Origin of the sequence: Pseudomonas sp. PAMC 26793 (assembly GCF_000313235.1) — a bacterium.
Classification (GTDB): domain Bacteria; phylum Pseudomonadota; class Gammaproteobacteria; order Pseudomonadales; family Pseudomonadaceae; genus Aquipseudomonas; species Aquipseudomonas yamanorum.
In genome coordinates, this window is record NZ_AMXG01000036.1 from 170,249 (window position 1) to 227,919 (window position 57,671).

Annotated in this window: 48 protein-coding genes, 5 tRNA genes and 1 pseudogene (2 of these 54 running past the window's edge); 27 read left to right on the forward strand and 27 right to left on the reverse strand. The window is 60.5% G+C overall.

Annotated elements, in window-relative coordinates; genetic code table 11:
* The 10 genes from D109_RS01000000131960 to D109_RS0115925 all read left to right on the forward strand — a co-directional run.
* Positions 1 to 231, forward strand: the 3' end of a protein-coding gene (locus D109_RS01000000131960) for a dermonecrotic toxin domain-containing protein (protein ID WP_017477760.1). Its footprint begins 2,901 nt before the window's first position; 231 of the gene's 3,132 nt are visible here — the last part of the coding sequence; its start codon lies beyond the left edge, outside the window; its stop codon occupies positions 229 to 231.
* A gap of 137 nt (positions 232 to 368) precedes the next feature.
* Positions 369 to 1,970 (forward strand): ABC transporter substrate-binding protein, encoded by a 1,602-nt coding sequence (locus D109_RS0115885; protein WP_017477761.1) that lies wholly within the window; start codon positions 369 to 371, stop codon positions 1,968 to 1,970.
* 258 nt (positions 1,971 to 2,228) lie between these two features.
* The gene (locus D109_RS0115890) at positions 2,229 to 3,857 is read left to right on the forward strand and encodes an ABC transporter substrate-binding protein (protein WP_017477762.1); all 1,629 of its coding nucleotides are present in this window, start codon (positions 2,229 to 2,231) and stop codon (positions 3,855 to 3,857) included.
* 363 nt (positions 3,858 to 4,220) lie between these two features.
* Positions 4,221 to 5,765 (forward strand): ABC transporter substrate-binding protein, encoded by a 1,545-nt coding sequence (locus D109_RS0115895; protein ID WP_371103574.1) that lies wholly within the window; start codon positions 4,221 to 4,223, stop codon positions 5,763 to 5,765.
* Positions 5,766 to 5,936: 171 nt separating this feature from the next.
* Positions 5,937 to 7,334: an OprD family outer membrane porin gene (locus D109_RS0115900; RefSeq protein WP_017477764.1), complete on the forward strand. Its 1,398-nt coding sequence runs from the start codon at positions 5,937 to 5,939 to the stop codon at positions 7,332 to 7,334.
* 81 nt (positions 7,335 to 7,415) lie between these two features.
* Entirely contained in the window at positions 7,416 to 9,014 is a 1,599-nt protein-coding gene (locus tag D109_RS0115905; RefSeq protein WP_017477765.1) for an ABC transporter substrate-binding protein, read from the forward strand.
* A gap of 74 nt (positions 9,015 to 9,088) precedes the next feature.
* On the forward strand, positions 9,089 to 10,099 hold the full coding sequence (locus D109_RS0115910) for an ABC transporter permease subunit (RefSeq protein ID WP_003215992.1): 1,011 nt from the start codon (positions 9,089 to 9,091) through the stop codon (positions 10,097 to 10,099).
* Positions 10,100 to 10,109: 10 nt separating this feature from the next.
* Positions 10,110 to 11,021, forward strand: a complete 912-nt coding sequence (locus D109_RS0115915) for an ABC transporter permease subunit (protein WP_003215991.1) — start codon at positions 10,110 to 10,112, stop codon at positions 11,019 to 11,021.
* 10 nt (positions 11,022 to 11,031) lie between these two features.
* Positions 11,032 to 12,000, forward strand: a complete 969-nt coding sequence (locus D109_RS0115920) for an ABC transporter ATP-binding protein (protein ID WP_003215989.1) — start codon at positions 11,032 to 11,034, stop codon at positions 11,998 to 12,000.
* Positions 12,000 to 12,971 carry a peptide ABC transporter ATP-binding protein gene (locus tag D109_RS0115925; RefSeq protein ID WP_003215987.1) on the forward strand — a complete coding sequence of 324 codons (972 nt, stop codon included), beginning with the start codon at positions 12,000 to 12,002 and terminating at the stop codon, positions 12,969 to 12,971. The genes D109_RS0115920 and D109_RS0115925 overlap by 1 nt, the downstream gene beginning before the upstream one ends.
* 113 nt (positions 12,972 to 13,084) lie before the next feature.
* On the opposite strand, the gene D109_RS0115930 is transcribed toward D109_RS0115925, so the two are convergent.
* Positions 13,085 to 13,360, reverse strand: a complete 276-nt coding sequence (locus D109_RS0115930) for a hypothetical protein (RefSeq protein ID WP_010175063.1) — start codon at positions 13,358 to 13,360, stop codon at positions 13,085 to 13,087.
* Positions 13,361 to 13,528: 168 nt separating this feature from the next.
* Entirely contained in the window at positions 13,529 to 15,112 is a 1,584-nt protein-coding gene (locus tag D109_RS0115935; RefSeq protein WP_017477767.1) for a peptide chain release factor 3, read from the reverse strand.
* A gap of 295 nt (positions 15,113 to 15,407) precedes the next feature.
* On the opposite strand from D109_RS0115935, the gene D109_RS0115940 reads away from it, so the two are divergent.
* The 5 genes from D109_RS0115940 (at position 15,408) to D109_RS0115960 (ending at position 20,533) form a co-directional block, all read left to right on the forward strand.
* Positions 15,408 to 16,160 carry an ABC transporter permease gene (locus D109_RS0115940; RefSeq protein ID WP_233092015.1) on the forward strand — a complete coding sequence of 251 codons (753 nt, stop codon included), beginning with the start codon at positions 15,408 to 15,410 and terminating at the stop codon, positions 16,158 to 16,160.
* Between the two features lie 38 nt (positions 16,161 to 16,198).
* Complete coding sequence (locus D109_RS0115945) at positions 16,199 to 17,092, forward strand: glycine betaine ABC transporter substrate-binding protein (RefSeq protein WP_003215975.1); 894 nt, start codon at positions 16,199 to 16,201, stop codon at positions 17,090 to 17,092.
* An 11-nt stretch (positions 17,093 to 17,103) separates the two neighbouring features.
* Positions 17,104 to 17,757, forward strand: coding sequence for an ABC transporter permease (locus tag D109_RS0115950; RefSeq protein WP_003215973.1), 654 nt, complete (start codon positions 17,104 to 17,106; stop codon positions 17,755 to 17,757).
* The gene (locus D109_RS0115955; protein ID WP_008437274.1) at positions 17,754 to 18,911 is read left to right on the forward strand and encodes a betaine/proline/choline family ABC transporter ATP-binding protein; all 1,158 of its coding nucleotides are present in this window, start codon (positions 17,754 to 17,756) and stop codon (positions 18,909 to 18,911) included. Before D109_RS0115950 ends, D109_RS0115955 begins: the two co-directional genes overlap by 4 nt.
* Positions 18,912 to 19,369: 458 nt before the next feature.
* A complete protein-coding gene (locus tag D109_RS0115960) occupies positions 19,370 to 20,533 on the forward strand; it encodes a type III PLP-dependent enzyme (protein ID WP_003215969.1) in 1,164 nt (387 codons plus the stop codon).
* 66 nt (positions 20,534 to 20,599) lie between these two features.
* Here D109_RS0115960 and D109_RS0115965 read toward each other — a convergent pair whose 3' ends face one another.
* Both D109_RS0115965 and D109_RS0115970 read right to left on the reverse strand, forming a co-directional pair.
* Positions 20,600 to 21,400, reverse strand: a complete 801-nt coding sequence (locus D109_RS0115965) for a tetratricopeptide repeat protein (protein ID WP_017477768.1) — start codon at positions 21,398 to 21,400, stop codon at positions 20,600 to 20,602.
* 2 nt (positions 21,401 to 21,402) lie between these two features.
* A complete protein-coding gene (locus D109_RS0115970; RefSeq protein ID WP_017477769.1) occupies positions 21,403 to 22,083 on the reverse strand; it encodes a Fe2+-dependent dioxygenase in 681 nt (226 codons plus the stop codon).
* Positions 22,084 to 22,302: 219 nt separating this feature from the next.
* Here D109_RS0115970 and D109_RS0115975 point away from each other — a divergent pair, with 219 nt between their 5' ends.
* Both D109_RS0115975 and D109_RS0115980 read left to right on the forward strand, forming a co-directional pair.
* Positions 22,303 to 24,594: a TonB-dependent siderophore receptor gene (locus D109_RS0115975; RefSeq protein ID WP_017477770.1), complete on the forward strand. Its 2,292-nt coding sequence runs from the start codon at positions 22,303 to 22,305 to the stop codon at positions 24,592 to 24,594.
* Between the two features lie 134 nt (positions 24,595 to 24,728).
* A complete protein-coding gene (locus D109_RS0115980) occupies positions 24,729 to 27,254 on the forward strand; it encodes a sulfite reductase flavoprotein subunit alpha (protein WP_026078006.1) in 2,526 nt (841 codons plus the stop codon).
* A 150-nt stretch (positions 27,255 to 27,404) separates the two neighbouring features.
* Here D109_RS0115980 and D109_RS0115985 read toward each other — a convergent pair whose 3' ends face one another.
* Genes D109_RS0115985 through ptsP form a run of 4 tightly spaced genes read right to left on the reverse strand, consistent with a single transcriptional unit; the run spans position 27,405 to position 34,502 of the window.
* On the reverse strand, positions 27,405 to 28,946 hold the full coding sequence (locus D109_RS0115985) for an alkaline phosphatase (RefSeq protein ID WP_017477772.1): 1,542 nt from the start codon (positions 28,944 to 28,946) through the stop codon (positions 27,405 to 27,407).
* A 55-nt stretch (positions 28,947 to 29,001) separates the two neighbouring features.
* The gene (locus tag D109_RS0115990) at positions 29,002 to 30,711 is read right to left on the reverse strand and encodes a PTS fructose-like transporter subunit IIB (protein ID WP_026078007.1); all 1,710 of its coding nucleotides are present in this window, start codon (positions 30,709 to 30,711) and stop codon (positions 29,002 to 29,004) included.
* Positions 30,712 to 30,722: 11 nt separating this feature from the next.
* A complete protein-coding gene (gene pfkB, locus D109_RS0115995; RefSeq protein ID WP_017477774.1) occupies positions 30,723 to 31,643 on the reverse strand; it encodes a 1-phosphofructokinase in 921 nt (306 codons plus the stop codon).
* Entirely contained in the window at positions 31,644 to 34,502 is a 2,859-nt protein-coding gene (ptsP, locus tag D109_RS0116000; RefSeq protein ID WP_017477775.1) for a phosphoenolpyruvate--protein phosphotransferase, read from the reverse strand. It abuts the gene before it with no gap.
* A gap of 293 nt (positions 34,503 to 34,795) precedes the next feature.
* On the opposite strand from ptsP, the gene cra reads away from it, so the two are divergent.
* Both cra and D109_RS0116010 read left to right on the forward strand, forming a co-directional pair.
* Complete coding sequence (gene cra, locus D109_RS0116005; protein ID WP_017477776.1) at positions 34,796 to 35,791, forward strand: catabolite repressor/activator; 996 nt, start codon at positions 34,796 to 34,798, stop codon at positions 35,789 to 35,791.
* A gap of 5 nt (positions 35,792 to 35,796) precedes the next feature.
* On the forward strand, positions 35,797 to 36,573 hold the full coding sequence (locus tag D109_RS0116010; protein ID WP_017477777.1) for a TatD family hydrolase: 777 nt from the start codon (positions 35,797 to 35,799) through the stop codon (positions 36,571 to 36,573).
* On the opposite strand, the gene D109_RS0116015 is transcribed toward D109_RS0116010, so the two are convergent.
* The 6 genes and pseudogenes from D109_RS0116015 to D109_RS0116035 form a co-directional block, all read right to left on the reverse strand.
* On the reverse strand, positions 36,520 to 36,951 hold the full coding sequence (locus tag D109_RS0116015; protein WP_032868673.1) for a hypothetical protein: 432 nt from the start codon (positions 36,949 to 36,951) through the stop codon (positions 36,520 to 36,522). The genes D109_RS0116010 and D109_RS0116015 overlap by 54 nt on opposite strands.
* Positions 36,952 to 37,070: 119 nt before the next feature.
* Complete coding sequence (locus tag D109_RS1000000135270) at positions 37,071 to 38,000, reverse strand: methyl-accepting chemotaxis protein (protein ID WP_371103575.1); 930 nt, start codon at positions 37,998 to 38,000, stop codon at positions 37,071 to 37,073.
* Positions 37,977 to 39,068 (reverse strand): annotated as a pseudogene (locus tag D109_RS1000000135275) (methyl-accepting chemotaxis protein); the annotation flags it as partial. The pseudogene D109_RS1000000135275 and the gene D109_RS1000000135270, both read right to left, overlap by 24 nt.
* Before the next feature lie 266 nt (positions 39,069 to 39,334).
* Positions 39,335 to 40,171 (reverse strand): regulatory signaling modulator protein AmpE, encoded by an 837-nt coding sequence (ampE, locus tag D109_RS0116025; protein WP_017477780.1) that lies wholly within the window; start codon positions 40,169 to 40,171, stop codon positions 39,335 to 39,337.
* Positions 40,168 to 40,731 (reverse strand): 1,6-anhydro-N-acetylmuramyl-L-alanine amidase AmpD, encoded by a 564-nt coding sequence (ampD, locus tag D109_RS0116030; protein ID WP_017477781.1) that lies wholly within the window; start codon positions 40,729 to 40,731, stop codon positions 40,168 to 40,170. Before ampD ends, ampE begins: the two co-directional genes overlap by 4 nt.
* 61 nt (positions 40,732 to 40,792) lie before the next feature.
* Positions 40,793 to 42,952, reverse strand: a complete 2,160-nt coding sequence (locus D109_RS0116035; protein ID WP_017477782.1) for a DUF1631 domain-containing protein — start codon at positions 42,950 to 42,952, stop codon at positions 40,793 to 40,795.
* A gap of 271 nt (positions 42,953 to 43,223) precedes the next feature.
* Here D109_RS0116035 and nadC point away from each other — a divergent pair, with 271 nt between their 5' ends.
* Positions 43,224 to 44,072 carry a carboxylating nicotinate-nucleotide diphosphorylase gene (gene nadC, locus D109_RS0116040; protein WP_017477783.1) on the forward strand — a complete coding sequence of 283 codons (849 nt, stop codon included), beginning with the start codon at positions 43,224 to 43,226 and terminating at the stop codon, positions 44,070 to 44,072.
* 69 nt (positions 44,073 to 44,141) lie between these two features.
* Here nadC and D109_RS0116045 read toward each other — a convergent pair whose 3' ends face one another.
* The 4 genes from D109_RS0116045 to D109_RS0116060 form a co-directional block, all read right to left on the reverse strand.
* Positions 44,142 to 44,447 (reverse strand): DUF6388 family protein, encoded by a 306-nt coding sequence (locus tag D109_RS0116045; protein WP_008437299.1) that lies wholly within the window; start codon positions 44,445 to 44,447, stop codon positions 44,142 to 44,144.
* Between the two features lie 136 nt (positions 44,448 to 44,583).
* A tRNA-Thr gene (locus tag D109_RS0116050) sits at positions 44,584 to 44,656 on the reverse strand.
* A gap of 39 nt (positions 44,657 to 44,695) precedes the next feature.
* The gene (locus tag D109_RS0116055) at positions 44,696 to 46,105 is read right to left on the reverse strand and encodes an O-antigen ligase (RefSeq protein WP_026078009.1); all 1,410 of its coding nucleotides are present in this window, start codon (positions 46,103 to 46,105) and stop codon (positions 44,696 to 44,698) included.
* Between the two features lie 86 nt (positions 46,106 to 46,191).
* Entirely contained in the window at positions 46,192 to 46,605 is a 414-nt protein-coding gene (locus D109_RS0116060; protein WP_017477785.1) for a pilin, read from the reverse strand.
* 201 nt (positions 46,606 to 46,806) lie between these two features.
* Here D109_RS0116060 and D109_RS0116065 point away from each other — a divergent pair, with 201 nt between their 5' ends.
* Genes D109_RS0116065 through yacG form a run of 4 tightly spaced genes read left to right on the forward strand, consistent with a single transcriptional unit; the run spans position 46,807 to position 49,695 of the window.
* Positions 46,807 to 48,015 (forward strand): type II secretion system F family protein, encoded by a 1,209-nt coding sequence (locus D109_RS0116065; protein WP_017477786.1) that lies wholly within the window; start codon positions 46,807 to 46,809, stop codon positions 48,013 to 48,015.
* On the forward strand, positions 48,012 to 48,890 hold the full coding sequence (locus D109_RS0116070) for an A24 family peptidase (protein ID WP_371103571.1): 879 nt from the start codon (positions 48,012 to 48,014) through the stop codon (positions 48,888 to 48,890). Before D109_RS0116065 ends, D109_RS0116070 begins: the two co-directional genes overlap by 4 nt.
* Positions 48,887 to 49,510 carry a dephospho-CoA kinase gene (gene coaE, locus D109_RS0116075; RefSeq protein WP_017477788.1) on the forward strand — a complete coding sequence of 208 codons (624 nt, stop codon included), beginning with the start codon at positions 48,887 to 48,889 and terminating at the stop codon, positions 49,508 to 49,510. The genes D109_RS0116070 and coaE overlap by 4 nt, the downstream gene beginning before the upstream one ends.
* Entirely contained in the window at positions 49,507 to 49,695 is a 189-nt protein-coding gene (yacG, locus tag D109_RS0116080; protein WP_017477789.1) for a DNA gyrase inhibitor YacG, read from the forward strand. Before coaE ends, yacG begins: the two co-directional genes overlap by 4 nt.
* A gap of 8 nt (positions 49,696 to 49,703) precedes the next feature.
* On the opposite strand, the gene D109_RS0116085 is transcribed toward yacG, so the two are convergent.
* The 3 genes from D109_RS0116085 to D109_RS0116095 form a co-directional block, all read right to left on the reverse strand.
* Positions 49,704 to 49,919 (reverse strand): hypothetical protein, encoded by a 216-nt coding sequence (locus tag D109_RS0116085; RefSeq protein ID WP_003215917.1) that lies wholly within the window; start codon positions 49,917 to 49,919, stop codon positions 49,704 to 49,706.
* Positions 49,920 to 49,984: 65 nt separating this feature from the next.
* Positions 49,985 to 50,674 (reverse strand): energy-coupling factor ABC transporter permease, encoded by a 690-nt coding sequence (locus tag D109_RS0116090; RefSeq protein ID WP_017477790.1) that lies wholly within the window; start codon positions 50,672 to 50,674, stop codon positions 49,985 to 49,987.
* Entirely contained in the window at positions 50,671 to 51,138 is a 468-nt protein-coding gene (locus D109_RS0116095; RefSeq protein WP_017477791.1) for a hypothetical protein, read from the reverse strand. Before D109_RS0116095 ends, D109_RS0116090 begins: the two co-directional genes overlap by 4 nt.
* 102 nt (positions 51,139 to 51,240) lie before the next feature.
* On the opposite strand from D109_RS0116095, the gene D109_RS0116100 reads away from it, so the two are divergent.
* From D109_RS0116100 to D109_RS0116110, 3 genes are all read left to right on the forward strand, one after another.
* Positions 51,241 to 51,870, forward strand: coding sequence for a DUF1780 domain-containing protein (locus D109_RS0116100; RefSeq protein WP_008437312.1), 630 nt, complete (start codon positions 51,241 to 51,243; stop codon positions 51,868 to 51,870).
* A gap of 89 nt (positions 51,871 to 51,959) precedes the next feature.
* Positions 51,960 to 52,133 (forward strand): DUF3094 family protein, encoded by a 174-nt coding sequence (locus tag D109_RS01000000131965; RefSeq protein WP_010174986.1) that lies wholly within the window; start codon positions 51,960 to 51,962, stop codon positions 52,131 to 52,133.
* A gap of 60 nt (positions 52,134 to 52,193) precedes the next feature.
* Entirely contained in the window at positions 52,194 to 53,492 is a 1,299-nt protein-coding gene (locus tag D109_RS0116110) for an NAD(P)/FAD-dependent oxidoreductase (protein ID WP_017477792.1), read from the forward strand.
* 192 nt (positions 53,493 to 53,684) lie between these two features.
* Here D109_RS0116110 and D109_RS0116115 read toward each other — a convergent pair.
* The 6 genes from D109_RS0116115 to pgeF form a co-directional block, all read right to left on the reverse strand.
* A tRNA-Pro gene (locus D109_RS0116115) sits at positions 53,685 to 53,761 on the reverse strand.
* A gap of 94 nt (positions 53,762 to 53,855) precedes the next feature.
* A tRNA-Lys gene (locus D109_RS0116120) sits at positions 53,856 to 53,931 on the reverse strand.
* Between the two features lie 5 nt (positions 53,932 to 53,936).
* Positions 53,937 to 54,013: transfer RNA gene (locus tag D109_RS0116125), tRNA-Pro, on the reverse strand.
* Positions 54,014 to 54,023: 10 nt separating this feature from the next.
* Positions 54,024 to 54,099 (reverse strand) — tRNA-Asn (locus D109_RS0116130).
* A gap of 300 nt (positions 54,100 to 54,399) precedes the next feature.
* Positions 54,400 to 56,964, reverse strand: coding sequence for an ATP-dependent chaperone ClpB (gene clpB, locus D109_RS0116135; RefSeq protein ID WP_017477793.1), 2,565 nt, complete (start codon positions 56,962 to 56,964; stop codon positions 54,400 to 54,402).
* A gap of 135 nt (positions 56,965 to 57,099) precedes the next feature.
* Positions 57,100 to 57,671, reverse strand: partial view of a peptidoglycan editing factor PgeF gene (gene pgeF, locus D109_RS0116140; protein WP_017477794.1) — the 3' portion only. Its footprint extends 154 nt past the window's final position; 572 of the gene's 726 nt are visible here — the last part of the coding sequence; its start codon lies beyond the right edge, outside the window — the gene reads right to left on this strand; the stop codon is at positions 57,100 to 57,102.

Here is a 57,671-nt window from a genome sequence, read left to right on the forward strand (position 1 = left end):
TTCACAATCGAATATGACCCTGTTGATAACAGCGCACAGGTCAGCGTTATTTCTAAAAACCCCATCTCGAACCCCGACCAGGATCTCATGAGGGTTCCCGGCGTCGAGATCACGACCAAGCGCACCTTTACCATAAGGGAGAGCAATGAAATCGAGAGGGAAAGCAATCCCTACGTCATCGACAAACATGCCCCGAGCACTCTTCAAATTTCAGTGTTAACTGAAGTTTAAAAACGTTGAACTCGGTAGAGGGACAACAGGAACAGCGTCTGGCTGCATGCCCTCTACCTGAGAATCCTGAACGGCGGTAACCTCGGTGACCGCCGTTATCGTTTGGGCAGCGTTTACCTGCCACTTCAGGGGTCTCCATGGAAAGAATTACCTTAAAGCCGCTGCTCCTCGCCGCAAGCCTGCTCGCCTTTATGCCTCTGGCCCAAGCGGCCAGCACCCTGGTCTACTGCTCCGAAGCCAGCCCCGCCGGCTTCGACCCCAGCCAGTACACCAGCGGCACCGATTTCGATGCCTCCGCCGAAACCGTGTTCAACCGCCTGACCCAGTTCAAGCGCGGCGGCACTGAAGTCGAACCCGGCCTGGCGACAAGCTGGGATGTGTCCAAAGACGGTCTGACCTACACCTTCCACCTGCGCGATGGCGTCAAGTTCCACACCACCGACTACTTCACCCCGACCCGGGACTTCAACGCCGACGATGTGCTGTTCACCTTCCAGCGCCTGCTGGATCCCGAAAGCCCGTTCCGTAAAGCCTATCCATCGGAATCGCCCTACTTCACCGACATGGGCTTGAACACCACCATCAAGAACGTCGAAAAACTCGACGAGCACACCGTGCGCTTCAACCTGAACAACGTTGATGCCTCCTTCGTGCAGAACCTGGCCATGAGCTTCGCCTCGGTGCAGTCCGCCGAATATGCCGCGCAGTTGCTCAAGGAAGGCAAGGCCGCCGACATCAACCAGAAGCCGGTGGGCACCGGGCCATTTGTGTTCAAGCGTTACCAGAAGGATTCGCAGATTCGCTACAGCGCCAATAAACAGTATTGGAAGCCCGACGATGTGAAGCTCGACAACCTGGTGTTCTCCATCACTCCGGACGCAGCCGTGCGCCTGCAAAAGCTCAAGGCCGGCGAGTGCCAGGTCAGCGGTTACCCGCGCCCTTCCGATATCGAAGTGATGAAGCAGGACCCCAACCTGCGGGTCCTTCAGCAAGCCGGCTTCAACCTGGGCTTTCTCGCCTACAACGTGACCCATCCGCCACTGGACCAGCTCAAGGTGCGCCAGGCGCTGGACATGGCCATCGACAAGCCGGCAATCATCAAGGCGGTGTACCAGAGCGCCGGACAATTGGCGCAGAACGCCCTGCCTCCGGCGCAGTGGTCTTATGACCCGACAATCAAGGACGCGCCCTACGATCCGGCCAAGGCCCGGGCGCTACTAAAAGAAGCAGGGGTTGCACCAGGTACCACCCTCAACCTGTGGGCGATGACGGTTCAACGCGCGTCGAATCCCAACGCCCGGATGTCGGCGCAGATGATCCAGCAGGATTGGGAAAAGATCGGCATCAAGGCCAATATCGTCAGCTATGAGTGGGGCGAATACATCAAACGCGCCAAAGCCGGCGAGCACGACGTGATGATCTACGGCTGGACCGGCGACAACGGTGACCCAGATAACTGGCTCGGCGTGCTCTACAGTTGTGCCGCGGTGAAGGGCAGCAACTATGCGAAGTGGTGTAACCCGGCCTACGACAAACTCGTGCAGCAGGCCAAGGTCAGCAGCGACCGTGAACAGCGCATCAAGTGGTATCAGCAGGCACAAAAAATCCTTAAGGAACAAGTACCTATAACACCTATTGCAAACTCGACGGTTTTCCAGCCCCTTCGAAAGGAAGTACAGGACTTCAAGATCAGTCCATTTGGACTCACACCGTTCTACGGCGTCAGTCTGAATAAGTAACAGCGACGCCCCAACCGAGTGCGCCAGACGCCTCGGTTGGGCATTCCTGGTGCAGCCCTCGCACCGAAAAAACCCTTCAAAAGTGCGTAAATGTGTCTGAACTTACACATATGCGACATTCGTGTACGTTCGTACCACTGTTTAGCCGTTGTAGGCTCTCAACATCTTGCATTGGGTATGGGCCCTGCATAAGTATCCGCAGGTCGACTCACGAGGTCGCCCTCACTACCAAAAATGACAACAAATCATGAGGCCAACATGCTTAAACACGCAGTCATTCCGTTATTAGTCAGCGCCGGTTTAATGGCTGCTGCACCTTTCGCCCAAGCGGCGAGCAACCTGGTGTTCTGCTCCGAAGGGAGCCCGGCCGGTTTTGATCCAGGCCAGTACACCACCGGAACAGACTTCGATGCTTCGGCCGAAACCATGTTCAACCGTCTGACCCAGTTCGAGCGCGGCGGCACCGCTGTTGTTCCTGGGCTGGCCACGACCTGGGATGTTTCCCCGGATGGCCTGACGTACACCTTCCACCTGCGCGAAGGCGTCAAGTTCCACACCACCCCGTACTTCAAGCCAACTCGTGAATTCACGGCTGACGACGTACTGTTCACCTTCAACCGGATGATCAATAAAGACGATCCGTTCCGTAAAGCCTACCCAACCGAGTTCCCGTACTTCACGGACATGGGTATGGACACCAACATCAAGAACATCGAGAAAGTCGATGACCACACCGTCAAGTTCACCCTTGGCACCGTGGACGCCGCCTTCATCCAAAACCTGGCCATGAGCTTCGCCTCCATCCAGTCGGCTGAATACGCCGCCCAACTGTTGAAGGAAGGCAAGGCACAGGACATCAACCAGAAGCCAATCGGCACTGGTCCGTTCGTGTTCAAGAGCTACCAGAAAGACTCCAACATCCGTTACACCGGCAACAAGGATTACTGGAAGCCTGAAGACGTGAAGATCGACAACCTGATCTTCGCCATCACCACCGACCCGTCGGTGCGTATCCAGAAACTGAAGAAAAACGAATGCCAGGTGACCCTGTTCCCACGTCCAGCCGACCTCAAGGCGCTGGGTGAAGACAAGGACCTGAAACTGCCGCACCAGGCCGGTTTCAACCTGGGCTACATCGCCTACAACGTAATGCCGGTCCTCAAGGGCCAGACCGCGCCCAACCCGCTGTCGGACATCCGGGTGCGTGAAGCCCTGGACATGTCGGTGAACAAGCAGCAGATCATCGACTCGGTTTACCAGGGCGCAGGCCAACTGGCCGTCAACGCCATGCCGCCTACCCAATGGTCCTACGACACCACCATCAAGGATGCGCCGTTTGATGTGACCAAAGCCAAGGCTTTGCTCAAGGAAGCCGGCGTCAAGGAAGGCACCGAGATCACCCTGTGGGCGATGCCGGTCCAGCGTCCGTACAACCCGAACGCCAAGCTGATGGCTGAGATGCTGCAGAACGACTGGAAACAGATCGGCCTGAAAGTGAACATCGTCAGCTACGAGTGGGGCGAGTACATCAAGCGTTCCAAAGGCGGCGAGAACCAGGCCATGATCATTGGCTGGAGCGGCGACAATGGTGACCCGGACAACTGGCTGAACGTGCTGTTCGGCTGCGACTCCCTGGCCGGCAACAACTTCTCCAAGTGGTGCGACAAGAAATTCGACGGCATCGTGAAAGAAGCCAAGGCGACTTCCGACGTAGCCAAACGCACCGAGCTGTACAAGCAGGCGCAACATATCCTCAAAGATGCAGTCCCGATGACACCTATCGCGCACTCGACGGTGTATCAACCCATGCGCAACAACGTGCAGGACTTCAAGATCAGCCCATTTGGCTTGAACTCCTTCTACGGCGTGAGCGTAAGCGGCAAGTAAGGATCACTGGCGGCGACGTTTCATAACGTCGCCGTTATTGCATCCGCCAAGGCCGTAGGAAACAGACCACATCCGCATACGCTGCCGTCCTACGGCAGCTAACTGCGAATCGCGGCTCCGTTACCTACAAGGTCTGTCAGATTCGTTGCATTTACTGCCCGGCTCCCGACCCATAACGTCGTGGCACGGCAGAAGCATCGTCTCTGTAGGCAACTGCCGTTGTGGGATCAGTGTTGTCGCAAGGCCTTGAATGGCCTTGCGATTGCTCACTGACGAAAACAACAAACAAGGATCGGGATTGTCATGCGCCATACCACCGTTCTATCCGCGATATTCGGCACCAGCCTGTTGGCTGTGGCCTCGATGGGCCAGGCTGCCGAGAAAAAGAGCCTGGTGTTTTGCTCCGAAGGCAGCCCGGCTGGCTTCGACACCGCGCAATACACGACGGCTACCGATAACGACGCCGCCGAGCCTATCTACAACCGCTTGGCCGAGTTCGAAAAAGGCGCGACCAATGTCGTACCGGGCCTGGCAACCCGTTGGGATATTTCCGAAGACGGCCTGACCTACACCTTCCACCTGCGCGAAGGGGTGAAATTCCACAGCAACAAAGACTTCAAGCCGACGCGTGATTTCAACGCCGACGATGTGCTGTTCACCTTCAATCGCATGCTTGACCCCGAACACCCGTTCCGCAAGGCCTACCCCACCGAGTTCCCGTACTTCAACGGGATGAGCCTGAACAAAAACATCGCGAAGGTCGAGAAAACCGGCCCGCACACCGTGGTGATGACCTTGAACACGGTCGACGCCGCGTTCATCCAGAACATCGCCATGAGCTTCGCCTCGATCCTGTCGGCTGAATACGCCGACCATTTGCTCAAGACCGGCAAGCCCAGCGACATCAACCAGAAGCCGATCGGCACCGGGCCGTTCGTGTTCCAGCGCTACCAGAAAGACTCGCAGATTCGCTACACCGGCAACAAACAGTACTGGGACCCGAGCCGCGTGAAGCTCGACCAGCTGATTTTTGCGATCAACACCGACGCCTCGGTGCGGGTGCAAAAGCTCAAGGCCGGTGAATGCCAGATCACTCTGCACCCGCGCCCGGCCGACGTCGAAGCCCTGAAGGCCGACCCGAAGCTGCAACTGCTGACCAAGCCAGGCTTCAACCTTGGCTACATCGCCTATAACGTGCGGCACAAACCCTTCGACCAGCTCGAAGTGCGCCAGGCCCTGGACATGGCGGTGAACAAGCAGAGCATTCTCAACGCCGTGTACCAGGGCGCGGGGCAACTGGCGGTCAACGCCATGCCACCGACCCAGTGGTCTTACGACGACACCATCAAGGACGCCGCCTACAACCCGGAAAAAGCCAAGGAACTGCTCAAGGCTGCCGGCGTGAAGGAAGGCACCGAGATCACCCTGTGGGCGATGCCGGTGCAACGGCCGTACAACCCCAACGCCAAGCTGATGGCCGAAATGCTGCAAAGCGATTGGGCGAAGATTGGCCTCAAGGTCAAGATTGTCAGCTATGAATGGGGCGAGTACATCAAGCGCACCAAGAATGGCGAGCACGATATCAGCCTGATCGGCTGGACCGGCGACAACGGTGACCCCGACAACTGGCTGGGCACCCTCTACAGCTGCGACGCCATCGGCGGGAACAACTACTCCATGTGGTGTGACCCGGCGTACGACAAGCTGATCAAGCAAGCCAAGGTCGTGACCGACCGCGAACAAAGGACTGTTCTGTACAAACAGGCGCAGCAACTGCTCAAGCAGCAGGTGCCAATCACGCCAGTCGCCCACTCGACGGTCAACCAGCCGTTAAGCGCCAAAGTCGAAGGGTTCAAAGTCAGCCCCTTCGGCCGCAACGTGTTCTCGGGCGTCAGCATCAACCCATAAAAAGATAACCGGATTGCGCAGGGCGAGCACTCGCCTTGCTGCAAACGTGCAGCCTTATTTCGGGTTTTACCCTTGGGCAAACGTTTGCAAAGGCTTGAACGAGTTACACACCCAATAGCCGGTTCACCTAAAAAGACCGGCATTAAAAAGAGAACCAAAGGAGCGTCACCCATGAAACTGAGCAGCACCGCGCTACTGGCCCTGGCCATCAGCAGCATCACGGCTACCGCCTACGCTGAACCTGCAAGCCAGGACTTCGTTCCAACCACATTGGCCGGCACCAGCGCCCAAAGCGAGGCCAAAGGCTACATCGATGGATTTAGCCTGGGCGGTACAACCCGTAACTGGTTTTCCAACGAACAGAAGTTCCGTGGCCAGAAATTCGGTTACGAGAAGCACAACCAGGCCCGTACCGATGCGTACCGTACCAACTGGGTACAAGGCACCATCCTCAACGGTACCTCGGGCTTTACCAAAGGCACCGTTGGCGTGAGCACTGAAGTGGCGGTCTACAACGCTCTGGTCCTGGACCGCAGCAAGCGCGACATCAAGGGCGGCTCCAACCGTACCCTGGCCGACTCCAACGGCGACGCCGTAGACCAGTGGAGCAAACTGGGCCTGGCCAACGTCAAGTTCCGTGTCTCGAACACCACCTTGACCGCCGGTCGCCAGAACTTCAGCAGCGGCATCGTCGACACCATCGGCAACCGTGCACTGCCTTCGAGCTTTGAAGGTGTGAGCTTCAACAGCGAAGAGTTCAGCAACCTGTCGTTCCAGGGCGGCATCTTCGATCGCGTTTCGCCACGGACCGAGCAAAGCCTGTCGAAATTCCGTTCCGAGTACGGTAACGGCCAGACCACCGACAAAGTCAAAACCCTGGGTTTCAACTACCAGCCATTCAAAAGCCTGAAAACCAGCGTGTTCGCCGCTAACGTCGAAGACTTCTGGAACCAGTACTACGTCGGCGCCACCCACGAACTGGGTGATGCCCAGACCCTGGCACTGACCACCGGCCTGAACTACTACAAAACGACCGATACCGGCAGCAAGAAGATGGGCAGCATCGACAACGACACTTACTCGTTGTCTTTCGGCCTGACTCACCAGGCCCACAGCCTGACCTTCTCCTACCAGGCCATCAACGGTGACGAGTACTTCGACTACCTGCACGAAACCAACGGTATCTACCTGGCCAACTCCTTGACCTCCGACTTTAACGGACCGAACGAGAAATCCTTCCAGATCGCCTACGGTATCAACATGGCCGAATACGGCGTGCCAGGCCTGAAGTTCAACATCTACTCGGCTCGCGGCTGGGGCATCGACGGTACTCACTACACCGGTACTGCCTACGGCGAATCTGGCGTGGCACGTAGCGACCTGCGCCTGATGGACGGCGAGAAGCACCAGGAATACGGCGTGGGCGCGGCTTACGCGATCCAGAGCGGCTCGCTCAAGGCCACCACCATCCGTGGTACCTACGTCACTCACCGCGCCAGCGAAAATCAGGCTGACGGCAACATCCGTGAGTTCCGCCTGGTCACCACCATCCCGTTCAACATTCTTTAATCAGCGCCAGGTCGGCGGCGAGCTCAGGACGAGCCCGCCGCCTACGCTTGTCTGGTCCAATCGATTGCAGAGGGCTCTTAGATGAAAATGCTCCCGTTACAAGCTGCCATTGCCGCTGCGCTGTTGAGCGTCGCTGTCGGCATCTCGGCCAAACCGTTGGTCGTCTGCACCGAAGCCAGCCCGGAAGGCTTCGATCCGGTCCTGTACACCACGGCTGTCACCGCCGACGCTGCGGCCGAAACCATGTTCAACCGCCTGGTGGACTTCAAGCCCGGCACCACCGAAGTGATCCCGGCGCTGGCCAAGGACCTGCCGGAAATCAGTGCCGATGGCCTGACCTACACCTTTCACCTGCGTGACGACATCAAGTTCCACACCACCGACTACTTCAAACCCACGCGCAACATGAACGCCGACGACGTGCTCTGGAGCTTCCAGCGCCAGCTGGACCCGAATCACCCGTGGCACAACAAGTCCAACGTGGGCTACCCATACTTTGAAAGCATGGGCTTCAAGGAACTGCTCAAGAGCGTAACGAAGACCGATGACCACACCGTAGTCTTCACCCTGACCCGCCCTGAAGCACCGTTCCTGGCCGACCTGGCCATGGCGTTTTCCTCGATTCACTCCGCCGAATACGCCGACCAATTGCTCAAGTCCGGCAAGACCGACGACCTGAACGCCAAGCCAATCGGCACCGGCCCGTTCATCTTCACCCGCTACGCCAAAGACGCCCAAGTGCGCTTCAAGGCCAACCCGGACTACTTCCGTGGCAAGCCGCCGGCTGACCCGCTGATCCTGGCCATCACCACCGACAACAACGTGCGCCTGCAAAAGCTCAAGGCCAACGAATGCCAGATCGCGCTGTATCCGAAACCGGATGACGTGCCGAGCATGAAGGCCGACCCGAACCTGAAGGTGGCGGAACTGGCCGCGATGACCACCGCCTACACCGCGCTGAACACCACCCACAAGTACATGAGCGACGCGCGGGTGCGTCACGCGATCAACATCGCGTTCGACAAGAAAGGCTACAACGAGTCCCTGTACGGCAAAGGCAACGCAGTCGACGCCACCGGGCCTTACCCACCCACCTTGCTGGGCTTCAGCGACAAGCTGAAGAACCCGCCACGTGACTTGGACAAGGCCCGCGCCCTGCTCAAGGAAGCCGGCGTACCGGAAGGCACCGAGATCACCCTGTTCACCCGCAACGGCGGCGGCCCGACCAACCCTAATCCGATGCTCGGCGCCCAGCGCATGCAGGCGGACCTGGCGCAAATCGGCCTGAAAGTGAACATCAAGGTCATGGAATGGGGCGAAATGCTCAAACGCGCCAAGAATGGCGAACATGACATGGTCTCCGCCGGCTGGGCGGGGGATAACGGGGACCCGGATAACTTCCTCACCCCGAACTTGAGTTGCGATGCAGCGAAAAACGGCGAAAACTACGCCCGCTGGTGTAACAAAGAGTTTCAAGACTTGATCGACAAGGCACGCGCTATCGCTGAACCCGCACAGCGCGCTGCACTCTATGAACAAGCCATGGACGTTTTCGACAAGGACCAACCATGGATTCCCATGGCTTACCCGAAAATGTTTACCGCCATGCGTAAAAACGTCGAGGGTTATACCCAAAGCCCTCTGACTACAAATAACTTCGCCACCACCCAGGTGAAGTAGATAAGAGACGCTCGGCACCGTCGACATTGACGGTGCCGAACCTGCCTAACCGGCTGATTGAGGTACACAACAAGATGTTTAGTTTTATTGCCCGCCGATTGGGGTTATTGATCCCCACGTTTTTCGGCATCACCTTGCTGACGTTCGCGTTGATTCGCATGATCCCTGGCGACCCCGTCGAAGTCATGATGGGCGAACGACGAGTCGACCCCGAGATGCACGCTCAGGCAATGGAACGCCTTGGTCTGAACAAACCGCTTTACGCGCAATACCTGGATTATGTCGGCAAGCTCGCCCACGGCGACCTCGGCGAATCCCTGCGTACCCGTACCAGCGTGTGGACTGAATTCACCGCACTTTTCCCCGCGACCCTGGAACTGTCCATGGCCGCCCTGTTGTTCGCCGGCATCCTGGGGCTGTTAGCCGGGGTGATCGCGGCCTTGAAGCGAGGATCCCTGTTCGACCATGGGGTGATGGGCATCTCCCTGGCGGGATATTCGATGCCGATCTTCTGGTGGGGCCTGATCCTGATCATGTTCTTCTCCGTGAGCCTGGGCTGGACGCCAGTGTCGGGACGGATCGACCTGCTCTACGACATCGAGCCGCGCACCGGCTTCATGCTGATCGACACCCTGCTGGCTGACGAGCCGGACGCATTCTGGGATGCGCTGCACCACCTGATCCTGCCGGCCATCGTGCTCGGTACCATCCCGCTGGCCGTTATCGCCCGGATGACCCGTTCGTCGATGCTTGAAGTATTGCGCGAGGACTACATCCGCACCGCCAAGGCCAAAGGCCTGTCGCCGGCGCGCGTGGTGTTCGTCCACGGCCTGCGTAACGCCTTGATCCCGGTACTCACCGTGGTCGGCCTGCAAGTCGGCACATTGCTGGCCGGCGCCGTCCTGACCGAAACCATCTTCTCGTGGCCCGGCATCGGCAAATGGCTGATCGAAGCCATTGGCGCACGGGACTATCCCGTGGTGCAAAACGGCATCCTGTTAATCGCCTGCCTGGTGATTCTGGTGAACTTCGTGGTGGATATCCTCTACGGCTTCGCCAACCCACGCATCCGTCACCAGCGCTGAGATCATGACCATGACCACACCTACTCCCGCGGTAGCAGTCGATCAAAGCCTGCTGTACCCGTCCCCGTACAAAGAATTCTGGCAAGCCTTCTCCAAGAACAAAGGCGCGGTTGCCGGCCTGCTGTTCATGTTGCTGGTGGTGTTTTGCGCGCTGTTCGCCCCTTGGGTGGCCCCGCACAACCCGAGCGAGCAATACCGTGACTTCCTGCTGACCCCTCCGGCCTGGCTGGAAGGTGGGCAGATCCAGTTCCTGCTGGGCACCGACGAACTGGGCCGTGACCTGCTGTCACGCCTGATCCAGGGTTCGCGCCTGTCGTTGCTGATCGGCTTGTCGTCGGTCGTCATGTCGCTGATCCCGGGGATCCTGCTGGGTCTGTTCGCCGGGTTTTTCCCGCGCCTGCTCGGCCCGACCATCATGCGTCTGATGGACATCATGCTGGCCCTGCCGTCGCTGCTGCTGGCTGTAGCCATTGTCGCGATCCTCGGCCCTGGCCTGATCAACACCGTGATCGCCATCGCGATCGTGTCGCTGCCGTCCTATGTCCGCCTGACCCGCGCTGCGGTGATGGGCGAACTGAACCGTGACTACGTGACCGCCGCCCGCCTCGCCGGCGCCGGCCTGCCGCGCCTGATGTTCGTCACCGTGCTGCCGAACTGCATGGCGCCGCTGATCGTTCAGGCCACCCTGAGTTTCTCCTCGGCGATTCTCGATGCTGCCGCCCTGGGCTTCCTGGGCCTTGGCGTACAACCGCCAACCCCTGAGTGGGGCACCATGCTGGCCTCGGCCCGCGACTACATCGAACGCGCCTGGTGGGTCGTGAGCCTGCCTGGCTTGACCATTTTGCTCAGCGTGCTGGCAATCAACCTGATGGGCGACGGGCTGCGCGATGCGCTGGACCCGAAACTCAAGAATGCCGCCTGAGGAGATTCCCATGTCACTGCTAGAAATCAAGAATCTCAATGTCCGCTTCGGCGACAAGACCGCCGTGCCGGTGGTCGATGGCCTCGACATCTCCGTCGACAAAGGCGAAGTACTGGCGATCGTTGGCGAGTCCGGTTCGGGTAAATCCGTGACCATGATGGCGCTGATGGGCCTGATCGAGCACCCCGGCATCGTCACCGCCGACGCCCTGAACTTCGACGGCAAGGACATGCTCAAGCTGAGCAACCGTCAGCGTCGGCAGATCGTCGGCAAAGACCTGGCGATGGTGTTCCAGGACCCGATGACTGCCCTGAACCCCAGCTACACCGTGGGTTTCCAGATCGAGGAAGTGCTGCGCCTGCACTTGAAAATGTCCGGCAAGCAAGCGCGCAAGCGTGCCATCGAACTGCTGGAAAAGGTGGAAATCCCAGGCGCTGCCAGCCGTATGGATGCCTACCCGCACCAGCTGTCCGGTGGTATGAGCCAGCGTGTGGCGATCGCCATGGCCATCGCCGGCGAGCCGAAACTGCTGATCGCCGATGAACCGACCACCGCACTCGACGTGACCATCCAGGCCCAGATCATGGACCTGCTGCTGGCCTTGCAGAAAGAGCAGAACATGGGCCTGGTGCTGATCACCCACGACCTCGCCGTGGTGGCCGAAACCGCCCAGCGCGTGTGTGTGATGTACGCCGGCCAGGCCGTGGAAGTCGGCCAGGTGCCGCAGTTGTTCGACATCCCGGCGCACCCGTACAGCGAAGCACTGCTCAAGGCGATTCCCGAGCACAGCCTGGGCGCCACGCGCCTGGCCACGCTGCCGGGTATCGTGCCCGGCCGTTATGACCGCCCGCAGGGTTGCCTGCTGTCGCCACGCTGCCCATATGTGCAGGAGTCCTGCCGCGCCCAACGCCCGGGCCTTGACCCGAAAAGCCACAGCCTTGCCCGCTGCTTCTACCCGCTGAATCAGGAGGTGGCGTAATGGCCGTCGTACTTACCGCCCGCGACCTGACCCGTCACTACGAAGTGTCCCGTGGCCTGTTCAAGGGCCACGCCCTGGTGCGTGCGCTCAATGGTGTGTCGTTCGAGCTGGAAGCCGGCAAGACCCTCGCGGTCGTGGGCGAATCCGGTTGCGGCAAATCCACCCTGGCCCGCGCCCTGACCTTGATTGAAGAGCCGTCTTCCGGCTCGCTGAAAATCGCCGGCCAGGAAGTGGCCGGCGCCGACAAGGCCCAGCGCAAGCAATTGCGCAAAGACGTGCAGATGGTATTCCAGAGCCCGTACGCCTCGCTGAACCCGCGCCAGAAAGTCGGTGACCAACTGGGCGAGCCGTTGTTGATCAACACCAACCTGTCCGCCGCCGAGCGCCGGGAAAAGGTGCAGGCGATGATGAAGCAAGTGGGCCTGCGCCCTGAGCATTATCAGCGCTACCCGCACATGTTCTCCGGTGGCCAGCGCCAGCGGATCGCACTGGCCCGGGCGATGATGCTGCAACCGAAAGTGCTGGTGGCGGATGAACCGACCTCGGCGCTGGACGTGTCGATCCAGGCCCAGGTGCTGAACCTGTTCATGGACCTGCAGCAGGAATTCAACACCGCCTACGTGTTCATCTCCCACAACCTCGCGGTGGTGCAACACGTCGCCGACGACGTGATGGTGATGTACCTCGGCCGCCCGGTGGAAGTGGGGCCGAAGGAAGACATCTACGCACGCCCGCTGCACCCGTACACCCAGGCGCTGCTGTCGGCGACCCCGACCATTCATCCGGACCCGAACAAGCCGAAGATCAAGATCGTCGGCGAGCTGCCCAACCCGTTGAACCCGCCGTCTGGCTGCGCCTTCCACAAGCGCTGCCCGTACGCGACCCAGCTGTGCAGCACCGATGAACCGGTGCTGCGACCACTGGACAACCGCCAGGTGGCTTGCCACTACGCGGAGCAATTTGTGGTCTGACGTGCAAAAAAAATGCTCTGGAGGGTGAGTCCAGAGCATTCCAGTGTTCTACAGCCCTTCTTGTCGGATAGCGCATCTGTCCGGCAAGAGGGGCTTTCTTTTGCCCGCGTTACTTACGTATCGCTGTCGCCATCGTTGTAGGTGTCGCTGTCTTCGCCGTCATTGTCCGGGTTCTCGGCATCGTCATCGTCCTTGGAGCCGCCCTGGTTTTCGTCACCGGGCTCGGATTCACTCTTGGCCAGCTGCAAGCCACCCGCCTGCACCGTCTTCGCCGCCACAAACCCCGTGCCATGGCTCTGCACCGCCGTCGTGGCCCACGCGGAAGACATGCCCAACGACAACATCACCAGCACTTTGAGCAACAGCACCACACGTTGAAAGATACTCATGGTCGAATTCCGCCCAGTCAGGAGTTGAATTGCGTACGACAGCTGTCCGCCGTCGCCTTGCTTCAAGCTAGTCCCGAACTGAAGTTTTCGCCAATGAAACAACCCGGATAGCAGCCAAAGAAAAAGGCGAAGCCATCACAGCTTCGCCCTCTCTTATATCCCTAACCCTTAGTGATGCTCACGGGTCGCGCGGAATTTCACATCCGGCCAGCGCTCTTCCATCAGCGCCAGGTTGACCCGGGTCGGGGCCAGGTAGGTCAGATGACCACCGCCGTCGATCGCGAGGTTTTCCACGGCCTTGATCTTGAACTCTTCCAGCTTCTTCTTATCGCTGCAATCAATCCAGCGCGCGGAGTACACGGTGATCGGCTCGTAGGAGCATTCCACCTTGTATTCCTCTTTCAGACGGCTGGCCACCACATCGAACTGCAGCACACCGACGGCGCCAAGGATGATGTCGTTGCTGCGCTCCGGGAAGAACACCTGAGTGGCCCCCTCTTCCGCCAACTGCTGCAAACCCTGGCGCAGTTGCTTGGATTTCAGCGGATCGCGCAGGCGTACGCGACGGAACAGTTCCGGGGCGAAGTGCGGGATACCAGTGAAGCCCAGCGCTTCGCCTTCGGTGAAGGTGTCGCCGATCTGGATGGTGCCGTGGTTGTGCAAGCCGATGATGTCGCCGGCAAACGCTTCTTCCAGTTGCTCACGCTCGGAGGAGAAGAAGGTCAGGGCGTCGCCGATGCGCACGTCCTTGCCGGTACGCACGTGGCGCATCTTCATGCCTTTTTCGTATTTGCCGGAGCAGATGCGCATAAAGGCGATACGGTCGCGGTGTTTCGGGTCCATGTTCGCCTGGATCTTGAACACGAAGCCGGCAAACTTCTCTTCCACCGGCTCCACGGTACGCTCGTTGGCAACACGGGCCAGCGGCTTGGGAGCCCAATTGACCACGGCGTCGAGCACGTGATCGACACCGAAGTTGCCCAGGGCGGTACCGAAGAACACCGGCGTCAGCTGGCCGTCGAGGAATTCCTGCTGGTTGAACTCGTGGCAGGCGCCCTGCACCAGTTCCAGCTGGTCGACAAACCGGTCGTACTCGTCACCCAGGTGGGCGCGGGCTTCGTCGGAGTCGAGCTTCTCGATGATTTTCACATCGGTCCGTTCGTGGCCATGGCCGGCGGTGTACACAATGATGTAGTCGTCGGCCAGGTGGTACACGCCCTTGAAGTCGCGGTAGCAACCAATCGGCCAGGTGATCGGCGCGGCCTTGATTTTCAGGACGGCTTCGATTTCGTCCAGCAGTTCGATCGGGTCGCGGATGTCACGGTCGAGTTTGTTGATAAAGCTGACAATCGGCGTGTCCCGCAGGCGGCAGACGTCCATCAGCGCGATGGTCCGTGGCTCAACGCCTTTACCGCCGTCGAGGACCATCAGTGCCGAGTCCACCGCGGTCAGGGTGCGGTAGGTGTCTTCGGAGAAGTCTTCGTGGCCCGGGGTGTCGAGCAGGTTGATCATGTGGTCGCGATACGGGAACTGCATGACCGACGTGGTAATGGAAATACCACGCTGCTTTTCCATTTCCATCCAGTCGGAGGTGGCATGGCGGTCGGATTTACGGGATTTCACCGTGCCGGCCACCGCGATCGCCTTGCCCATCAGCAACAGCTTTTCGGTGATGGTGGTTTTACCGGCATCGGGGTGGGAAATAATGGCGAAAGTGCGGCGTTTCGCGACTTCGGCGGCCTGGTGGGTCATGGGAAATCGCCTGGCAGGTGAGTCAAAAAAGGGCGGCGAGTATAGCGCAAACCCGGGGTTACAGACCACCGTTCGCCCAATTGGGGGTGGCTAATTGCTGCCAAGTATGGAACCTTTTAAAAGGTAGAGACGTCCACTCCCCTGCTATCGCACTCGTAACAGGGGCTGAAAAATCAGCAAGTTAGCCTGACGAGGCTGCGCTCATGGCTCGACCTCATACCGCGTTGCCGGTATTGGCGAGCTGCTATTCGCGATCACATTCGCCGACAGCCAGGAATGGCATTGCCGCTCGGAAATGTGTTCGCCGACAAAAGAAAAAAGGAGTCCGCCTGTGGCTATTCGCTATGGCAAAGGGCTGATAGGAGGAGCGGTTGTCGTCGCTCTCCTGGCCCTGCTGGTCCACTGGATCGGCATCAACACGATCGAACTGTACCGCGACGATTTGTTGTTTTACCTGCAAGCTCACTTGATCCTAGTCCTGGTTTCGATGCTGGCCGCCCTGATCGTAGGGATTCCCGCCGGTATCCTGCTCAGCCGACCCAACATGGTCGGGCGCGCAGAACGCTTCATGCAGATCTTCAACATCGGCAATACCGTCCCTCCCCTGGCCGTACTGGCCATCGCCCTCGGTGTCCTTGGCATCGGCAGCGGCCCCGCGATCTTCGCGCTGTTCCTCGCCTCGTTGCTGCCCATCGTGCGCAACACCTATGAAGGCCTGAAAAACGTTCAAGGTTCCCTGAAAGAAGCTGCCGTCGGCATCGGCATGACGCCGCGCCAGGTGCTGTTTCGCGTGGAACTGCCCAACGCCGTGCCGATCATCATCGGCGGTGTGCGCGTCGCGCTGGCGATCAACGTCGGTACCGCGCCCCTGGCGTTCCTGATTGGCGCCAACAGCCTGGGCAGCCTGATCTTCCCCGGCATCGCCCTGAACAATCAGCCGCAACTGCTGCTCGGCGCCGCGTGCACCGCGCTGCTGGCCTTGCTGCTCGACGGTCTGGTGACCATGGCCAGCCGCCTTTGGCTGGAACGCGGGTTGCGTCCGTCTTAAGGCTTTGGCCCCGTCTTAGGCCTGAAACAGGAATTCACATGAAAAAACTGACATTGATATTGAGCTGCGTCCTGCTGTTCGCAGGGTTTGCGCAAGCTGCTGAAAAACCGGTCATCCGCATCGGCGCCCGGGTGTTCACTGAACAGACCCTGCTCGCCGAAATCACTTCCCAGTACCTGCGCACCAAGGGTTACGACACCCGTGTGACCGGCGGCCTGGGCAGCAACCTGGCACGCAGTGCCCAGGAAAGCGGGCAACTGGACCTGATCTGGGAATACACCGGCGTGTCGCTGGTGGCCTACAACCATGTCGACGAGAAACTCGACAGCGAACAGTCCTACGCCCGAGTGAAAGAACTCGATGCGAAAAAAGGCCTGGTCTGGCTCTCCCCTTCGAAATTCAGCAACACCTACGCCCTGGCCCTGCCAGAGAACGTGGCCAAGGAATTCCCGCAGATCAACAGCATCAGCGACCTGACCGCGGCACTGGCCGAGAAAACCAAGGAAAACCGCCTAGTGGCCCTGGACACCGAGTTCGCCAACCGTTCCGACGGCATGGCCGGCATGGTCAAGCTGTACGACATGAACCTGACCCGCAAAAACACCCGGCAGATGGACGCCGGTCTGGTCTACACCGCGCTGCGTAATGGCCAGGTGTTTGCCGGTTTGGTCTACACCACCGACGGTCGCCTGAACGCCTTCAAATTGAAGCTGCTGGAAGACGACAAGCATTACTTCCCGGACTACACCGCCGCGCCGGTGGTGCGTCAGGTTTACCTCGATGCCCACCCGCAACTGGCCGCTGATCTCAAGCCGCTGGCCGCGCTGTTCGACGACGAAACCATGCGCCAGCTGAATGCGCGGGTCGACGTCGACCATGAAAGCCCGTCCGCCGTGGCCGCAGATTTCCTGCGCCAGCATCCGATCAACTAAGAGGAGAAGACATGGAATTCCTGAACGCCTTTTCCCATCTTGATTGGGCCCAAGTCCTGCACCTGACCTGGCAGCACATCACCCTGGTCGGCATTGCAGTCATCCTGGCAATCGTCGTAGGCGTGCCCCTGGGCGTGCTGATGACCCGCTTCCCGACCCTCGCCGGCCCACTGCAAGCCAGCGCCACGGTGCTGCTGACCGTGCCGTCGATTGCCTTGTTCGGCCTGCTGCTGCCGTTCTACTCCAAGTTCGGCCAGGGCCTGGGGCCGATGCCGGCGATCACCGCCGTGTTTCTCTATTCCCTGCTGCCCATCATGCGTAACACCTACCTCGCCCTCACTGGCGTCGAGCCGGGCATCCGTGAAGCCGCCAAAGGCATCGGCATGACCTTCGGCCAGCGCCTGCGCATGGTCGAGCTGCCGATTGCCGTGCCGGTGATCCTCGCCGGTGTGCGCACCGCCGTGGTGATGAACATTGGTGTGATGACCATCGCCGCCACCATCGGCGCCGGTGGCCTGGGTGTACTTATTCTGGCTTCCATCAGCCGCAGCGACATGTCGATGCTGATCGTTGGCGCCGTACTGGTCAGTCTCCTGGCCATCTTCGCCGACCTGCTTCTGCAATGGCTGCAACGCACGCTGACTCCAAAAGGACTGCTCAAATGATCGAACTTCAAAACCTGACCAAGACCTTCCAAAGCAACGGCAAGACCATCACCGCCGTTGATTCCGTAAGCCTGACCGTCAACGAAGGCGAAATTTGCGTGTTCCTCGGCCCGTCGGGCTGCGGCAAAAGCACCACGCTGAAAATGATCAACCGCCTGATCAAGCCGACCTCCGGCAAGATCCTGATCAACGGCGAAGACACCACCGACCTGGATGAAGTGACCCTGCGTCGCAACATCGGCTACGTGATCCAGCAGATCGGCCTGTTCCCGAACATGACCATCGAAGAAAACATCGTGGTGGTGCCCAAGCTGCTGGGTTGGGACAAGCAGAAATGCCACGACCGCGCCCGCGAATTGATGAGCATGATCAAGCTGGAACCCAAGCAGTACCTGCATCGCTACCCGCGTGAACTGTCCGGTGGCCAGCAACAGCGGATCGGCGTGATCCGTGCCCTGGCGGCGGATGCACCGTTGCTGCTGATGGATGAGCCGTTCGGCGCGGTCGACCCGATCAACCGCGAGATGATCCAGAACGAATTCTTCGAGATGCAGCGTGCGCTGAACAAGACCGTGATCATGGTCAGCCACGACATCGACGAAGCCATCAAGCTGGGTGACAAGATCGCGATCTTCCGCGCCGGCAAGCTGCTGCAGATCGACCACCCGGACACCCTGCTGGCCCACCCTGCCGACGAATTCGTCAGCAACTTTGTAGGCCAGGACAGCACCCTCAAGCGCCTGTTGCTGGTGAAAGCTGAAGATGCGGCGGACAACGCGCCGTCGGTCAGCCCTGAAACGCCAGTGGCGGACGCCCTGGAGCAGATGGACGAACTGGACCGTCGCTACGTGGTGGTGACCGACGCCGAGAACAAAGCCCTGGGTTATGTGCGCCGTCGCGATCTGCATCGTCAGACCGGTACCTGCGGCCAATACCTGCGCGAGTTCAACGCCACGGCGGCGTACGACGAGCATTTGCGCATCCTGTTGTCGCGCATGTACGAGTTCAACCGCTCGTGGTTGCCGGTGATGGATGCGGAGCGGGTGTTCCTGGGGGAAGTGACCCAGGAGTCGATTGCCGAGTACCTGAGCTCCGGTAAGTCCCGTGGGGGCAAGACCAGTATTGTGTCGCCCGCCGAGACAGCACTGGCCTGATATCCCCTTGTGGCGAGGGAGCTTGCTCCCGTTGGGCTGCGCAGCAGCCCCAAAAAAGCCGGGAGCGCTACGCACTCCAGCGGGAGCAAGCTCCCTCGCCACAAAAGCGCTCCCAGTTCCCCTCGAATAACACTCCTGGGGGAACATCAATCCGTCATACCGGTCGGTTACATAAGTAGCTGCACACGGCCTCACGACGAACGCGTGCAAAAACGCGACATTTTTAGTTGATCTATAGCCCCTCACGTCCTAAAGTTCGCGCCGAACGTCCATGCTGGAAACGATCCATCCGGCTCAAGTACTGACGACGAGACAGCAAGGCCAAGGGAAGCGGTTGATCCCATGGCCTTTTTGCTTTCGGCGACATGCCTTGGGAAGTAGGCGAACCAAAGTGGGGATACGGAGGACGTTCATTTGCACCCATTGATCAATTTAGTTTGCCAGTAGGAGTTCCCAGCATGTCGATCCAGGTCGAAGATTATTTCGCGCGCGCCACTTTTGACAAAATGAAGGCGTTCGCCGATACCCAGGAAACCCCGTTCGTGGTGATCGACACCGCGATGATCAGCCAGGCCTACGATGACCTGCGCGCCGGTTTCGAATTCGCCAAGGTGTATTACGCCGTCAAGGCCAACCCGGCCGTCGAGATCATCGACCTCCTCAAAGACAAGGGTTCGAGCTTCGACATCGCGTCGATCTACGAGCTGGACAAGGTCATGGACCGCGGCGTCAGCCCTGACCGTATCAGCTACGGCAACACCATCAAGAAATCCAAGGACATCCGCTACTTCTACGAGAAAGGCGTGCGCCTGTTCTCCACCGACTCCGAAGCCGACCTGCGCAACATCGCCAAGGCCGCCCCGGGTTCGAAAGTGTATGTACGTATTCTCACCGAAGGCTCGACCACGGCTGACTGGCCGCTGTCGCGCAAATTCGGCTGCCAGACCGACATGGCCATGGACCTGCTGATCCTCGCCCGCGACCTGGGCCTGGTGCCTTACGGCATTTCCTTCCACGTCGGCTCGCAACAGCGTGACATCAGCGTGTGGGACGCGGCGATTGCCAAGGTCAAAGTGATCTTCGAGCGCCTGAAGGAAGAAGACGGCATCCACCTCAAGCTGATCAACATGGGCGGCGGCTTCCCGGCCAACTACATCACCCGTACCAACAGCCTGGAAACCTACGCCGAAGAAATCATCCGCTTCCTCAAGGAAGATTTCGGTGACGACCTGCCGGAAATCATCCTGGAGCCGGGCCGTTCGTTGATCGCCAACGCCGGCATCCTGGTCAGCGAAGTGGTACTGGTTGCGCGCAAATCCCGCACTGCCGTCGAGCGTTGGGTATACACCGACGTGGGCAAATTCTCCGGCCTGATCGAAACCATGGACGAAGCCATCAAGTTCCCGATCTGGACCGAGAAGAAAGGCGAGATGGAAGAAGTGGTCATCGCCGGCCCGACCTGCGACAGCGCCGACATCATGTACGAAAACTACAAGTACGGCCTGCCGCTGAACCTGGCGATTGGCGACCGGATGTACTGGTTGTCCACCGGTGCCTACACCACCAGCTACAGCGCGGTTGAGTTCAATGGCTTCCCGCCACTGAAATCGTTCTACCTGTAAACCCACGCCCTGATCGTTCCCACGCTCTGCGTGGGAACGCATCCGGTGACGCTCTGCGTTACGCCCTTAGAGCGGACGCCGAGCGTCCAGGGCGGCATTTCCACGCAGAGCGTGGGAACGAGCAAGTTCAATGGCATGCGCTTGATAAATCTCGGCCATCGCCCGAATCTGCGGATCATTGGCGGCCGACAACGCCTTGTGCGCCACCCGCAAGAACTTCAAATTCCCGCCCGCCAGGGCCTTGCGCAGCCATTCCAGCGCAGCCTCGATCTGACCTTGATCCGCCAACACCGCCGCATAACTGAACTGCCCGCGAAAATCCCCGCCTTGCGCCGACCGGCGATACCACTCCACTGCCGCCTCCAGATCCCTCGGGCAAAACTGCCCTTCTTCCAGATAACGCCCCAGCAGGTTCATCGACTTGGCATGGCCCGATTGCGCCGCCTGTCGATAACACGCCAGCGCCCGGGTTTGGTCCTCGGCAACCCCACGCCCGGTCGCCAGCAGGTTGGCGTAGTTGTACAACCCCCAATCCAGCCCGGCTTCCGCCGCCAGACGATATTCCCGCGCTGCTGCCACGGGATCCGCCCCACAGCCCCAACCATGCTCCAGGCAACGCCCGAGCATATTGCGCGCCATCAGGTGCCCGCCTTGGGCGGCAATGCGGAACCAGCGCAACGCCAACGCTTCATCGCGTTCGATGCCGCGGCCTTCCAGCAGGATTTGCCCGAGCAGCGCCTGGGCATCCACAACACCCTCTTTCGCCGCGATCAAAATCGCCTGGGCGGCGCGCACCGGGGAATCGTCGAGCATGGCCTGCAATTGTTCAACGTTGAGGACTTCTTCACGGCGCAATAAAAAGCCCACGGTCAGACCTCAACCCAGCGGCGCAGCAGGTTGTGATAGGTGCCGGTAAGCTGGATCAGCGCCGGGTGGTCGGGAACGTCCCGACTCAGTTGCTGGATCGCACCGTCCATCTCGAACAGCAGCGTGCGCTGGCTGTCTTCGCGCACCAGGCTTTGGGTCCAGAAAAACGAGGCGTAGCGCGCGCCACGGGTCACCGCGTTGACCTTGTGCAGGCTGGAGCCGGGGTACAGCACCATGTCGCCCGCCGGCAACTTGACCCGCTGCAGGCCGAAGGTGTCCTGGATTTCCAGCTCGCCGCCGTCGTAGTCGTCGGGGTCGCTGAAAAATACCGTGGAGGAAAGGTCGGTGCGCACCCGCTCGTGGCTGCCCTTGGACTGGCGCACGGCATTGTCGATATGAAAGTCGAAACTGCCACCGGCGGTGTAACAGTTGAGCAACGGAGGGAAGACCTTGTGCGGTAACGCCGCTGATATGAACAGCGGATTTTTCCACAGCCGATCAAGGATCGCCGCGCCGATTTCCTGCGCCAGTGGGTGGCCTTCCGGCAGTTGCAGGTTGTGTTTGGCCTTGGCCGATTGGTGCCCGGCAGTGATTTTGCCGTCGGCCCACTCGGTCTGCGTCAAGGCGTCGCGGATGCGCAGCACTTCCTCACGAGAGAACAGGCCGGGAATGTGCAGCAACATGGAGGCATTACCTGAAAACAGTGAGGCGCCAATGGTAGTGATTCTTATTGACTGTGTACAACCCCACTCCCGCCCAAAGGACGAACGAGATCGTAAAAACCGTAAGCAAAAAGTGTAAAGAATGTAAATTCAGTGCGAATAGTAATGTATCTCAATTGATATAAAGTCTTGTTCTCCCTATATTCCGCGGCCTCACCTCCTTGGGGAAAGGACACTTTCATGCCGCGCATTTCGATAAAAACACCTGCCAGTTCACCGCGTCTGCTGGCCTCGGCCATCGGCGTTGCCATCAGCGCCAGCTCTGCCGCCCAACTGGCGCAAGCCGCTGAAGACACCGAGCAGAAAGGCGAGCGCAGCAGCATTTCCCTGGGAGCCACCAGCATCACCGGCCAGGAACAGGACAGCACGTCCTACCAGGTCGAAAAAGCCTCCTCGCAGAAGTACACCGCGCCGCTGGTAGACACCCCGCGCTCGGTCACCGTCGTGCCGCAGCAAGTCCTCAAGGACACCGCCGCCACCTCGTTGCAGGACGCATTGCGCACCGTGCCGGGGATAACCTTCGGCGCCGGTGAAGGCGGCAACCCACAGGGCGACCGTCCGTTCATTCGCGGCTTTGACGCCCAGGGCGACACGTACCTCGACGGAGTGCGCGACGCCGGCGGCCAGAGCCGCGAGATCTTCGACATCGAGTCCATCGAAGTCAGCAAAGGCCCCAACTCGTCCTTCGGCGGTCGCGGCTCGGCCGGCGGCAGCCTCAACCTGGTGAGCAAGACTCCACAGGCGCGGGATTTCACCAATGGCGGTTTCACCTACGGCTCCGATCAGACCCGCCGCTACGTGCTCGACGTCAACCGTCAGTTCCTCGACAGCGCGGCGTTTCGCCTGAACCTGATGAGCCACGAACAGAACGTCGCCGGGCGTGATGCCGTCAACTACGACCGTTGGGGCGTGGCGCCGTCGCTGACCTTCGGCCTCGGCACTCCGACCCGCGTCAACCTCAGCTACTACCACATGGAAAGCAACGACCTGCCGGATTCGGGGATTCCGTATGGCTACAGCTCGCCGACCGCCACCGCCCACGTGCATGACAAACCCACCGACGGCGGCGACAGCACTAACTTCTACGGCCTGAAGAGCCGCGACTTCCGCAAGACCCGCGCCGACATCAGCACGGTCTCCATCGAACACGACCTGAACGACAACATGACGCTGAAAAACACCCTGCGTCATGGCAACACCGGGCAGGATTACATCCTTACGCAACCGGACGACAGCAAGCGCAATGTCAGCCAGTTCGGTACCGTATGGCGCCGCGCCAACGCACGCGTGTCCACCACCGAAACCACCACCAACCAGACGGATCTGTTCGGCAGCTTCCAGGCCCTGGGCTTCAAACACTCTTACTCCACGGGCCTGGAGTTCACCGGTGAAGAAACCCGCGTCAGCGGCTACAACTTCGGCAGCTCAAACAACGCGCAAGTCTGTAATCCCGGCACCACGCCCAGCTGTACGTCGTTGAGCAATCCAAACCCGAATGATCCTTGGAACAGCAGCATCGCGCGCAACTACAACGGCACCAACACCAAAGCCACCAGCCGCGCCGCCTATGTGTTCGACACCATCGAACTGGACCCGAACTGGCTGCTGAACGTCGGCCTGCGCTACGACACCTTCGACACCGTGGCCAACACCAACGCGGTGCCGACCGCTACCGTCCCGGCCCGCAGCAAGATCAAGAACGACAGCCAATTCTTCAACTGGCAGGCCGGCCTGGTCTGGAAGCCGGTAGAAAACGGCAGCATCTACGCGTCCTACGCCACTTCGGCATCGCCAGCCGGCGGCCCGGTGGGTGAAGGCGCCGACGGCAACCCGCTGTCTGCCGGTGCCGCGACCAGCGACCTGAAACCCGAAGAAACCGTCAACTACGAGCTGGGCACCAAGTGGGACATGTTCCACGATCGCCTGTCCCTGACCGCCGCGGTGTTCCGCACCGAGAAGAAAAACACACGCATCCTGGTGGACGCGCTGACCTATGAAAACGGCGGCGAATCCCGCGTCGACGGTCTGGAGTTGTCCGCCAGCGGCAAGCTGACCGATCAATGGCAAGTGTTCGCCGGCTACAGCTACCTGAAAAGCGAGCTGGTGGACCCTGGCTTGAACGGCCGTAACGGCGTCGTCAGCGCCGGCTCCAACAAAGGCAACCAGATGCCCAACACGCCGAAGAACACCTTCAGCCTGTGGACAACCTATGACGTGACACCGAAGCTCACCCTCGGCGGCGGCGCGTTCTATGTCGACGAAGTCTACGGCGACGCGGGCAACACCGTTTACGTGCCGTCCTACACCCGCTACGACGCCATGGCCAGCTACAAGCTGACCAAGAACGTTGACCTGCAGTTGAACGTGCAAAACCTCACCGACAAGACCTACTACGACAAGGCGTTCGCGGCGCACTTCGCCAACCAGGCAGCGGGTCGTACGGCGATGCTGACCACCAGTTTCCATTTCTAAATCGATACAAATCACCGAAAAAACCCCACGCATCGGATGCGTGGGGTTTTTGCGTGTAAAAAAGAATGTTTCTCGACAACTCGCGGCATAATGCGCGCCGTGAAACACCTAACCTGATGACGAGGCCGCACGACGTGTTGAAGAAAACCCTGTTCCAGTTGCATTGGTTCTTCGGCATTACCGCCGGGCTGGTGTTGGCCTTGATGGGGATCACCGGCGCGACGGTGTCATTCCAGGATGAAATCATCGAGGCGCTGAACCCGACGGTGTTGACGGTGGAAAAGCGTCCGGCCGGCGTATTGCCGCCGGCTGAACTGGTGCACCTGCTGGAAGCCCGTGAAGGCAAAGCGGTGTCGATGCTCACGGTGCAACCCGACAGCACCCACGCGGCCAAGGTCTGGTTCACCCCGCCGCCCGGTGAACGTCGCGGGCAGATGTGCTACTTCGACCCGTACACCGGCGACTACCTGGGCGATGCGGTCGGCCAGGACTTCTTCGGCTTCGTGCTGCAATTGCACCGCTTCCTCGCCATCGGCGACACCGGCCGGCAAATCACCGGTGCCTGCACGCTGATCCTGGTGTTCTTCTGCCTCTCGGGCCTGTATCTGCGCTGGCCGCGCCAAGTGGCAAGCTGGCGTGCGTGGCTGACCCTGGACTGGCGCAAAAAAGGCCGCAGTTTCAACTGGGACCTGCACTCGGTGTTCGGCACCTGGTGCCTGTTGTTCTATCTTCTGGCAGCGTTGACCGGGCTGTTCTGGTCCTACGAGTGGTACAGCAATGGCCTGACCAAACTGATGTCCGACGCTCCGCAAAACGAACGCGTGCGCAAGCGCGGTCCGGCGCCGGAAGGTCCTGCGCCGGTGGCCAATTACGACGCAATCTGGAGCAGTATCTACAGCAACGCCGGGCCCGGTTTGAGCAGCTATAACATCCGTATGCCGGCGGTCGCCGGGCAACCCGCCACCGTCTACTACTTGCTGAAGACCTCACCTCACGACCGCGCACTGAACCAGATCAACCTCGACCCGGCCAACGGCGAGGTCAAATCCCATGACACCTACGCCGGCAAAAGCTTCAAGGCACAGATCCTGACCAGCATCTATGCGCTGCACACCGGCAGCTATTTCGGCCTGCCCGGCCGCATCATCCTGACCCTCACCGCGCTGCTCATGCCGCTGTTCTTTATCACCGGCTGGCTGCTGTACCTGGACCGTCGCCGCAAGAAGCGCCAGGTCCGCGATGCGCGTAAAGGCCTGACGGACAACCACAGCAACGCACCTGCCTGGCTGATCGGTTTTGCCAGCCAGAGCGGTTTTGCCGAGCAACTGGCCTGGCAGACCGCCGGCCAATTGCAGGCCGCCGGTTTGCCGGTGAAGGTGCAATCGCTGGGCAGCGTCAGCGAAGAAGATCTGCGCCAGTCGAGCCATGCATTGTTTGTGGTCAGCACCTTCGGCGACGGCGAAGCACCGGACAGCGCCCGGGCGTTCGAACGCAGCGTGCTCGGCCAGGACCTCTCTCTCAAGGGTTTGAACTACTCGGTGCTGGCCTTGGGCGATCGCCAGTACCAACACTTCTGCGGCTTCGCCCGGCGCCTGCATTTCTGGCTGACCAACCAGGGCGGCAACCCGCTGTTTGCCCCGGTGGAAGTCGACAGCGGCGACACCGATGCGTTGCTGCACTGGCAACAACAACTGGGCCAACTGACCGGCCATGCACCCGCGGCAGCATGGACCAGCGCGACCTATGAAAACTGGACCCTGAAGCAACGCACCCTGCTCAATCCGGACAGCAGCGGCTCCGGCGTCTACTTGCTCGGGCTCACCCCGCCCGCCCCTCGGGACTGGCTGGCCGGCGACCTGGTGGAAGTGTTGCCACGCAATTGCCCATGGGCCATCGAACATTTCCTCGAGGGCATGGGGCTGGGGGGCAGCGAAGGCGTGGTGATCGACGGCCTTGCACACACCCTCGACCAGGCGTTGGCCAGTCGTCAGCTACCGGACAATCGCGCCCACCTGGTGGGCCTGCATGCCCAGGCATTGGTCAATGCACTGGTGCCGCTGGGCATGCGCGAATACTCCATCGCCTCGATTGCCAGTGACGGCGTGCTGGAACTGATCGTGCGCCAGGAACGTCACCCCGATGGCAGCCTGGGCTTGGGTTCCGGCTGGTTGACCGAACATGCACCGTTGGATTCGACCATCAGCCTGCGACTGCGGCGTAACAGTGGTTTCCACCTGCCGAACGAGCCGGTGCCGATGATTCTGCTGGGCAACGGCACCGGCCTTGCCGGGTTGCGCAGTTTGCTCAAGGCACGGATTGTCGACGGTCAGCAGCGCAACTGGCTGCTGTTTGGCGAACGCAATATCGCCCACGACTACCACTGCCAGGACGAGCTGCAAGGCTGGCTGGCCAGCGGTGACCTGGCATTGCTGGACCTGGCGTTCTCCCGGGACCAGGCAGAGAAAATCTACGTTCAGGATCGCCTGCGTGAATCAGCGGATGTGTTGCGTAAATGGATCGCCGAGGGCGCCGCGATTTACGTCTGCGGCAGTTTGCAGGGGATGGCGGCGGGTGTGGATCAGGTGCTGCATGAGGTGCTGGGCAGTGAGGCGGTTGAGCGGTTGATCGAGCAGGGCCGCTATCGCAGGGATGTTTACTGACCCCCCTGAAGATACACCGATCAAAATGTGGGAGCGGGCTTGCTCGCGAAGGCAGTGGATCAGTCCATACATCTGTTGACTGACACACCGCCTTCGCGAGCAAGCCCGCTCCCACATTGGCTCTTCTTCAGTAGGTAGATTGCATTGCAATCACACTGGCGCCAGCTTCTGCTCAAACACCGAAACCCCATCCAGGTCCCGCAAAATCACCGTCAGTTCCGCCGTCTGCCCATCAATCTGCACCTCGCCAAAAAACTGGAACCCGGCAAACGGCGAGCTGTTCTGCACCGTCGGCGCCTTCTCGAACACCACTTCCGGGCCAAAGGTTTTATCCAGCGGATTAGGCCCGAAACTCCCGGCATTCAGTGGCCCGGCGACAAACTCCCAGAACGGCTCGAAGTCCTGAAACGCCGCCCGATCCGGATGGTAATGATGGGCCGCGCAGTAATGCACGTCCGCCGTCAGCCACAGGTGATTACGCACCTGCTGCGCCCGCAGGAACGCGAGCAATTCGGCGATTTCCAGTTCCCGTCCCTGGGCCGGGCCCGGGTCGCCGTTGGCGATCGCTTCCCAACGTGGTACGCCAGGGCTGACCTCACCGTCGGGCACGCCGAGGCCAATGGGCATGTCGGCAGCGATGACTTTCCATTGCGCCTGGGAGGCTTTCAATTCGCGCTTGAGCCAGTCCAGTTGCTCACGTCCAAGAAACGGTTTTTCGCCGCCAAGGTTGTCGTCGTTCGGCCCGCGATAGCTGCGCATGTCCAACACAAAGACATCCAGCAGCGGGCCGTAGCTGAGCTTGCGATAAATCCGCCCGCCCTGATCGGCGCTTTGCCGGCGCATGGGTGAATATTCCAGCCAGGCCTGGCGCGCACGGCCCACCAGGGTGTTGATGTCGCGGGTCGTGTAGCGCTCATCCAGTTGCTTGCTCGGCGACCAGTTGTTGATCACTTCGTGATCGTCCCACTGCCAGATCTGCGGCACTTCGGCGTTGAAGCGGCGTACGTTTTCATCCATCAGGTTGTAGCGATAGTTGCCCCGGTATTCATTCAGGGTTTCGGCGACTTTGCTTTTGGCTTCGGTGGTGATGTTGCGCCAGATGCGCCCGTCTTCGGTGGTCAGTTGCGCGGGCACCGGGCCGTCGGCGTAGATGGTGTCGCCACTGTGGATAAAGAAGTCCGGCAGGCGCAAGCGCATGGCTTCGTAGATGCGCATGCCGCCGATGTCCGGGTTGATGCCAAAGCCCTGGCCAACGGTGTCGCCGCTCCACACAAAGCGGATGTCCCGGCGCTGTTGCGGCACGCTGCGCAGGTGGCCGAACCAGGGCTCGCTGGCCACGCCGGTCTGGGCGTCTTCGAAGTGCACACGGTAGAAAATCGCCTGGTCGACGGGCAGTCCGGTGAGTTCGACACGGGCGGTGAAATCCGTGCGGTTGTCGGCCAGGGGCGAAACGAATTTGCGCGGGTTGCTGAATACGCTACGGGTGTCCCACTCCACCACCATCCGCGCCGGGCGGTCGCTGCGGCTCCAGATCATCGCGCGGTCGCCCAACAGGTCGCCGGACTGCACGCCGTCGGTAAGTTGCGGGCGATCCTTGACCGAGGCGATCACCGCAGGCGCGAAGCCCGGCAGCAACAGGCCGGCGCCGACGGCTTGCATCACACGGCGGCGACCGAGGTTGAAGTGGGTCATGCAGGTTCCCTCTCGAGCAGCAAAAGGGAAACTTAAGCATGAAGGGATGAACGAGTTATGACACCGGCGTGACCGTCAGCTCGACCACTTCGGGACGCTTGATCAACGCATACACCACAGCGGTCAACAAACTCCCCGCCACGATCGCCAGCAGATACAGCAGCGCATGGTTGATCGCATTCGGGATCAGCATCACAAACAACCCGCCATGGGGCGCCATCAGTTTGCAGCCGAAATACATCGACAGCGCACCGGTCAGCGCGCCGCCAGCGATGCTCGCCGGAATCACCCGCAGCGGGTCCTTGGCGGCAAACGGAATTGCGCCTTCGGAGATAAAGCACATGCCGAGAATCAACGCAGCCTTGCCGGCTTCGCGCTCGGTTTGGGCGAACTTGCGCCGCGCCAGCAACGTGGCGATGCCCATGCCAATGGGCGGCACCATGCCGGCGGCCATGGTCGCGGCCATGGGGGCACCGCTTTGCGCCGCCAGCAGGCCGACGGAAAACGCATAGGCCGCCTTATTGATCGGGCCACCCAGGTCAACGCACATCATGCCGCCCAGCAAGATGCCCAGCAGCACGGCGTTGGTGGTGCCCATGGTGCTGAGGAAATCCGTGAGGCCGGTGAGCATCTTCGCCACCGGCGGCCCTACCAGGTAAATCATCGCCAGGCCCGTGAACAGGCTCGCCAGCAACGGGATGATCAGGATCGGCTTGAGGGCTTCGAGGCTCTGGGGCAAACGGATCGCACGGCTGATGAATTTGACGCAGTAGCCGGCCAGGAAACCGGCGAAGATCCCGCCGATAAACCCCGCGCCCAAGGTGCTGGCCAGCAGGCCGCCGATCATGCCGGGAGCCAGGCCCGGACGGTCGGCAATCGAGTAGGCGATATAACCCGCCAACAGCGGCACCATCAACATGAAGGCCTGGTCGCCGACGGTTTTCAGTGCGGCAGCCAGGGTGCCTTTTTCTTCAAAGGCATGAATGCCGAACACAAACGACAGGGCGATCAGCAGACCGCCCGCCACCACCATCGGCAGCATGAACGACACGCCGGTGAGCAAGTGTTTGTAGACGCCGGACTTCTCCGGTTTGGCGGCAGCACCGCTGGCAGCGGATTCCTGCTTGCCTTCGGCCAGCGCCTTGTTGAGGGTCGCCTCGGATTGCTTGAGCGCGATCCCGGTGCCACAGCGGTAGATTTTCTTGCCGGCAAAGCGCTCGGTAGCGACTTCGATATCGGCCGCCAGCAGCACCACGTCGGCATCACGAATCGCTTCGGGACTCAGCGGCGTACGGGCGCCCACTGAACCCTGGGTTTCCACCTGCAGGTCATACCCGAGCCGCTTGGCGGTTTGCTGCAACGCTTCGGCAGCCATGAAGGTGTGGGCGACGCCGGTCGGGCACGCGGTGATCGCGACGATGCGCGGCGTGCTTTTCGCCGGTGCCGCATCAGCCTCCTGCACCTGAGCCTCTTCGACCCCGCGACGTAACACCGCGTCCACATCCTGCAACGCCTGGGCCGGCGTGCTGCGGAATACGCGTTTGCCGACAAAACGCTGCATGTCCACCGGCGTGCTGCTGACCAGCAACACCCACTCGGCGGCTTCAAGGGTGGCCGCCGACAATTGACGTTCCGGGTGTTGCACATCGACCACTTCGACGCTGGTGCTCCAGCCCTGGCGCTGGGCGGCGGCGTCCAGCAAGCGGGCGCACAGCACACTGGTGACCATACCGTTCGGGCAGGCAGTAACAATGGCTAACTTCATGACCAACCCTCTTATTGTTCTGTCAGCGGGCGCACGTGGACGCCGCTCTGCAAAGTCTCAAGCTGTGCCTCATCGGTGATGCCAAAGCCGATTTGCGTGACCGCCATCGCAGCAATGGCGGTGGCGCGGCGCAGGGTCTGCTCCGGTGTATCACCACTGAGCAAACCGTGAAGCATCCCGGCCAACAGCGAGTCGCCGGCGCCTACGGTACTGGCCACCGTTACTTTAGGTGGCGTGGCGTGCAGCGCGGTATCCGGGCGGTACCAGCTCACACCGGCGGCACCGTCGGAGACCACCACATGCTCAACACCTTGTCGGTGCAGTTGGCTGACAGCATCCATGGCATGACCGAGGGCATCGGCCAGTTCTTCAGTATTGGGTTTGACCAGCCATGGGCCGGCGTTCAACCCGGCGCGCAGCGCTTCGCCGCTGGTGTCCAGGGCGACTTTCAAACCGAGGTTTTTCAGTTGCTGCAGCAGGCCCTGGAACCACTGGGGGGTGATGCCGCGTGGCAGGCTGCCGGCCACGACGACAGCGTCGTGTCCCGGAGCAATCCGCGCCAACTGCTCAAGCAGTGCCTGTTGCGCCTGCTCGCTGACCAGCGGGCCCGGTGCGTTGACGTCCGTGACCCGCCCGTCCTGCTCGGCGATCTTGATATTGCTGCGGGTTTCGCCCGGCACGCGAATAAAGGCATCGGTAAAACCGCGACGGGCAATCAGCATCTCGAACGCTTGGGGATTGTCCTCGCCAAGAAAGCCGCCCACGGTCACCTGATGGCCAAGGTCCGCCAGCACTTGAGCGACGTTCACGCCCTTGCCGGCAGCATGGGTGATCATCGCCTCACTGCGGTTGACCTCACCCGGTTCCAGGCGCGCCAGGCGCACCGTCAGGTCCAACGCCGGGTTCAGCGTCAGGCTTAAAATCCTTGCCATTTACACGGCCTCCACAAGCGCACGCACTTCGGCGGGGGAACCCACCGCCAGGGCTTTTTGGGCCAGGCCCTGGGCCTCGCTCAGACTGAATTCACGTACCCGTGCCTTGACCTCGGGGATGCTGCGCGCAGACACGCTCAGCTCATCCACACCCAGGCCGACCAGCACCGGAACCGCCAACGGGTCGGCTGCCAACTCGCCGCAAACGCCGACCCATTTACCATGGGCATGGGCGGCGCGCACGGTGATGTCGATCAGTTGCAACACGGCCGGATGCAGGCCGTCAGCCTGGGCCGACAGCGTCGGGTGGCCACGGTCGATGGCCAGGGTGTACTGGGTCAGGTCGTTGGTGCCGACGCTGAAGAAGTCCACTTCCTTGGCCAGCACCGGCGCCAGCAAGGCAGCCGACGGTACTTCGATCATGATCCCCAATTGCAGGTCGGCCACCGGGATTTCCAGGCGCAGGCGCTCGGTCATGTCCCGGGCCTGACGCCACTCGTCCACACTGCCGACCATGGGGAACATGATGCGCAGTGGACGGTTGTCCGCCGAACGCAACAGCGCGCGCAATTGCGCTTCCATGATCTGCGGGCGTTGCAGGGTCAGGCGGATGCCGCGCACGCCGAGGAAGGGGTTTTCTTCCTTGGCGATCGGCCAGTAAGGCAGCGGTTTGTCACCGCCCACATCCAGGGTGCGCACCACCAGTGGCCGACCGCCGAGGCCGTCGAGTACGCGGCGGTATTCGGCTTCCTGGGTGGCTTCGTCGGGCGCCTGTTTGTGGGCCATGAAAATCAGTTCGGTGCGTAACAGACCGATGCCTTCGGCGCCCTGCTCCACCGCGCTGGCAGCCCCGGCGCTTTCGCCGATATTGGCGAACACTTCGACGGCATGGCCGTCGCGGGTCAGCGCCGGTTCATGGCGTTGCGCGGCGGCGGCTTGCAGGCGTTGTTCGCGGGTGTCGCGTTCGACGGTGGCGCGCTGCAAAGTGGCTGCGTCGGCGTCGACATGCAGGCGACCGCGTTGGCCATCCAGCAGCAACGGCGTGCCCGCGGCCAGCAGCAACACCGCCGGGCCTGCACCCACCAGCGCGGGAATGCCCAGGGCACGGGCGACGATGGCGCTGTGGGCAGTGGCGCCGCCACGGGCGGTGAGGATGCCGGCAACGCGCACCGGGTCCAGGCGCGCGACGTCCGAGGGGCCGACTTCGTCCATCACCAGAATGTAGGGTTCGTCCGGCTCCTGGGCGGTTTCGACACCGCACAGTTGCGCCAGCACGCGGCGGCCAATGTCACGCAGGTCAGCAGCGCGCTCGGCGAGCAAGGCGTCCTGCAGCGATTCCTGCTGTTTGGCGGCGGCTTCGATCACGCTCATCCAGGCAGCCTCGGCGCTTTCGCCCTGCTTGAGGCGCGTCTCGACTTCGTCGGTCAGTTCCGGGTCGTCGAGCATCTCCTGGTGGGTGATGAAGATCTCGCGGATGGCCTTGGATTGACTGCGTTCAATCAGGCCCTGGATATCCCGGCGCACGTCGGTCAATGCCGCGAGCAGGCGCTGGCGCTCGATCACCGGCGACTCGCCGCGCAGCGGGTACTCGAAGGGTTGCAGCACCTGGATATGCGCCGGGCCAATCGCGATGCCGGGGGCGGCGGCGATGGCCTGGATCAGGCTGCCGGAGGCTGGCGCGCTGAGCACCGGTTCGATGTCGACCACGGTCTGCTGGGCGCTGACCGCTGGGAGCGGCTCGACTTCTTCGCCAAGGCCTTCTTCCACTGCGGCCAGCAGGGCGGGCAAGGCGTCACCGGCAATGATTGGCTCGGCGACAAATTCCAGCACCTGGCCACGCCGCGCGCCGAGGCTCAGCAACTTGCTCAGGCTTTTTACCGACACCGCGCTGACATCGCCATCGACGATGCGCACACGGATTTCACCCTCAAAACTTTTTGCCAATTGCGCGAGGATCTTCGCGGGGCGCGCATGCAGGCCGTGGGCGTTGGCCAGGGCGATGCGCACGCTTGGCCAATCGGCGGGTAGTTCACCGCCGAGTACTTCCAATACGGCGCGGCTGCTGGTGGCGCGACCGAGTTCCTGGCCGCGGCCTTCAATCAGCAAGGCGCACAGGCGTTCGAGCAAGGTCTGGTGAGCCTCGCCGAGGCTGGCCAGGCAGAACAGGCCGCTCAATGGCTGGCCCAGGTAACGCATCGGTTTGTCCGGGGTGACAAAAGCCAGGCCCGGGCGCTTCACCGTCTGCTCGCTGTGCAGCCACCACAGGCCATCGCCCAGGGGCAGCGCATCGACTTGTTGCAGCACGGCGGCAAAGCCATTGCTTACGCAATCGGCTTGGCGCAGCAGGCGTGCGCCGCGCCACACCAGTTCTTCGAAATCGTCCGCCGACACGCCCAGACCAATCATCTGTGCGTCCAGCGCCAGCTCCTGCGGTGCGCCTTGCAGCAGTTTCAGCAGCGCTTCGGCAGAACTGGCGCGGCGCAGGGCCTGGCCCAGGTCGGTCTCGCCGAGGGCTCGGGTCAGCAGTTGCAGCAGGCGCAGGTGTTCGTCGGATTTGGCGGCAATGCCGATGGCCAGGTAGACGATCTGGCCATCGCCCCAATCCACACCTTCGGGAAATTGCAGCAGGCGCACCCCGGTGGCGAACACCTGGTCGCGGGTTTCGGGAGTGCCGTGGGGGATGGCGATGCCTTGGCCGAGAAAGGTCGAGCCTTGGGCTTCACGCGCTTGCAAGCCACTGAGGTAACCCTCGGCGACCAGGCCATCGGCCACCAGTTTTTCAGCGAGCAGTTGCAAGGCAGCAGACTTATCCACAGCCGTCTGGCCCATGGATATCTGCTCGTGGGTGAGCTCAAGCATGCCGTTCTCCTAGTTAGTGCGGCGCGCGCACTAGGTATTATTTTGAATAAATCAGTGCAAAGGCGTTCGAAAAAATTGACTGAGTGGTCAGTTGGCAGGACCACGCTCGTCGCGATAATCGTAAAAATACGCTTGCTGAAACGTTTAATCTAGAATTTATGGCAGATTACGCGTTAATTTCCCATGATTGAAGCGCCACTCGGCTGTTGAGTTGCGACAATGGTCGTCTGCAGTAATCGGTTACGATTGGACAAAGTGTCGGGGCAAGCTCTAAAAAACAAGGAAATCCCGGTTTGAAACTCAGTGATATCGCGCGCATTGCCGGTGTGTCTGTGACCACCGCCAGCTACGTCATCAATGGCAAGGCCGAACAGCAACGGATCAGCAGCGCAACCGTCGAACGGGTGCGTGCCGTGGTTGAAGAACATGGCTTTACGCCCAACCCCCAGGCCGCCGGGCTGCGCAGCCGGCATACCCGTACCCTGGGTTTTATCCTGCCAGACCTGGAAAACCCCAGTTACGCACGTATCGCCAAGCTCCTGGAGCAAGGCGCCCGGGCGCGTGGCTATCAACTGCTGATCGCCAGTTCCGATGACGACGCCAACAGTGAACGGCAATTGCTGCAACTGTTCCGCGCCCGCCGTTGCGATGCGTTGTTTGTCGCCAGCTGCCTGCCGGCCAGCGATGACAGCTACCGCGAGCTGCAAGCCAAGGGCCTGCCGGTGATCGCCATCGACCGGGTCATGGAGTCTACGCAGTTTTGCTCGGTGGTCAGTGATGATCGCCAGGCCTGCCAGCAATTGACCAGCAGCCTGCTGCAACCGCTGCCCAAGCAGATCGTGTTGATCGGCGCCCGGCCAGAGCTGAGCATCAGTCAGGAGCGTGCCGCTGGCTTCAAGGAAGCGCTGAAAGACTTCAACGGTGAAGTGCTGATCGAACAAGGCGAGTCCTTCAGCCGCGATTGTGGCCGACAGTTGATGGAGCAATTGCTGCAAAGCCTGGGGCATTTGCCTGACGCGCTGGTGACGACGTCCTACGTCCTGCTGCAAGGGGTCTTTGATGCGTTGCATGACTTCCCGCTCAAATCCCGCACACTGCGCCTGGGGACATTTGGCGACACGCAGTTGCTGGATTTCCTGCCGCTGCCGGTGAACGCCATGGCCCAGCAGCATCAACTGATCGCCGACACCGCGCTGCGCCTGGCGCTGGCGGCGGTTGAAGAACAGCACTACGCGCCAGGGGTGCATGCCATCGGCCGCACGTTCAAGCAGCGGATTCACTCGGAGTAAGCGGTGTGGAGCTGATCGACAGCCACACCCATCTGGACTTTCCGGACTTCGACGCTGATCGCGCCGAGGTCCTGAACCGCAGTCGCCAGTTGGGCGTGCGCAGGATGGTGGTGCTGGGGGTCTATCAGCAAAATTGGCAACGCTTGTGGGTCCTGGTGCAAAGCGATGCGGATTTATTCGCCGCCTTCGGCCTGCACCCGGTGTATCTCGACGACCATCGCCCTGCCGACCTGACCGAACTGGGCGACTGGCTGACCCGCCTGAAAGGCCACCGGCAACTGTGCGCCGTGGGCGAAATCGGCCTGGATTATTTCCTCGACCAACTGGACCGCGAACGCCAGCAACGCCTGTTTGAAGCCCAACTGAAGCTGGCAGTGGATTTCCAGCTGCCGGCGCTGCTGCATGTGCGCCGCAGCCACGCCGCCGTGATCGCCACCCTCAAGCGCATTCGCCTGCCACGGGGCGGCATCATCCACGCGTTTGCCGGCAGCCAGGAAGAGGCCCGCGAGTACATCAAGCACGGCTTCAAACTGGGCCTGGGCGGCGCGGCGACGTGGCCGCAAGCCCTGCGCATGCACAAGGTGATCGCGCGACTGCCGCTGGAAAGCGTGGTGCTGGAAACCGACTCACCGGACATGGCGCCCGTCATGTACCCCGGCCAGCGCAACAGCCCTGAACATCTGCCAGACATCTGTGCCGCCTTGGCGGAGCGCATGGGCATCAGCCCCTCAGCGTTGGCCGAGGCGAGCACCCGCAATGCCTGCGAGCTGTTTAACTGGTAGGGGTTTTACCTCACGCAATGTCAGCGTCATCCGTTGGCGGTGGCGGGCGTAACGCAGGGTCAGGCAGTAAATCAGCACCGCCATCAGCGAGACATTGAGCTGCCCGGTCACGCTGATCAGCCCTATCCACTCGGCTACCAACGCCACCAGCAGCGCCACGCTGGTCAGCACGATCATGCTCGGACGCAACAGGCCAAGGTTGTCCAGGGACTTGAACTGCTTCAGCTGCTTGGGGCAACTCGGCTGCACGCCCTTATGGCAATACGAGCAATCAAAAGGCACATCCATGGCAATGGCATTGAGTTGCCAAGGCTTGAGTTCAAAAGACATATCGCAATGAGTGCAATGCCCTCTCACGCCGACGACTGCGTTGGTCATGACCGAACCTCCGCGTAAATAGGTGAATCAATTCTCACCCATTTTGGCAGTGGAAAAAGATCAACGTCAAAAATGAGACTAGCGCCACGTGATTCGCGAAATATTCCTACAACGAAGCCTCACACCCGAAAGGCACCGATCAACTGCTTCAGCTCGATCACTTGCAAGGACAACTGCCGGCTGGCCTCTTCGGTCTGGTGCGCGCCCTGCGCCGCATGCTCTCCCGCACGGTTGATCTCGACGATGTTCTGATCGATATCATGGGCCACGGCAGTCTGCTGCTCGACGGCGGCGGCAATCTGCTGGTTCTGGTCGACGATCATGCCTACTGCGCCGAGGATATTTTCCAGGGCCTGCTGGACTTTTGCCGACTGTCCCACCGTGCCAGTGGCCATCTCGTGGCTGCTGCCCATGGCCTTCACCGCTGCGCCGACGCCACTGTGGAGCTTGGCAATCATCTGCTCGATTTCCTCGGTGGAGTGCTGGGTGCGCCGGGCCAAAGTGCGCACCTCATCGGCCACCACGGCGAAACCGCGTCCTTGCTCACCGGCACGCGCGGCCTCAATGGCGGCATTCAGCGCCAGCAGATTAGTCTGTTCGGCGATGCTCTTGATCACCTCCAGCACACCACTGATGGATTGGCTGTCGATGGCCAACTGGTTGATCACCCGCACCGATTGATCGATCTCCAAGGCCAACGCCGCGATGCTGCCTTGCTGGGACTGCACCAGGCCGCGGCCGCTGACAGTTTCATCGTTGACGCTGTGGGCACTGCTGACGGCCGCTGCGGCACTGCGAGCCACTTCCTGGGCGGTGGATGACATCTGGTTCATGGCGGTCGCCACTTGCTCGATCTGGCTGCGCTGGCCGGATACGGCCTGGTTGCTGCTGGCCGAGACCGATTCCACTTGCCCGGCCTGATGTTCGACCTGGTTGACGGTGTGCCCTACCCGCTCGATCAGGTCATGGATTTTGGCCACGGTGGCGTTGAACACCTGACCCAAATCCCCCAGTTCGTCGCGGCTGTGGGCGATAAAGGTGACGGTCATGTCACCGGCCGCCACCTTGTCCATCGTCGCGCCCAGGCGGCGCAAGGTGGTGCGGGTGGAGGCGTAGAAACCGGCGTACAAATAGAAGATCAGCAAAAACACCGACGCCAGGGCCACTACCAATCCGATCATGTGCGTGCGGTTTTCTGACAGGCGTTGCTCCAGTTGCTGCTCGAGAAAGGTCAGGGTGGCTTCGTCGAGTTGATAGGTCCTGGCCATCAAATTGCTGACTTCGTCGTAGAAGCCTTGCCATGGAGCGTCGAGGGTTTCGGCCACGACGACCTGCTCTTCGAACAACTCACTGCCTTGCTTGAGGCTGGCCTTGCTCGCATCGGCCAGGCTGGCCAACGCTGCGTGGGCGGGCTTGCTGGAGCCGAGGGCATCTTGCAGTTTCAGCCCGTATTCGGCCTGGAGTTTTTCCAGTTGCTGCAGTAATTCGTCAAAGCGGGTACTGGAGGACGAGTTGAGAAAACCCTGGCCCAACGAATAAGCGCCCATTGCCCGGCCTTCGCCCAGGGTCTGGGTGACGTGCGGGGTGACGCTGGTGATCAGTTCGCTGAGTTGGCGCAGGTCGCCCTGAGGGTCGCGGCTCAAGCCCGACTGACTGGCGATGATCTGGCTGAGCATCTGCGCCTGGTTAAGGAGCTTGCCGATCAGCGCGCTTTTGCTGAGCAGCGAGGTTTCCTGTTGCTGGGCCTTGAAGGCGGCGATCATTTCATCGCGCTTGGCTTCGAAGGCGGCGGCTTGCTCGGGGTCGGCAGACAGGGCGTGGAAGCCTTGCAGGCGCTGCAGCAGGTTCTCTTCCAAGGCGACGATCTGGCTTTCAATATCACCGGCTTTGCCTGATTGGCCGAGGGTTGCGTTGATCTGGACCTGGTTGTTCAGGGTTTCCAGGTCGCGGCGCAGGGCCAGGCTGCTGCCCAGCAGGTCGAGGCTTTGCAGCTCGACGCGGGTGCCCTGGAATTCACGCCAAGAGTCGCGCACCAGGTAATAGTTGGTGGCCAGCATCGGCAACAGGAACAGCACGCTGATAAGACTGAACTTCATGCCGAAGGTCAGGCGGTTCATGAACGCGACGGCGGGATAGAGCAAGCTCTTCACAGGTGAACTCCCTTTTCTTTTATTTTTATTGAGGGCGCAGGGCGGCGGCAGATAGCCACTATTGGGCGCTCTGTCTGTATAGCTCAATTCGAAAAGGAGGTTTGTAACTTAAGGTTAACGAAGTAGGAGCGAGCTGGCTCGCGAAGGACGTCAACGATAATGCGCGCTATCTGGATGCACGCGGTGTCCTTGCGTTTTTCGCGAGCAAGCTCGCTCCTACAGAGGGGGGTGGATCAGGGCAGCACAGTCCAGATGGCAAAGCCGGCGTACCACAGCACAGCGGCGCGCAGCAGCAATTCCCAGATACGGTCGAGGCTGTTGATACCCTCAGGCCCCACCACCGGCGGCGGGATTTCAGCGGCCACCAGGCCCACCTTTTCTACCAGTTGCGCCGCGCTGATGTCCCAGCTCAGCAACTCATGCAGCATCACCCGGCCGACCGCCACGAAGTTGCCTACCAGGGCAAAACTCGCCGCCAACAGGCGTACCGGCAACCAGTCGAAGGCATGGCGCAATTGCCCGGCACGCTCGGCCACCAGCGGGTTCTGGCTGTGCTCGGTCGCCAGCGCCAGCAACCGGTAGGCCAAGGCAGCCACCGGCCCGAGGAGGAAGTACCAGAAAATCACCGCGAAGAAGCTTTGGTAGGCCTGCCATAACAGATGGCCCTGGACCCGCTCCAGCAGTTGCTCGCCACTGTCGGCGCTGATGCTCAAGTCGCGCTCGGCCACATGTTCGGCCGCTTGCAGGTCACTCCGGCGCCAGGCATCACGAAACGGGCCCAACCCGGCCAGTAGATCGCCACGGCCCAGGCTGTAGATCACCACCAGCAAATGCACCGGCAGCGCCAACAATCCATAAGCCACCGGTTCCAGCACCAACAGCAACAGCGCGAGCAGTGCCACCGGCAGCAGCACCAGCAGCGCGAGAATCAGCCATGGCCGCTTGCCCAGGCTGGCGCTTGATTCCAGCTTGGCCAACTCCCGCAGCCAACCACCATCACGTTGTATACGCTGGCGCAGGGCCGAGAATTTCTCGATCCATACCGCCAACACCAGCACCAGAAAACTCATTGTGCGTGTCCTCCATCCTGCAAGGCGCTGCGAAAGCGCGCCCAATCAAAAGCGGGTCCGGGATCGGTCTTGCGTCCCGGGGCGATATCGCTATGGCCACAAATGCGCTGGCGGGTAATGCCCGTGTACACCGCCAGCAACTGGCGCGTCAGGGCGATCAGGGATTGATACTGAGCATCGGTGAACGGCAGGTCATCGGTACCTTCCAGTTCAATTCCCAGGGAAAAGTCGTTACACGTCTCACGGCCCTCGAAGCTCGATACGCCGGCGTGCCAGGCACGGTCCAGACACGAAACAAATTGCGTCACCGCGCCATCACGCTCAATCAGAAAATGCGCAGAAACCCGTAGGTCGGCAATACCTTCAAAGTAGGGATGTTCCGTGACATCCAGACGATTCTGGAAAAACTCATGCACCTTACCGGTGGCGAATTGCGCCGGAGGCAGGCTGATGTTGTGCACCACCAACAGGGAAATCTCGCCACCGGGGCGCTCGTTGAAGTTGGGTGAAGGGCAATGACGAATGCCCTGGCACCAACCGCTGGCGGGGTCCAACTGCATACAGGTTCCTTGAACGAGGCTGAGGTGACTCAGTATGCCGCGTTCCGCTGTCTGGTTGCGATCACTTGGCGCGATGAAGTTGGCGCAGGTTGCCAATCACCGAGGCCAGGGCACGGTCGAACAGCAGCGCATCATCCAGGGTTCGCACCGCACCGCGCTTGAACTCCAATGCCAGTTCAACCGGACTTTTTTCCAGGACCTTGAGGCCGGTTCGATTCACAAAAATACAGGTATTGCCCGGCGCAATAATCGCCGTCAGCTTGCAGCGCAGGGTATTTTCAGCGTCTTCCTGGAATTCGACCCAGCAACCGACTCGCAGTTGGCGAACCTTGAGCAGGTCGGGGTCATCTTCCGGCAGGCTCACCGCAAGGGCCGGTGCAGCAGGGCTGAGGACGAATGCCTCGCGCACCTCAACCTGCGACAGTGAAGACTTTCCATCGGCATTGCCCCGGAAAGACAGGACATGCAGTGCCTGCAACTGCGTGAAAAATTCCCGGGTGATGAAAGGATCAAACGCGGCGCCGCTTAGCCCGTCGCGCAGGGCCTTGAGCAATTCAGGCAACTGTTCCAGCAAGTGCCGACCCGCTTCGGTGTCTTCGCTGAGGCCGACACTCCAGATCAACTCATCCATGGTGCGCAACCCGCCCGCCCATTGCGGCGAACGCTCGCCATGCTTCAGGCAGGCCAGCAACAGCACCTGGCTCCAGGCCTGCTGTAGGAACTGCACCACCACCTCGGGCAGCACTTTACCCATCAGCCGCAGATTAAGGGCCTCAGCCACCCGCTGACGGGCGATTTCAGTACGGGCGCGCCCCTCCTCCGCATCACGAGTACGTTGCTCCAACAATTCGCTGCGGCGCCGCTCGTCATGGGTAAACGCAGTGAACTCCGTCAGGAGCTGGGAAAAGATCGCCGGATCATCCACAAAATCGTTCAATAACCGCTGCACTACCTGCTCGATGTGCAGGTACAGGCTGTCGCGCTGATAATCGTCGCGCTGGCTCCAGCCCATGGCCGCCGCCGCGATTTCATTGAGCAGGCGCCGCGCCGGGTGGTTGGCGTGACTGAAAAAGCTCTTGTCGAGCACCGCCACTTTCAACATCGGAATCTGCAGGCGGGCGATCAGGGCCTTGAGGGACTCGGGCACCGTGCTGTCATCGAGAATGAACTCGAAGAGCATGGCGATCAGGTTGATCACGTCCTCGTCGGCGTCCTCAACCACCCGCGACTTGCCGCTCTTGACGCTGACCCGGGTCAGCAATTGTTCGAGCTGGTTGCGCAGGTCGAAGTCATCCTCGACCTCGGGCGCAGGCACGTATTGCTGCAAATGCGAGAGCAGGCGCAGCAGGTCACGGGTGGAGATTGGCTGGGTCTCGGCGCTGGCCTCAAGGGTGGGGGCCACGCTGCCGCGCACCGCAGTCAGCAATTCCTGCAACGCCGCGAAGACTTCCTGCCCGCTATCGTCTGCGGGATGGCCGGTAGTCGGTGGGGTGTCCTCAGGCAAATCGGCGGTGGCGACCGCTCGCCGCGAGGGTACCGCCTTGAGCTCAGGCAATACGCCGGTGGCGATCAGCAACTGGTTGGCTTCGCCGTACAACAGATCAGCGTCACTGAGGACGTATTTTTCAAACAGCTTGAGGATGATCAGCTTGACCCGAATCTCCACGCCAAGGCTGCGTCCCGCTTGCAGAAAGAACGCACACAGCATCGCCGGGCCCAGAGGGTTATCCCGATCATCCATGTGCTTGTCGAGCAACGCGTTCAAACGCGCCGTCAACTGCCCAAGGGCCAGGCCATCGCGGCGCAGCACCTTGCCCAGCATGGCCTCGAGGGCAACGGCTTTTTCCAGCGCGTCGCCGGATACGCCGGGCACCGCCGCGTAGGACACTACCGGAATCAGTTGCAGATCACCGCTCTCCACGTTGCCAAGATTGGCAAACGCCTCGTAGAGCTGCTCCATGAAGCCGCGCTCGAAATTCTTGCGCTTGAGGCGCAAGTCGCGCATGGCCTCAAAGAAAATGCCGTGGTCGACGTTGCTGCGGGACTTGTCGGCCATTTCGAACAGGGTGTCGTCGGCGTTATCAAACAGCTCCTGCAATCCCTGCCTGAGTTGCTGCGCCGCCTTGTCACGGACCTGGAGCAATACCACCGGCAGGCGGGCGAGCGGTGACGGCGTCGCCCGTGCCTTATTGATCGGCACCACCTTCCCGTCATTGTGCATCCTGGCCTCCTGAAACGGCGGTATTCGAGTGTGTGAAGATCGGTGCGGCAACGGGGCAAAGTACCCGGAGCACTGCGAAAAACAGACTATCACGACGACGTCAAAGCTATGACGCCAATTGCAAGGCGCGAGATTATCTTGCAAATGAGGGTTGTTGCGCCAGCAAACTCTGTGATCACTGGGTAAATGAGCAGCGCCAGTGGTACCTGTCGCCTTGGGTTCAGGCCCGCCCTGCCCCTATAATCCAGGCACTTTGTTTGTGGAGCCTGTCATGCCCAATCTTCGTCTAGCCGACCTGACCGCCGAAATCGAAGCCAACGTGCGTCGCGCACTGTTGGAAGACATCGGCAGTGGGGATATCACCGCACAACTGATCCCGGCCGAACGCCTGGCCAAGGCCACGATCATCACTCGCGATGCCGCCGTCATCAGCGGCACGGCCTGGGTGGAAGCGGTATTTCGCCAGCTGGACCCACGCGTCGCCGTGCATTGGCAGGTGCGCGACGGTGAGCGCGTCAGCCCGAACCAGGTGCTGTTTCACCTCGAAGGCCCGGCCCGTTCGCTGCTCAGTGGCGAGCGTTGCGCGCTGAATTTCCTGCAGTTGCTGTCAGGGGTTGCCACCCGTGCCCAGTACCTGGCGGATTTTGTCGCTGCTACCCAAGTCAAGCTGCTGGATACCCGCAAGACCCTGCCCGGCCTGCGCCTGGCGCAAAAGTACGCCGTGACCTGCGGCGGTTGCCACAACCACCGCATCGGCCTGTATGACGCGTTCCTGATCAAGGAAAACCATATCGCGGCCTGCGGTGGCATTGCCCAGGCCATCAGCGCCGCCCACAAGATCGCCCCGGGCAAGCCGGTGGAAATCGAAGTGGAAAGCCTGGAGGAACTGCGCGAAGCACTGGCGGCGGGCGCCGACATCATCATGTTGGATGAGCTGAGCCTGGATGACATGCGTGAAGCCGTGCGCCTGAACGGCGGCAAAGCCAAGTTGGAAGCCAGTGGCGGGATCAACGAAAGCACTCTGCTGCCCATCGCTGAAACTGGCGTGGACTACATCTCCATCGGGGCGATGACCAAGGATGTGAAGGCAGTGGATTTATCGATGCGGCTCAGTCTCTGAGACACCCTTAAATGTAAGCGCTAGCTGTTGTGGCGAGGGAGCTTGCTCCCTCACCACATTAAGCTCGTGTCAGATCGCGAGGTTGTTCATCCCGCAATACTCGTTCCAGTCGACACCCAGCACCTCGGCCGCTTCCTTGTGCAACGCCAGGCGCGCCGCCTCGAACGCTTCGGGGGTGGAGGTGTACTTCAGGGTGAGCTCCCATGGCTGCAAGCCCTGGGCTTCGGCCTCATCCTCAAATGCCCATTGGATCTGGTCCCTTTGATCATCGGCGCTCAGGTCCTTGATCTCATCCAGCAGTTCCGGCGACTCCGCGACGTACTTTTTGAGGGCTGCTTCGTGCCGCGCTTCCTGGGTCATTTCTTGTGTGGTCATGTCGTTCTCTTAGATCGAGGAATGGGGATGCATCTGGGTCATCAAGGTCGCGCAGATACAAAAGAACAGGCATGAATACCGGTTCGTCTGGCCTTCAGAACCATTCTGGGATCATCTGAAAACTGTGTTGCCTTTGTGCCCGAGACAGGAATCGAACCTGCGACCTTCGCGTTACGAGTGCGCTGCTCTACCGGCTGAGCTACACGGGCGGTGGGCTAAAGCTAGCACTGCCTTGGACGTCCGGCAACTCACTGCTTTTCGAGGGCAATCACTCCTTGCACCCAAAAGCGTGGCTGCAGGTGATCGTTGCTCAGGCCCATGTAGTGCTCGCTGCGCTCGGTGAGGTGGGGCACGTCACGGATCGCGACGAATACCAGTACGCCCACGGCCACGACGCTCGCTGCCGTCCACGCTCTGTACAACGCCGGTACCGGAGCGACCGATGGAATGCGCCACACATGCAATGCCATCAGCCACCCAACCACCAGCGCCAGCCAGAGCTGTGACACCGGCATCACGATCACCCCATCCACCTGTGCCTGGGTCAGAGCACCGATCAACGAGGCAAACAGGCACAGGCGCAGCAGGTCCACGGGCGCCAATGACAACGCACGCTCACGCAACACACCTACGGTTGCCCAACCCGCCCACGCAACCAGCGCAATCACGTACAGCGTCGACGGTATGCCCCATTCGCTGGCCCACTGCAGAATCGCCTGGTGAGGGTGAGCGGCAATGTCGTTGGCGATGTCGGCAAAATGCATCGGCCCGAACCCCAGCCAAGGACGCTCAAGAATCATGTGCCAGGCCTGCCACAAGATAGGTCCACGCCCGGACAAACTGGTAGTCAGGCGGTCCACGGCGGCGTTGGAAATTTCAATCCCCAAGTACTTTGCCAGCACGCTGAACACCAGCCAATACAGTAACAACCCACAGGCCAGTGCCGCCAACTGCCAGACCACCCAGCGGCGACCCTGCAGCCCCAAAAACATCAAGACGGAGCCCGCAACGCCCATACCAAGCCACGTGCCGCGGGTACCACCACTGATCGCGATCAGCCACCAGACACAGAGCAGCGCAAACACCGCGCCCCGCACTGGACGAGCAACGTTTGAAACCAGCAAGGGAAGTGCCAGCAGTGGCAGGGTGAAGGTCTGGAACTGGCCGTAGAAGCGCTTGTTGGAAAATCCGGACAACAGCAAATCGGGGTCTAAGACCGATTCGCCGCTGGTAAAGGCGAGGACACCTGCGTGCAGATATTGAATGCTTTTAATCATGCACAACAGCAATACGAACAGGATCAAGACACGGTCCAGGGACTCATCCCCGTTGCGCCTGGCCCGGCTGAAAGCCACGGCAATGGCGCCGCAACTGATGACCAGCGCCAGTTCGGTCAGCGCCCAGAGCGGCTGATGGGCCAACAGCGCCGAAACCAGGCCCGCCGCACCGATCAGCCACACCCCGAGCAGTGTCGGCCTATCAACGCATCGCTCTGTCTGCGGCAAGCAGAGCCCATACACCACCGCACAGAGCGCCACCGATATCTGCACCGCACGTTGCCAGTCATGGCTACTGAACGGTGCGCAGATAGCCAGCGTCAACAGACACATCACCACAAGAAGGAATGTGTTCCCCCGCTGCTGAACAGACAACGTCATCGGCAATTTCTACTTCCTTGTGGTGGGTGTAGAGCGGTTTACGCACATGCTCTCCATTGCTGCGTAAACAGTAGACGACCTTCGGATCAGGCGCCGCCGGAAGTGCAACCCTTGGCAGCGTATTGGTCTTCTGCCGTGGTGGTGCACTTCCAGCCGGTCGTGGCACCACGGGTCAAGGTGATGATTTTGCCCAGGACCGGCGCGGGTGCGTCGAGGATTTCACAGGCAATCGTGCCAGCACCGGTGGCGATGTCGCCGGTCACGTCAATCTTGCAGTTGGCCGTTGGGCTGGTCCCGCCAATCAACGCCAGGGTCGGTGGCGTACCTTGGTTCAGTGTGTCTTCAAAGCCCGCCTTCAACGCGGAGACCTCGGCCAACCCAGCGGTAAACTTGGCCTTGGCCTGGTGCTTGGTGTACATGGGCAGGCCGATGGTGGCCAAAATGCCGATGATTGCCACGACGATCAATAATTCGATCAAGGTAAAACCTTTCTGACGCATCACATTCACTCTCCAGAATAAAACCTATCGCGAGGCGCATCCTGCACCCCGTCTCGGCAACCGCGCCAGTGTACTCACCCCCGCGCAGCCAATGCTGAACAAGACGCACAAACTGACATTTTTTCGCTCAAGGCGGCCCTGCCCGAATCCGTCACCTGACTAAGCTATAAATCTTCCACTGTCTGTGTGCGGAACTGCGAAATGAATGATGTTTCAGCGATCTATGCCTGGGAAGGCGTCAACCGCAAAGGGCGCAAGGTATCTGGAGAAACCAGCGGTCACAATCCTGCATTGATCAAGGCACTGCTGCGCCAGCAGGGCATTAATCCGGGCCGCGTACGCAAAAAATCCGCGGACTGGCCGAGACTCGCTCCATTGGTCAAACCAGCGGACATCGCCCTCTTCACCCGCCAACTGGCAACGCTGTTGAAGGCCGGCATCGCGCTTTTACAAGCACTGGATATCATCGCCGATGGTTTTGAAAACCGGCCTATGCGGGCGCTGGTACAGAGCCTGAAACAGGACATCGCCGCCGGCAGCAGCCTGGCCATCGCCCTGCAGAAACAGCCACGCTACTTCGATGAGCTGTACTGCAACCTGATTGCGGCGGGGGAGCAGGCGGGCGCGCTCGAAGCGCTGCTGGAACGAGTCGCCACCCACCTGGAAAAGAGCGAGCAACTGAAAGCCAGAATCAAGAAGGCGCTGACCTATCCCATGACGGTGCTGGCAGTCGCCACCCTTGTCAGTGCAATTTTGCTGATCCACGTTGTGCCACAGTTCCAGGGCCTGTTTGCCGGTGTGGGTGCACAGCTGCCGGGCTTTACCCTGGGAGTCATCAGCCTGTCGGAGTTCATGCAGCACAACTGGTGGGTACTGATTTTGGCCGCAGGGACCGGGTTCGCCGGACTGCGCAAAGCCTATCGCTCGTCCACTGGCTTTCGCCACTGGCTCGATGCACGTTTGTTGAAAGCCCCTGTGGCAGGCACACTGCTGAAAAAATCGGCGGTAGCACGCTACGCCCGCACGCTCTCGACCACCTTTGCGGCTGGTGTACCACTGGTGCAAGCATTGGACTCCGTGGCCGGCGCTACGGGCAATGGACTGTTCAAACAGGCAATCAATCGTATGCGGCATGACGTATCCACCGGGACACAACTGAATGAATCCATGGCCGTAAGCGGCCTGTTTCCAGGCATGGCGATCCAGATGACCGCGATCGGCGAGGAGTCGGGCACCCTCGACACCATGCTGGAAAAAGTTGCCAGCCACTACGAGGCCGACGTCGACCACCTGGTGGATAACCTCACCAGCCTGATGGAGCCGCTGATCATGGTGGTACTCGGGGGCATCGTCGGGGCATTGGTGCTCGCCATGTACCTGCCGATCTTTCAACTCGGTACCGCCTTTTGAGCACACCACTGACTGAGATTCTTGTTTATCAACCCTGGGTGTTTGTATCTGGCGCGCTGGTGCTGGGCCTGATTGTCGGCAGTTTCCTCAACGTGCTGGTATGGCGCCTGCCGAAAATGCTGGAACGCGAATGGCGAGCCCAGGCCCATGAAGTCCTTGGCCTTCCCGCCGAGCCCATCGCGGCGCCCTATAACCTGATGCGCCCCAATTCCTGTTGCCCACACTGCAACCACCCGATTCGCCCCTGGGAGAATATTCCACTGCTCAGCTACATGCTGCTCAAGGGGCGCTGCTCGAGTTGCCATCAACCTATCGGCGCGCGTTATCCCTTCACCGAGTTGGCGTGCGGGTTGATCTCGGCGGTTGTCGCCTGGCATTTCGGTTTTGGCTGGGCCGCCGGCGCGGTGATGATGTTGAGCTGGGGTTTGCTGGCGATGAGCCTGATCGACGTAGACCACCAACTGCTTCCGGACGTGCTGGTGCTGCCGTTGCTATGGCTGGGCCTGATCCTCAACAGCTTTGGCGCTTTTGTGTCATTGCCCGATGCGCTGTGGGGCGCGGTAGCCGGCTACATGAGCCTGTGGTCGGTGTTCTGGCTGTTCAAGCTGATCACCGGCAAGGACGGAATGGGTTACGGGGATTTCAAGCTGCTGGCCATGCTCGGCGCCTGGGGCGGCTGGCAGATCCTGCCGATGACGCTGCTGCTGTCGTCCCTGGTTGGCGTGATGGGAGGCCTGATTCTATTGCGCCTGCGCAAATCCCAAGTATCGGTTCCAATGCCTTTTGGTCCGTATCTGGCAATTGCCGGCTGGATTGCATTGCTCTGGGGTGGTCAAATAACCGACTTCTATTTGCAGTCTGTCGGTTTCAGATGACCACTCCTGTTGCAACACCCTGGATTCTTGGCCTCACTGGCGGCATCGGCAGTGGCAAAAGCGCGGCAGCCGAACACTTCGTACGGCTTGGCGTGGACCTGATCGACGCCGACCACGCCGCGCGCTGGGTCGTCGAACCCGGGCGCCCAGCCCTGGCGCAGATTGCCGAGCACTTCGGTCCGAGTGTGCTGCGACCCGACGGGCAACTTGACCGCGGGGCGTTGCGCAAGCTGATCTTCGAAGTGCCCGGCGAGCGCCTCTGGCTGGAGGCGCTGCTGCACCCGCTGATCGCCGAGGAGATTCGCAGCCATCTGGCGCGTGCCAAATCGCCTTACGCGATTCTGGTGTCACCGTTACTGATCGAGTCCGGCCAGTACACCATGACCCAGCGGGTGCTGGTGATCGACGTGCCGCAATCGTTGCAGATTCAGCGTACCCTGCAGCGCGATGGCATCAGCGAAGATCAGGTACAGGCGATTCTCAAGGCCCAGGCCACCCGCGAAGATCGCCTGCGCCATGCCGATGACGTACTGGTCAATGACCAGGACTTGGCCCGGCTGCATGCCGAGGTCGAGCGACTGCACCACTTTTACCTTACTTTGCGTGGAGGCCGATCATGAGCCAACCCTTGACCGTCGAATGCCCAACCTGCGGCGCACCCGTGGAATGGAAAGCGGAAAACCCCAACCGCCCGTTCTGCTCGGACCGTTGCAAACTGATCGACCTGGGCGCCTGGGCGTCGGAAGAACACAAGATCCCGGTCAGCCCGGACGCCGAGGACGAACTGTTCTCCGAAGATTTTTAGCCCAAGCACTAAGGCCGCATAAAGCCATAGTCCTGCTGGTCGTCGAGATTCTCTGCAAGGTATTGCAGTTCGTCGGCCAGGTCTTCAAAACTGCGCACGCCCTTGCTCTGCTGCACCACCGCACTGAGCATGGCGCGCAGGGTCAAGCCCGGGTCAAAGCCGATTTCCTGCGCCGCGTCCTGGCTTCTGCGTAACTCCTGCCGTGCCCACTCGTACACACTCATGATTCCGTGCTCCTAGAAATTTTGCAGAGCATGCGACCACTGGCGTGTGCGGCATTTGACCTGGATCAAGGCCGCGGATCGTCATCCTTCCAGGGCGCCGAGAGGTAGCGGGTGCGGTTGAATGTCTCCAGCCACTCCGGGCAAAACACCACCAGGGCGCTGATCACCATGCCGTTGATAAAGGCCTCGGGGAAAATGATCAGCCATAGGTAGCCGACGAAATCCTCGATCCACTCCGGCATCGCGAAACGGCCGTCGAACCACAGCAAACCCAGGCCCGCCAGCAAGCACAGCAAGGCCGACAGCGCGGCGGCGAAAAAACCCGAACAGAAGATATACACAAAGGGATTGCGTGGCTTCGCCCGCTCCACCAGCAGCGCACAACCTTCGGTGACCAGCACCGGCAACAGGACCAGCAGCACGCCGTTGATGCCCACGGCCGCCAGGTCCTGGCGACCGAGTAACACCAGGCCAAGCTGTGCGGCAAAACCACCGACGATCGCCAAGGGCCAATCAAGCAACAAGGTCACGGCGGTCATGCCGATGAAGTGGTAGGACACCCCTGTATCGAAATCCCGGCGTACCAGCCACAACATAAAAAGCGCGAATACTGTGCCAAACAGCAAGTGCTGGCGCCGCCGGTCGGCAAACAGCTCGACCCACGGCGAACGCAGGAGCGCCCACATCACCACCGGCGCATACAGCAGCCAGCCGATAATGAGGGTTTCCGGCGCCAGCACCGCTGCGCTGATCACGGCTGCACCTGCTCCAGGGCCTGGCGCAGTTCAGCGGCGGAATCGTATTCGTGCTGCGCCACCAACTTCCCGTGATCCAGTTGCAGCCACAGCACTTTATCCACAGGTACCGGATAGCGCGGGGTTACACGGGCATCACGGTCGAGCATGACGCGATAGTTATAGGCCTGCATGGCCGGTACCGCGAACATCTTCGCAATCAGCCGGGGCATGCGCTGGATATCGGCGAGAAACACCGTGTGCCGTGCTTCCAGATAACCCTTGGGCTGACCCTGCAGCGCCGCGTCCACGATTTTGGCGGCGTCCATGCTGCGCGCCACCAGCAAGATTTGCGCCTGGTCATCCAGGGTGTAGGCCTGGTCGAACTGGTCAAGCAAGGTCCAGGGGGCAACACGCTCCCCCACTTCTACGGCCTGGGCCCATACGGGCAAAAGACTCAAGAACAGCACCACAAAAAACTTCACTGCATACTCCTCATGCCACGGGAAACTGTCGAATGGCCAGTCTACACCGACCTTTTGACGCGGGACTTCCTGCGGTCATCATTTGGACGCTAAGCTGGTGACATGGATGACTCAGATTATTTGCGCCTGCTCACCGTAGCGGCCGAACAAGCCAACGCGTTCCTGTCCAATGCCCGCAAATGGGAGCGTGAGCGTTGGGTCTGCCAGCGCCTGCTACAAGGCTTGAACGTGCCATACCGCGCCGAAGAATTCCACGCTGCCGGGCAAGAGCCGCCGGACGTGCTGTTTCGCGACGCCAGTTTCGAGGTGTTTTTCGTGCTCGACGAAGGTCGGCGCCTGAACGACGAGTGGCGCGACGAACTGCTGCGTCGGCGCAGCGCGTTTTCCCTGAGCCAGTTGGTTCGAAGAGAAGCCAAGCCCCGGCGCATTCCCGCCCACGAATTCCTGCTGCGCTTGGCGCCGACCCTGCGCAAGAAGGCCCACAACTATAAAGAACGCGGGATGGACCTGGGGGAACTGGACCTCATTGCCTTCGCCAGCCTCAAGCGCGAAGTACTCGACCTCAACAGTCACTTCCCGCCCCCCACCGAGTACCTGCGCCAGGGCTGGCGCTCGCTGTCCCTCGTAGGCCCGACGTTTGCCCGTGTACTGTTCGCACATCCGGACGCGCCGGACTTCTTGCGCAACAATCTGGGCCGCAGCATAGTGTTCGATGTGGGCATCAGCCTGTGATCGGGTCAACGACTATGCTTCTGTCGATGCCGCCAATCACCCGACTGTAACGTGGCGCCCTTTAGCAACGTCTACCTGACGAGGCCTTTATGACCAGCCGCCTGAACCCCGACGACCAACAGCATGTCGAAGAGTACCTGCAACTGTCCCAGAACCAAGTCGAGCGCAAGCCTTTCCGGCCCTGGCTGCTCCTTGCCGTGGTGCTGGTTGCAGTGATCGGCCTGGGTTTGCTGAGCCGCCTTCTGAGTTACCTGACGCTATGAGCTGCCTTGCGCTCGCTCGGGTAACCGCACCGATTTCTTTTAGCCTTGCGAGATATCCCCATGACCCATCGTATTATTATCGTCGGCGGCGGCGCCGGCGGCCTGGAGTTGGCTACCCGCCTGGGTAAGACTCTGGGCAAGCGCGGCACTGCCAGCATCACGCTGGTGGACACCAACCTCACCCACATCTGGAAACCCTTGCTCCACGAAGTGGCGGCGGGCTCGCTGAACTCTTCGGAAGACGAACTCAATTATGTTGCCCAGGCCAAATGGAACCACTTCGAGTTCCAGCTGGGGCGCATGAGCGGGCTTGATCGCGAGCAGAAAAAAATCCAGCTGGCCGCCACCCTCGACGAAGAAGGCCGGGAACTGGTGCCCGCACGGGTGCTGGGCTACGACAGCCTGGTGATCGCCGTCGGCAGCACCACCAATGACTTCGGCACCGAAGGCGCGGCGCAACACTGCCTGTTCCTCGACACCCGCAAACAGGCGGAGCGCTTCCACCAGCAATTGCTCAACCACTATCTGCGCGCCCACGCCGGGCAGACGGATGTGGTGGAGCAGATCAGCGTCGCCATCGTCGGCGCCGGTGCCACCGGAGTCGAGCTGGCCGCCGAACTGCATAACGCCGCGCACGAGTTGGCTGCCTATGGCCTGGACAAGATCAAGCCGGAAAACATGCACATCACCCTGATCGAAGCCGGCCCACGGGTGTTGCCTGCCCTGCCGGAGCGTATTGGCGGGCCTGTGCATAAAACCCTGGAGAAACTTGGGGTGACCGTCCTGACCAACTCCGCCGTGAGTGAAGTGACGGCCGACGCCCTTATCACCAGCAGCGGCCAGGTGATTCCGGCCAGCCTCAAGGTCTGGGCCGCCGGCATTCGTGCGCCAGGGTTCCTCAAGGACATTGATGGCCTGGAAACCAACCGCATCAACCAACTGCAAGTGCTGCCGACCCTGCAAACCACTCGCGACGAAAATATCTTCGCCTTTGGTGACTGCGCGGCCTGCCCGCAACCCGGCACTGATCGCAATGTGCCGCCACGGGCCCAAGCGGCTCACCAACAGGCGTCGTTGCTGGCCAAGTCGCTGAAACTGCGGATCGAGGGCAAGGAGCTGCCGTCGTATAAGTACACCGACTATGGCTCGCTGATTTCGCTGTCGCGTTTTTCGGCTGTGGGTAACTTGATGGGCAACCTGACCGGCAGCGTGATGCTGGAAGGCTGGCTGGCGCGGATGTTTTATGTGTCGCTGTACCGCATGCACCAGATGGCGCTGTATGGCTTCTTCCGCACGGCGATGCTGATGCTGGGGAGCAAGATTGGGCGAGGCACTGAGCCGCGTCTAAAACTGCACTGACAGCACCTTCCCGGATAGGACTCGGTTAGTGTGGGAGCGGGCTTTCTCGCGAAAGCGGTGGTTCAGTGCCAGATGTACTGACTGACACACCACTTTCGCGAGCAAGCCCGCTCCCACATTTGTTTTGTGGTACGGCCAGGATTTCGCGCACAAAAAAAATCCCCGTATCTTTCGATACGAGGATTTTTAATATGGTCGGGGTAAGGGGATTCGAACTCCTGACATCCTGCTCCCAAAGCAGGCGCGCTACCGGACTGCGCTATACCCCGGTAAAAAAAAGGCGACCTCTCAGTCGCCTTCTTCGATCAGCGCTTTTGGCCTCTGATCTTAAGATTCGATTCCAGCGTTAACTGGTCTCAAAAATGGTGGGTCGTGTGGGATTCGAACCTACGACCAATTGGTTAAAAGCCAACTGCTCTACCAACTGAGCTAACGACCCAAATATGGTCGGGGTAAGGGGATTCGAACTCCTGACATCCTGCTCCCAAAGCAGGCGCGCTACCGGACTGCGCTATACCCCGGTTTTGAAATTGGCTCCGTGACCAGGACTCGAACCTGGGACCCAATGATTAACAGTCATTTGCTCTACCGACTGAGCTATCACGGAACTACATATTTCAAAGTGTTACGTTGTTGCTTGTTACCTTCTCTTCGACGCTTCCGTATCGCTACGTTAGTGCCTCTGAGGCGCGCTATTCTACAATCTTAAAAACCCCTGTCAACCCTTTAAATTGCTTTTAAGACAATGATTTGCGCTTCTTTCTGATTTCTCCTTGGGGAGAAGAAACCGTTGGGCTGACGTTGCTGCGGGGCGCACTTTACAAGCCTTTGCCTTACAGTTCAACGCCCTATCGAAAAAAAAGGCCCCGCAATGCGGGGCCTCTTCTTATAGCAGTACCACTCGAGCTTAGTGGAAGACGATTTCGTCGTTCTCCACCGTCGCCTCGACGCTGGTGCCCGGCATAAAGCTGCCCGACAGGATCAGCTGTGCCAACGGGTTCTCGATCCAGCGCTGGATCGCACGCTTCAACGGCCGTGCGCCATACACCGGGTCGTAACCGACGGCGATCAGCTTGTCCAACGCCTCGCGGCTCAGGTCCAGGGACAACTCGCGCTCCGCCAGACGGCTGCGCAGGCGGCCCAACTGGATCTCGGTGATGCCCGCGATCTGATCCCGTGCCAGAGGCTCGAAGATCACCACTTCATCGACCCGGTTGATGAACTCCGGCCGGAAGTGACTGGTCAGCGCGTCCATCACGGCTGCGCGCTGGGCTTCACGATCACCCACCAGTTCCTGGATCTGTACCGAGCCCAGGTTGGAGGTCATCACGATCACCGTATTGCGGAAGTCCACGGTACGTCCGTGACTGTCCGTCAGGCGGCCATCTTCCAGCACTTGCAGCAACACGTTGAATACATCCGGGTGGGCCTTCTCGACCTCGTCCAGAAGGATCACCGAGTAAGGCTTACGCCGTACCGCCTCCGTCAGGTAACCGCCCTCTTCGTAGCCTACATAGCCTGGTGGCGCCCCGATCAGGCGGGCCACGGAATGTTTCTCCATGAACTCGGACATATCGATCCGCACCATGGCCTCTTCAGTGTCAAAGAGGAACTCCGCCAAGGCCTTGCACAGTTCAGTCTTACCCACACCGGTCGGGCCGAGGAACATAAACGAGCCGCTCGGACGGTTAGGGTCGGACAACCCGGCCCGTGAACGCCGTACCGCGTTGGACACCGCAATCACCGCCTCGTCCTGGCCGATGACACGCTGGTGCAACAGGCTTTCCATCTTCAGCAGCTTGTCGCGCTCGCCTTCGAGCATTTTCGACACAGGGATACCGGTCCACTTCGAGACGACTTCGGCGATTTCTTCCTCGGTCACCTTGCTGCGCAGCAACTGGTTCTCAGGCTTGCCGTGCTGGTCGACCATCTGCAGACTGCGCTCCAGGTCCGGGATCACCCCGTACTGCAACTCGGCCATGCGGTTCAGGTCGCCCTTACGACGGGCGGCTTCCAGTTCCTGACGGGACTGCTCGATCTTCTGCTGGATCTGCGCAGAACCCTGCACTTCGGCCTTTTCCGAGGTCCAGATTTCTTCGAGGTCCGAATACTCACGTTCCAGGCGAACAATTTCTTCCTGGAGTTTTTCCAGGCGTTTCTTCGCCGGCTCGTCCTCTTCTTTCTTCAAGGCCTGGGATTCAACTTTCAGCTGAATCAGGCGCCGGTCCAGACGGTCCAGCACTTCGGGCTTCGAATCGATCTCCATCCGAATGCGGCTGGCCGCTTCGTCGATCAGGTCGATGGCCTTGTCCGGCAACTGACGGTCGGTGATGTAGCGATGGCTCAATTTCGCCGCCGCAATGATCGCGCCATCGGTGATCGCGACTTTATGGTGGACCTCATACCGCTCTTTCAGGCCCCGCAGGATGGCGATGGTGTCTTCTTCACTCGGTTCTTCCACCAGTACTTTCTGGAAGCGACGCTCAAGGGCCGCATCCTTCTCGATGTACTGCCGGTATTCGTTCAGCGTGGTCGCACCAACGCAATGCAACTCACCACGCGCCAGTGCTGGCTTAAGCATGTTGCCCGCATCCATCGAACCTTCGCCTTTACCGGCGCCGACCATTGTGTGCAGTTCGTCGATAAACAGAATGATCTGCCCTTCCTGCTTCGACAGTTCATTCAACAGGGATTTCAGGCGCTCTTCGAACTCGCCACGGAACTTGGCGCCAGCAATCAGCGACCCCATGTCCAGGGACAGCAGGCGCTTGCCTTTAAGGCCGTCCGGCACTTCGCCATTAATGATGCGCTGGGCCAGGCCTTCGGCAATGGCGGTTTTACCCACGCCAGGTTCGCCGATCAGCACCGGGTTGTTCTTGGTGCGACGCTGCAGGACCTGGATGGTGCGACGAATCTCATCGTCACGACCGATCACCGGATCGAGCTTGCCCTCTTCGGCGCGCTTGGTCAGGTCGACGGTGTATTTGTCCAGCGCTTGGCGCGACTCCTCGTGGTTAGGGTCATTTACCGCTTCACCGCCACGCAGATTGTTGATGGCATTTTCCAGGGCTTTTTTGCTCACGCCCTGGCCCAGCAACAATTTGCCGAGCTTGCTGTTGTCGTCCATCGCGGCGAGCAGCACCACTTCACTGGAAATGAACTGGTCACCCTTCTGCTGGGCCAGGCGGTCTGCCTGATTCAACAGGCGCGCCAAATCCTGGGACATGTTCACGTCGCCAGTAGGATTTTGGATTTTCGGCAGTTGGTCGAGCTCTTTGCTCAACTCCTTGCGCAGGCTGTTGACGTCAAAGCCCACCTGCATCAGCAAGGGTTTGATGGAACCGCCTTGCTGCTCCAGGAGCGCTTGCATCAAGTGCGCAGGCTCAATGGCCGAATGGTCCAGGCCAACCGCCAGAGATTGGGCGTCAGATAAAGCCAACTGCAATTTGCTGGTTAAACGATCAATACGCATTAGTCACCTTCCTTTTGAGCAGGCCGGAGCTATGAACAAACACATCCTGAATGAAGAAACCTGCCAGATACCCCTATAGATGGGGTGGATTCTGGAAGATTCAAGCTACGGATAGTTGACGCAGGTCAGGAGAGTCTAGCGTTCCAGCCAGATAAGGGAGGCAAACCGACCGGTGCGCGGGCTGCGACGGTAGGAATAGAAACGGGGATCGGTCACGGTACAGAAGCCGCCACCGTACACAGCCGTGACGCCGCGAGCTGCAAGGCGCAGGCGGGCCAGTTGGTAAATGTCGGCCATGAACTTGCCCGGGCTCTGACTGGGGACGAAGGCCTCAATCGTTTCCGGAAGTTGCCGCATAAAGGCTTCACGCACTTCCGGGCCCACTTCAAAGGCTTGCGGGCCGATGGCCGGGCCCAGCCAAACCAGCACTTCACCAGGTTCGGCATCCAGGCTTTCAAAGGCGGCTTCCAGGACACCCGCAGCCAGGCCACGCCAACCGGCATGGGCAGCCGCGACGCGGGTACCGGCGCGATTGCAAAACAAGGCAGGCAGGCAATCAGCCGTCATTGATGTGCAAGCAATGCCTGGGGTGCTGGTCCAACTGCCATCGGCTTCAGCAGTTCGGCCAGGATCAGCCTCAACCACAACCACACCGTGAACCTGACGCAGCCAGGCCGGCTGGATATTGAAGGCATCGGTGAGGCGAC

What these genes read in the sequence shown, in the direction of transcription:
- D109_RS0115885 (WP_017477761.1), top strand. Translation starts at nt 369, where the DNA reads ATGGAAAGAATTACCTTAAAGCCGCTGCTCCTCGCCGCAAGCCTGCTC.
- D109_RS0115890 (WP_017477762.1), top strand. Translation starts at nt 2,229, where the DNA reads ATGCTTAAACACGCAGTCATTCCGTTATTAGTCAGCGCCGGTTTAATG.
- D109_RS0115895 (WP_371103574.1), top strand. Translation starts at nt 4,221, where the DNA reads ATGGGCCAGGCTGCCGAGAAAAAGAGCCTGGTGTTTTGCTCCGAAGGC.
- D109_RS0115900 (WP_017477764.1), top strand. Translation starts at nt 5,937, where the DNA reads ATGAAACTGAGCAGCACCGCGCTACTGGCCCTGGCCATCAGCAGCATC.
- D109_RS0115905 (WP_017477765.1), top strand. Translation starts at nt 7,416, where the DNA reads ATGAAAATGCTCCCGTTACAAGCTGCCATTGCCGCTGCGCTGTTGAGC.
- D109_RS0115910 (WP_003215992.1), top strand. Translation starts at nt 9,089, where the DNA reads ATGTTTAGTTTTATTGCCCGCCGATTGGGGTTATTGATCCCCACGTTT.
- D109_RS0115915 (WP_003215991.1), top strand. Translation starts at nt 10,110, where the DNA reads ATGACCACACCTACTCCCGCGGTAGCAGTCGATCAAAGCCTGCTGTAC.
- D109_RS0115920 (WP_003215989.1), top strand. Translation starts at nt 11,032, where the DNA reads ATGTCACTGCTAGAAATCAAGAATCTCAATGTCCGCTTCGGCGACAAG.
- D109_RS0115925 (WP_003215987.1), top strand. Translation starts at nt 12,000, where the DNA reads ATGGCCGTCGTACTTACCGCCCGCGACCTGACCCGTCACTACGAAGTG.
- D109_RS0115930 (WP_010175063.1), bottom strand. Translation starts at nt 13,360, where the DNA reads ATGAGTATCTTTCAACGTGTGGTGCTGTTGCTCAAAGTGCTGGTGATG.
- D109_RS0115935 (WP_017477767.1), bottom strand. Translation starts at nt 15,112, where the DNA reads ATGACCCACCAGGCCGCCGAAGTCGCGAAACGCCGCACTTTCGCCATT.
- D109_RS0115940 (WP_233092015.1), top strand. Translation starts at nt 15,408, where the DNA reads ATGTGTTCGCCGACAAAAGAAAAAAGGAGTCCGCCTGTGGCTATTCGC.
- D109_RS0115945 (WP_003215975.1), top strand. Translation starts at nt 16,199, where the DNA reads ATGAAAAAACTGACATTGATATTGAGCTGCGTCCTGCTGTTCGCAGGG.
- D109_RS0115950 (WP_003215973.1), top strand. Translation starts at nt 17,104, where the DNA reads ATGGAATTCCTGAACGCCTTTTCCCATCTTGATTGGGCCCAAGTCCTG.
- D109_RS0115955 (WP_008437274.1), top strand. Translation starts at nt 17,754, where the DNA reads ATGATCGAACTTCAAAACCTGACCAAGACCTTCCAAAGCAACGGCAAG.
- D109_RS0115960 (WP_003215969.1), top strand. Translation starts at nt 19,370, where the DNA reads ATGTCGATCCAGGTCGAAGATTATTTCGCGCGCGCCACTTTTGACAAA.
- D109_RS0115970 (WP_017477769.1), bottom strand. Translation starts at nt 22,083, where the DNA reads ATGTTGCTGCACATTCCCGGCCTGTTCTCTCGTGAGGAAGTGCTGCGC.
- D109_RS0115975 (WP_017477770.1), top strand. Translation starts at nt 22,303, where the DNA reads ATGCCGCGCATTTCGATAAAAACACCTGCCAGTTCACCGCGTCTGCTG.
- D109_RS0115985 (WP_017477772.1), bottom strand. Translation starts at nt 28,946, where the DNA reads ATGACCCACTTCAACCTCGGTCGCCGCCGTGTGATGCAAGCCGTCGGC.
- D109_RS0115990 (WP_026078007.1), bottom strand. Translation starts at nt 30,711, where the DNA reads ATGAAGTTAGCCATTGTTACTGCCTGCCCGAACGGTATGGTCACCAGT.
- pfkB (WP_017477774.1), bottom strand. Translation starts at nt 31,643, where the DNA reads ATGGCAAGGATTTTAAGCCTGACGCTGAACCCGGCGTTGGACCTGACG.
- ptsP (WP_017477775.1), bottom strand. Translation starts at nt 34,502, where the DNA reads ATGCTTGAGCTCACCCACGAGCAGATATCCATGGGCCAGACGGCTGTG.
- D109_RS0116015 (WP_032868673.1), bottom strand. Translation starts at nt 36,951, where the DNA reads ATGACCAACGCAGTCGTCGGCGTGAGAGGGCATTGCACTCATTGCGAT.
- D109_RS1000000135270 (WP_371103575.1), bottom strand. Translation starts at nt 38,000, where the DNA reads ATGACCGTCACCTTTATCGCCCACAGCCGCGACGAACTGGGGGATTTG.
- ampE (WP_017477780.1), bottom strand. Translation starts at nt 40,171, where the DNA reads ATGAGTTTTCTGGTGCTGGTGTTGGCGGTATGGATCGAGAAATTCTCG.
- ampD (WP_017477781.1), bottom strand. Translation starts at nt 40,731, where the DNA reads ATGCAGTTGGACCCCGCCAGCGGTTGGTGCCAGGGCATTCGTCATTGC.
- D109_RS0116035 (WP_017477782.1), bottom strand. Translation starts at nt 42,952, where the DNA reads ATGCACAATGACGGGAAGGTGGTGCCGATCAATAAGGCACGGGCGACG.
- nadC (WP_017477783.1), top strand. Translation starts at nt 43,224, where the DNA reads ATGCCCAATCTTCGTCTAGCCGACCTGACCGCCGAAATCGAAGCCAAC.
- D109_RS0116045 (WP_008437299.1), bottom strand. Translation starts at nt 44,447, where the DNA reads ATGACCACACAAGAAATGACCCAGGAAGCGCGGCACGAAGCAGCCCTC.
- D109_RS0116055 (WP_026078009.1), bottom strand. Translation starts at nt 46,105, where the DNA reads ATGACGTTGTCTGTTCAGCAGCGGGGGAACACATTCCTTCTTGTGGTG.
- D109_RS0116060 (WP_017477785.1), bottom strand. Translation starts at nt 46,605, where the DNA reads ATGCGTCAGAAAGGTTTTACCTTGATCGAATTATTGATCGTCGTGGCA.
- D109_RS0116065 (WP_017477786.1), top strand. Translation starts at nt 46,807, where the DNA reads ATGAATGATGTTTCAGCGATCTATGCCTGGGAAGGCGTCAACCGCAAA.
- coaE (WP_017477788.1), top strand. Translation starts at nt 48,887, where the DNA reads ATGACCACTCCTGTTGCAACACCCTGGATTCTTGGCCTCACTGGCGGC.
- yacG (WP_017477789.1), top strand. Translation starts at nt 49,507, where the DNA reads ATGAGCCAACCCTTGACCGTCGAATGCCCAACCTGCGGCGCACCCGTG.
- D109_RS0116085 (WP_003215917.1), bottom strand. Translation starts at nt 49,919, where the DNA reads ATGAGTGTGTACGAGTGGGCACGGCAGGAGTTACGCAGAAGCCAGGAC.
- D109_RS0116100 (WP_008437312.1), top strand. Translation starts at nt 51,241, where the DNA reads ATGGATGACTCAGATTATTTGCGCCTGCTCACCGTAGCGGCCGAACAA.
- D109_RS01000000131965 (WP_010174986.1), top strand. Translation starts at nt 51,960, where the DNA reads ATGACCAGCCGCCTGAACCCCGACGACCAACAGCATGTCGAAGAGTAC.
- D109_RS0116110 (WP_017477792.1), top strand. Translation starts at nt 52,194, where the DNA reads ATGACCCATCGTATTATTATCGTCGGCGGCGGCGCCGGCGGCCTGGAG.
- clpB (WP_017477793.1), bottom strand. Translation starts at nt 56,964, where the DNA reads ATGCGTATTGATCGTTTAACCAGCAAATTGCAGTTGGCTTTATCTGAC.